Here is a 57,671-nt window from a genome sequence, read left to right as displayed (position 1 = left end):
GATTTTAATGGCGAACATCATCATTACGAAAATCGTATCTTTCCGTTGGATGAGGAGTATGTATTGATTATGTGCCGTGATATAACGGAGCGGGTGACCACGCAAAGGCAACTGGAGGTTTTCAAGAGTGTACTCGATAAAGTGAGTGACAGCATTCTTGCCGTATCGGAAGACGGGACATTGGTTTATGCAAATAAGCAATTTATAGAAGAATACGGAGTTACCCAACAGATGGGTATCCAAAAGATATATGATTTGCCCGTCTCTATGACAACAAAGGAGGCGTGGGAAAGACGTCTTCAGGAAATACGTGACAATGATGGCACTTTTGCTTATCGTGCTGCCTATATGCGGAAAGGTGAAGATAAAGAGCGGATGCATCAGGTGTCTACATTTCTGATTCGTGAGAATAATGAAGAACTGACTTGGTTCTTTACACAGGATATTACTGATGTTATAAAGAAACAGGATGAACTTCGCGAACTAAATCTATTGCTGGATGGTATTTTGAATAATATCCCAGTCTATCTGTTTGTGAAAGACCCGGAAAATGATTTTAGGTATTTGTATTGGAACAAAGCATTTGCCGACCATTCAGGTATCCCGGCGTCTAAAGCGATTGGACATACGGACTATGAAGTATTTCCGAGTCATGGAGACGCAGAGAAATTCCGTAAGGATGATTTGGAATTACTTCAGACCCATAAGCGTATTGATATGCAGGAAACGTATCTTTCCGTCACCGGGAAAGCGCGTATTGTACAGACGTTAAAGGCGCTTGTGCCGATGGAAGGACGCAAACCGTTGCAGATTGGTATCTCTTGGGATATTACTAATCTTCAGAATATTGAGCAGGAACTGATAAAGGCAAGGATTAAGGCGGAGCAATCCGACCGATTGAAAAGTGCTTTCCTTGCTAATATGAGTCATGAGATCCGGACACCCCTGAATGCAATTGTAGGATTCTCTCAATTATTGCCTGCTGCCGAAACTGCTGAAGAGAAAAAGCTCTATTCGGGTATTATCAATCAGAATTCGGATATTTTGTTGCAACTGATTAATGATATTCTGGATTTATCGAAGATAGAAGCCGGGACACTGGAATATATCAAGCGTCCAATGAATCTGGGAGAAGTTTGCCGGACAATTTATGCTGTTCATAAAGAACGTGTGAAAGAAGGGGTAACTCTTGTTTTTGATAATGAGGATGAGAATTTATTCATTGAGGGAGATCAGAATCGTATCATGCAGGTGATAACGAATTTCCTGACTAATGCGAGTAAATTTACGTATGCAGGAGAGATTCGTTTGGGTTTTGAGCGGACGGATAAAAATATTCGTGTATATGTGAAGGATACAGGAATAGGAATAGAACCGGAAAAGGTAGATCATATCTTCGAGCGTTTTGTCAAACTGAACTCTTTTGCTCAAGGCACAGGATTAGGGCTATCTATCTGTCAGATGATTATCGAAAAGATCGGTGGAGAAATAGGAGTGACTTCTGAATTGGGTAAAGGCTCTACGTTCTATTTCACGATTCCTTATGAAGAAGCCGGAGAACTCGGCGAAATCTTTAAAATGTCAAAGACGGAATCTAAAGGAGATACTGTAAATCGTGTGCAACAGATCAAAAAGATTTTGGTAGCGGAAGATGTAGAAAGTAATTTCATCCTGCTGAAGAATCTGATCGGCAGGGAATATACATTGCTTTGGGCTAAGGATGGGGTGGAAGCCATTGAAATGTATAAGCAGTATCAACCGGACTTAATTCTGATGGATATAAAAATGCCACGCATGGATGGATTGGAAGCAACGCATATCATTCGTTCTTATTCCAAAGATATTCCTATTATTGCTTTGACGGCTTATGCTTTTGAAACGGATAAAGAATTGGCTTTGGAGATGGGATGCAATGATTTTGTGACTAAACCGGTTTCGGAAAGAACTTTGAGAAAGGCTTTGGATAAATATTCGACTATTGTTTAATGAATAGATGCGACAGAAGAGAAAAGCCCGCAAAATCAGTGAATAATTGTAGAATGTTCTACCATTACGCGCTTACGCAGCAGATATATAAGAAGGTTCCAGCGGATTTATAATCCGCTGGTCTTTTGTATCAGGATTTTTAGTCCGCTTGTCGTGTCCGATCGTTTAAAAACCTTTGTCTCTTTCGATTTTAATCGTACATTTATCCTCTCTAATCAAATTAGTATATCAATGGATACTGCGAATCGAGTTTTAGATGAATTATATTTTGTTACTTCTACCGTTGTCGATTGGATAGATATCTTTACCCGTCCTAAATACAAGCATATAATTCTGGAGTCACTAGCCTATTGTCAGGAGAAAAAAGGCTTAAGAATTTATGCCTGGGTATTAATGAGTAACCATTTGCACATGATTGTCAGTTCCGGAACAGAAGCAACAGTTTCGGATATCCTTCGAGATTTTAAAAAGTTCACTAGTAAACGTATTATGGCAGAACTCGAAACAGATCCTCAAGAAAGTCGTCGCGAATGGATGTTGGATCGTTTTCGCTTTGCCGGAGCTAATGACAAAAAAATATCTAAGTATCGTTTTTGGCAAGAAGGTAATCATCCCGAATTAATTTATTTGCATGACTTCTTTCTGCAAAAATTGAATTATATTCATAATAATCCGGTGAAGCAGGAGATTGTTGCACGGCAGGAAGATTATTTATATAGTTCGGCGGTGAGTTATGCGGGTGATAAAGGACTGCTAGAGGTGATTGTAGTTTAGGAAGGCAAGAGGTTAAGGAGCGGATTACAAATCCTGATACTCAAGCAATCGGATTGCAAATCCGATTGAATGGAGCAGATTGAACAGAGAACGGAAACCTACTTTAAATGATTTTATGGCGAACTTTCATGTAAGATGTGATGTTGTTTAGATAGAAAAATGTATCTTTGTAATGTAGTAAGTTTGATTCATTCATGCATTTAGAAAGAGTAAGAAATGAAGAGACCGGAGATTATAGAAGCTATTCGTGAAACATTAAAACGTGTTGCTCCCAATGCGCAGGTTATTTTATATGGCTCTGAGGCGCGTGGGGATGCCAGGCATGATAGTGATGTTGATTTACTCATTTTAGTGGAAGGTGATAAAATGACATTGGCTAAAGAAGAAGCTATCACATTACCTTTATATGAATTGGAATTGAAAACAGGTGTTAGTATTAGCCCGATAGTTGTTTTGAAGAAATTTTGGGAGAACCGGCCTTTTAAAACACCTTTTTATGTAAATGTGATAAACGAAGGTATTGTCTTATGAAAGAAATTCTAGATAAGGAAAGTAAGAAAGCACTGGTCGCTTATCGGATACAACGTGCTTATGAAACATTGAGAGAGGCTGAGGTTATGATACGTGAGTCATTCTATAATGCTGCTATTAACAGGCTGTATTATGCATGCTATTATGCAACTGTAGCTCTTCTTTTAAAATATGATATTCAAACGCAGACTCATAATGGGGTGAAGACGATGCTTGGTCTGCACTTTATTTCGACAGGAAAACTTCCTGTAAAAGTAGGAAAAACTTTTTCTACATTATTTGAGAAAAGGCATAGTGGAGATTATGATGACTTTGTATATTGTGACGAAGAAATGGTAAACAACTTATATCCACAAGCAGAGACTTTCATAAATAGTATTCAAGAATTAATAAGAGATAAAGAGTGGGAATCTATATAAGGAAGGTGAACCGTCCCAGTGGATTTTGAATCCGCTTGCTTCACTTATGTGTTGTTGATTTTTAAAAGAAGAGATTATGAGCAATAAAATTTATCCTATCGGTATTCAGAATTTTGAAAGCCTTCGTCAGGATGGTTATTTTTATATTGATAAAACGGCATTGATGTATCAAATGGTAAAGACCGGGCGTTATTACTTTTTGAGTCGTCCGCGCCGTTTCGGAAAGAGTCTGCTCATTTCTACTTTAGAGGCTTACTTTCAAGGAAAAAAAGAACTGTTTACCGGCTTGGCAGTAGAAAAGTTGGAAAAGGATTGGATTAAATATCCTATATTGCATCTCGACCTGAATATCGAGAAGTATGACACTCCGGAAAGTCTGGATAAGATATTGAATGATAATCTGGAATATTGGGAAAGCCAATACGGCACCCGTCCATCCGAGACATCTTTTTCCCTGCGTTTTGCAGGTATCATTCAGCGTGCTTGTGAGAAGACCGGACAACGTGTAGTTATTCTGGTAGATGAGTATGACAAACCTATGCTGCAAGCTATCGGTAATGAGGAACTGCAAAAGCAATTCCGAAATACTCTGAAGCCATTTTATGGCGCTTTGAAAACGAAGGACGGGTATATAAAGTTCGCTCTGCTCACCGGCGTGACAAAGTTTGGCAAAGTCAGTGTATTCAGTGATTTGAATAATCTGGATGATATTTCAATGTGGAATGAGTATGTCGAAATTTGTGGTGTCAGCGAGCGTGAAATCCATGAAAATCTGGAAGCGGAACTACATGAATTTGCAGCAGCACGTGGAATAACGTATGACAAACTCTGTGAAGATTTGAGAGAGTGTTATGACGGTTATCATTTTACGCACAATTCAATCGGCATGTACAACCCGTTCAGTCTGCTGAACGCTTTCAAGCGTAAGGAGTTTGGTAGTTATTGGTTTGAAACGGGTACGCCTACCTATTTGGTGAAATTGCTAAAAAAACATCATTATGACCTGGAGCGGATGGCACATGAAGAGACCGATGTCCAAGTGTTGAACAGTATAGATTCTGAATCCACCAATCCCATCCCGGTAATTTATCAGAGTGGATACCTAACCATTAAGGGGTATGATGAAGAATTTGGAATGTATCGCTTGGGTTTCCCCAATCGCGAAGTGGAAGAAGGTTTTATCCGCTTCCTGCTTCCTTTTTATGCGAACGTAAATAAGGTCGAGTCGCCTTTTGAGATTCAGAAGTTTGTTCGTGAAGTGCGTTCCGGTGATTATAACTCTTTCTTCCGCCGTCTGCAAAGTTTCTTTGCAGACACTACTTACGAAGTGATTCGGGACCAGGAGCTACATTACGAAAATGTTCTTTTTATCGTTTTTAAACTGCTAGGTTTCTACACCAAGGTAGAGTATCATACGAGTGAAGGGCGCATTGATCTTGTCTTGCAGACCGATAAATTTATTTATATCATGGAATTTAAGTTGAACGGTACGGCAGAAGATGCTTTACAGCAGATTAACGACAAGAATTATGCTCTTCCTTTCGAAATGGACGGACGTAAACTCTTTAAAATAGGAGTAAATTTCAGTGCGGAAACCCGTAATATTGAAAAGTGGATTGTAGAAACAAAAAACTAGCCCGGCAAATAGTGAGGCTAGTCTTTTGAAGTCATAAGTCTTTTTATTCTTTTATTTCCGGAACTAATATAAATTTCGTATCCGGGAAATACTTCTTCAGCCAGTTTTGAATGAAGTTCATCGTATCATTCTGAATCGTTTTATCTTTTACGGTAGGATACATATTATAAAGTACTGTATCCAGTACAATACCTCGTTTTTGTATGGCTTCAAGGCTAAGCAAAGTATGATTGATGCTTCCCAATTTACCGGAAGTAACAAAGATAAGCGGATAATTCTCTTGGGCAATGTAGTCTATTGTCAGAAGTTCTGTTGTTAGCGGAACCATTAAGCCGCCTGCACCTTCGAGCAGAACAGAATCATAGCGTTCACTTAACTCTTCCGTAGCACGTTTGATTTTGTCGAAGTCAATGGGGCGGTTATCCAGTTGGGAAGCTAGATGAGGAGAGGCGGGGTAAGAGAAAATTTCCGGCATAGTCAGTCCTTCTTTGTCTTCTTCTGTAAAGGGGATTCCCATGATACGACGATGCAAATCAATATCCTCGGAGTGACCGATGTTTCCTGTTTGGATAAACTTTTGAGTGATGGTACGCTGTCCGTTCTTGTTCCATTCACGAGCTAGAAATCCGGTGGCATAGCTCTTGCCGGCATCGGTGTCGATACCGCTTACGAAATATACATTCTGTTTCATACTTTTTTCTTTTTTGCGATGATATAAATAGGGTGATAGGTCAGGGACACTGAAGTGCCTTGGGTAAATTCTTGTGTGTAACGTTCACTGAATAACTGCAAGTCACGACGTGTCCGCAGTTGTTGGGAAGAGGTGCCGGATATTCCGGTTACTCCTGTCTGCTTCAAATGATAAAGTACTTTTATGGGGTTATCAAACGAAAGAGAAATAAGTTCTTCTTCCGAATGGAGTATGTCAAAGTGGGATGACAAGACTGTCACAAGCTCTTCACGTGAACGATAAGGGAGTCCGTTTCCTGTTAACTCTCGTATCTCTTTCATATTCTCTTTACCGAAAGTGCTGAAAGCGAAATAGCCTTGGCTATTAAGCAGGGCGTTGCACCTTTTGAAAAAGTTTTCAGGAGATTCGAACCATTGCAGAGCCGAGCAGGAAGTAATTAATGTACTTTCAGCGGGGAAAGGAACTGTTTCTGCATCTCCCGGAAGAAAGGAAACCTGTTCTTTTCTTAATATATCCTCGCAACAGTACTTCATTTCCGGGCAAAGGTCGTTTAGCAATAATTCTTTCGGCCGAAGGGCCTGAAGTAGCATACGGGAATAAATACCTGTGCCGCATCCGAACTCAATCACTTTTGAACAGGGAAAAGAGATGTGTTTTGTAAGCAGGTGAATCATTTTATCTGCTATCTGCCGCTGTACGTTTGCTTCCTGGGGATAAGTAGCAATGGCTTTAGAGAAACGTTCGGCGATTAGTTGTTTATCCATAAATCGATCATTAGTTGATTTGCATGATTACACTATCAAAAAGGTCTTGTTGATAATGAGCGGCTTCTATATATTCAAGGGAATCCACTTGGTTTCTCCATGCCAACCATTGGCTATCTGGCAGGAAGATACGGTCGCTCTTTCCTATGATGGCTCTTTGCCATGCAAAATCCGACGGTGGCAATGATAAGTATTGCTTTTGTATGGCAGCAAGCTCTTCTTTGAGCTCTTCAACGGGACGTTGGGGAGCTACTGTCTGAAAAGCCTTGTAATCGGCTGCTGAACCGCACATTCTTCTTTGAAACTTTTGCAGGGATTGTTCATTCAGTCCTTGCAGGGTTCCTTCAAAAATGGTAGGAGTAATCCCTTTCGTCTCATGTATGGGATAAAGAGTCCCATTGATAGCGATACTTTGGGAAAGGGGCAGGGATGGATATTGTTTCATTATCTGTGAGGCTGCCCATACTCCCATTGACCAGGCAATGAGGGTGATTTCGGAATATTCTTGCAAAATGTCGGCATCGAACTCTAATGAACGATAATCATAGCAAATCATCCAGTCCTTATCGGTCGGGTGAATTTGCAGGAATGGAGTTTCATCCATTCCCCAGCCTGCGAAGAAAAGCAATAGATGCTTTTGATTATTCTTTATGATAAAATACTGTTTCATCCGTTTATCAGTTTAATGAGTTGGTCGATTTCATGTTCGGTGATGTCCGCTGTCAGTGAGAAGCGGATGCGTGAAGTCCCTTCGGGTACGGTAGGCGGACGTACCGGCAATGCGTAAAATCCTTTGCGTTGGAGTTCTTCTGCTTTCAATATGGTATTTTCACTTGCTCCGACAATCATAGGGACAATATGGCTTACCGAGGGGCAATTGTATCCTTTGGTTGTAAGGGCTTCCTTCAGCTTTTCACTGATTTGTAGCAGGTGAGTTCTCTTCTGTTGTAAAGCTGGAAGACGTTCTAACACCCATGAAGTCCACTGAATATTGATAGGTGGAAGAGCGGTTGTGAATATAAACGTGCGCATTTTATTGATTAGATATTCCCGAATGAGTTGCCGGCAGACAATATACGCTCCTGCCGAGGCAATGGCTTTCCCGAATGTACCTATTAGAAAGTCTATATCGTTGATACATTCTTGTTCTTCAGCACATCCTAATCCTTTTTTCCCTCGTACACCAAAAGCATGAGCCTCATCTATATAAAGAAGAATATTGGAATAGCTCTTCTTGAGTTGAATGAGAGCGGGAAGATCAGCTTCATCGCCATCCATGCTGAAGATGCTTTCGGTAACAATAATAATCTGCTCATAAGCGTTATGATTTTCAGCAATCAGTCGCTGCAACTGGGAAATATCATTGTGACGATACCGGATACATTTAGCTGATGATAATTTAATTCCGTCTATCAGGCTTGCATGCACCAGCTTGTCAGCAAGAATCAGGGTGTGAGTGTTGCAAATGGCAGGAAGTATTCCTGTATTGGCATGATAACCACTATTGAATATGAGTGCACTTTCGGTTCCGAACATGGTGGCTAGCTGTTGCTCCAACTTCTGATAGTCACTAAAATTACCGGTCAATAACCGGGAAGAAGAGGAGGTAGGCAGGAAAGTTTCGGGAGTGAGCGTCCTTAAGAATTCCTCCCTCAATGAAATGTCATTGGCCAGTCCGAGATAATCATTAGAAGATAGGTTCAACATTCGTTGTCTGTTCAGCAGAACATCTCGCCCCTCGTGGATTAGCGGTGGGAGAGAACGGTAGTTCTTTTTCTCTTTCAAGGTCTGGAGTTCTTGGTTTATATACTCTAATGTCATGAATTGTTATTTTAAGTAATCAGTATTCGATAGATGAATGATTGAAAGTGTAATCTGTTGTTTATAAGATGTTTATCGTCAGAAGGACTATCCCGGAAGTTTCTCACCGACCAAGGCATCCTTCCTCGGTGAGGAAAGGTCCGTTCCTCACCGAGGAACACCCTTTTGCTCACCGAGGAACACCCTTTTGCTCACCGAGGAACACCCTTTTGCTCACCGAGGAACACCCTTTTGCTCACCGAGGAACACCCTTTTGCTCACCGAGGAACACCCTTTTGCTCACCGAGGAACACCCTTTTGCTCACCGAGGAACACCCTTTTGCTCACCGAGGAACACCCTTTTGCTCACCGAGGAACAGATCCTTGGGTGAAAATCCGGTAATATTCTTCTTATCTGTCATCTTTTTTGAATGACTTTAAGTAGCCCGGAAGTCAGTTTGCCTAATTGTTCCGAAGTAATGATGAAAGGCGGCATCAGATATACCAGTTTGCCAAAGGGACGTACCCAGATTCTTTCTTCCACAAATCGTCGTTGCATATAGGCCATATTTACCGGACGCTTCATCTCAATGACTCCGATAGCTCCGAGTATTCGTACATCAGCTACTTCCGGAAATTCCCGTGCAGGTGCCAGTTCTTCTTTCAGTTGAGTTTCGATTCGCTTCACATTCTCTTGCCAATCGGATTCGAGTAATAGGCGAACGGAAGCGCAAGCTACTGCACACGCAAGTGGATTACCCATAAATGTAGGCCCGTGCATAAAAGCTCCCGGTGCATGGTTGGAGATGGTATCTGCTATCCGGTTACTGGCTAATACAGCAGAAAGTGTCATATATCCTCCGGTCAGTGCTTTGCCGATGCACATGATATCCGGTTCTACTCCGGCGTGTTCCCAAGCAAAAAGTTTGCCGGTACGTCCGAATCCCGTTGCTATTTCATCGAAGATTAGAAGAATATCGTGCTTCCGGCAAAGCTTTTCTGCTTCATGCAGATACTGCGGATGATAAAACCACATTCCACCTGCTCCTTGTACCACCGGTTCCAGGATAAGCGCCGCTAACTCTTTTGAATGTTTTTCAATTATCTCTTGCAGAGGCAGTATATCTTCCGGATTCCATTCTCCGTCGAACCGGGAAGTGGGGGACGGGACAAAATAACGTACAGGCAATGCTGAACCGAAAAGACTGTGCATACCCGTCACCGGATCACATACAGACATGGCATTCCACGTATCACCGTGATAGCCGGAACGGATAGTCACGAAATTGTTCTTTTCCGGTTTTCCTGCTGCATACCAATATTGTACAGCCATTTTCAGTGCCACTTCTACGGCTACCGAACCGGAGTCTGCATAGAATATTTTCTGCATGGAGGAAGGAACCAAAGGCAATAATAGTTTCCCCAATTCAATGGCCGGATCATGCGTCAGTCCTCCGAACATGACATGAGACATTTTATCTAATTGTTCTTTTGCCGCCTGATTCAATACCGGATGATTATATCCATGCACTGCACACCACCAGGAAGACATTCCGTCAATGAGCGTTTGTCCGTCTTCGAGGGTAATGGTAACACCGTCTGCCCGTTTCACTTTGTAGACAGGAAGCGGATCGGTGGTAGAAGTGTACGGATGCCAGATATGTTCGCGGTCAAATTGGGAAGCGGCGAAATGATAACCTTCTTCCTGAATCATCTTTTTGTCTTCCGATACTTTGGAACCGAGAGTTGTCAGCAGGTCGCCTACGATAGCCGAGTTAATACCGATATATAATGCTTTGTGCATCGCCTCGGAAGAAAGTTGTGAACGTCCTCCGGCAAATCTTAGAAAAGCTGTCGGATTAATAAAACGAAAGATAGCGATGGTTTTAAGTATTTCTTCTTCGCTTAAAGGCTGCTCGTTTTCCAGTGGAGTTCCCGGAATCGGACTAAGCAGGTTGATAGGTATGGACTGAACATTCAGTTCTTTTAAAGTGAAAGCAAATTCAATCCGTTGCTCCATCGTTTCTCCCATACCGATGATACCTCCGCAGCAGATATCCATGCCTACACGGCGGGCTGCATCAAGAGTAGCTCGTTTTTGTTCTTGTGTATGCGTAGTACAGAGTTTGGAAAAATAAGACGGAGCCGTTTCCAGGTTACAGTGATAACGGGTGATTCCGGCTTCGTATAGGGAACGTAGCTCTTCTTCGTTAAGTAACCCCAGAGAAGCACAGAGCTGAATGGACGAGTGACGTCGCATTTGGCGAACGGTATCGCAAAGTTGGGTGATCTGTTTGGGAGATGGTTTTCGTCCGCTGGTAACGAGAGAGAAACGGTTGACGTCTTGGGCTTCATTGTATTTCGCCTGTCGGAGACATTCTTCAGCGGGAAGGAGATCGTAAATATCGGCTTTAGTCTTGTAGTGAGAGGATTGTGCACACCATTTACAGTTTTCCGGGCATCGGCCGGACTTGGCGTTGATGATGGAACACATGTCGAATTCGTGCGAAGCACGTGCGACGGTAATCTCATGTGCGGCGGCATATAGCGCCTCGCTGTCAGCCATGTTGGCTAGCCAAGCGGCTTGGTCGGGCGAAATATCAATGCCTGCCAACACTTGGTCTTTTATTTCCTGAAGTGTCATAAATGTATGATAAGGGATAGTAATTTTAGCATTCTGCTTGCGAAGGGCAACGTCCACAACATTGATGTGCAGATGACCGATTTGGAATTCACGTCCCATACTCGCAAAAGCGGCATAGTTCTTTCTGCCCCAATAACGGAAGCGGGAAAGAAGAGTACGTGTGGTCTGTATGTGGCGTTGTTGCTTCATTGATTTTTTACTTTTGTTCGTTAGAACGTGGCAAATGTACAAAGATTCTTTGGATAAGCAAGCAAGTTTACGATTTCTGATATCCGTACTTTTATTTCTTTTTCCTGTATTCTTTGCGTAAGTTGAAATTGAATCCGGCATATATCTGAAGAGTGCCGAAACCATTGTCTACAGAGAAATTATTCCGGTGGTAATTATAGTTTTTCCCAACGAAAGAAGTACCTACAAAGTATTTTCCGTTATTATAAACAACCCCTGCACGGAGTAGAAAATCCAGATTAAATTTGCCGTACCATGCTTTTCCTTCGTGAGTTTCCGCATCTACATCAGAGGCTTTATAGGCAATGGCAGGGGTGAGAGACAAACATGCCAGGCAGTTGCGGGCAAAGACCCAGTTGTAGGCATATCCGAAACTGATATTGGCATTGGTATATTTTATATCCTTGACTTTCATACCGGGATTCATTGTCTGCTGTAGAAAATCAGGAAGTTCTGTGTAGTCGAAGTCGAGATGATGCTTTGAAATAGAAAAACCGGCAATAAATGTTCCCGCGTTGCGTCGTTGGTTGGTGGACTGGCTGAAGGCGGCCGGATAAGAGAATTTTCTGTTATTGAAGATATAATATAAGTTCAGCCCTTTTATATCCACCTTTATTCCACTGAAATCCTCGGAATAGTTGGAGGGAATATCTTCAGAAAATCCTCTGATCTTATGTATCTTGTAATTGTTTCCGGTACGGCGGTAGAATATATCTACACCAAGTTTGGAACTATATAAGCTAAGGTCAAATTCTGTACCTCTATTCTTCCGGTTGGTTTTCCGATAGATATCATCCACATCTACGGACCATCCCAGGAAAATCCATCGCCAGCCGAAATACAGTCCTATTTTATTATGCGGGTTAGGAGAGAAACTAAGTTTTTGTGGTTGAGGCTGTTCGCTGGTGACAGAGTAATATTCGAAGTTGCTGAAATGAGTAGCCATCAACGCATAATTATAACGGTTCGGGCTGATATAGAGCGTATCAAAATCACTGAAATTCATAAATTTCTTGATTGCTCTTTTGAAAGGACTGGGCTGGGTGACCGTTGTGGAATCTATTCTTGTGCTATCATTTGTAGAAAGGGTTTTCTTTTCACTTTGCGCCTGTAAGGACAGTGAAAATAACAGAAATAGATATAGAATAACCCGTTTCCCCATGTGGTTCTTTGTTGTTTTAGATGTTTTTCGTTTCACGAATGTACTACCTTTCGTTGATTTATGCTAGTAATCTTCTAAAAAATGTTTCGTTTCCTAAACAAAAAAGTTCAATATACTGTTAGTTACAACAAGCAAATAAATCTTAAGCCACAAAATTATGAGAATCTATTTACGTTTATTAGTCGTGTCTCTTCTGCTTTTTGCAGGAAATATAGTATATGCGGAAGCACAGCAGGAGAAACGCGTGACGGGTACGGTGACTTCTGAAGGGGAGCCCTTGCCTGGTGTCTCCGTACAATTGAAAGGAGCATCCTCCGGCACCATCACTGATATTGATGGAAATTATTCAATTGAAGTTCCTGCTACCGGCACTTTAGTGTTCCGCTTTGTAGGAATGAGATCGGTAGAGCAACCGGTGAATAACCGAAGTGTGATTAATGTCACGTTGGAATCGAAAAGTAAAGAACTGGAAGAAGTAATGGTAGTAGCTTATGCTACCGCTAAGAAGTATAGTTTTACCGGAGCAGCTTCGACGATGAAAGCAGGTGAGATTGAAAAGCTACAGACTTCGAGCGTATCGCGCGTATTAGAAGGGACGGTGTCCGGAGTGCAGGCTAGTGCGGCAAGCGGGCAGCCGGGTACGGATGCGGAAATCCGTATTCGTGGTATCGGATCTATCAATGCATCCAGTGCTCCGCTTTATGTGGTGGACGGTGTTCCGTTCGACGGTAGTGTGAACTCTATCAATCCTGATGATATATCTTCGATGACAGTATTGAAAGATGCGGCTTCTGCTGCTTTATACGGTTCACGTGGCGCAAATGGAGTGATTATTATCACAACCAAGCAAGGAGATCAAAATACCAAAGCGACCGTAAAGGTAAAAGCCTCTTTAGGAGGTTCCAATCGTGCCGTGCGTGATTATGATCGCGTCAGTACCGATCAATACTTTGAATTGTATTGGGAAGCACTTCGCAATCAGTACGCCAAGAGCGCGGATTATACTCCGGCAACTGCTGCGGCACAAGCATCCAAAGACCTGGTTACGAAATTGATGGGAGGTGGCCCCAATCCATACGGTCCCCAATATACGCAACCGGTCGGTACAGATGGAAAATTGGTGGCAGGTGCCCGTCCATTATGGAATTCAGACTGGAGTGACGCCATGGAACAACAGGCACTTCGTACAGAGTTGAATCTAAGTGTTTCCGGAGGCGGAAAAGCAAATCAGTATTTCTTTTCAGCCGGCTACCTGAATGATAAAGGTATTGCGCTTGAATCGGGTTATCAGCGTTTCAATCTTCGTTCCAATATCACCAGCGAAATGACTTCCTGGTTGAAGGGAGGAGTCAATTTGAGTTTTGCACATTCTATGCAGAACTATCCGGTTTCTTCTGACTCCAAAACCAGTAATGTGATTACTGCAGGACGTACCATGCCGGGATTTTATCCGATTTATGAAATGAATACCGACGGTAGTTACAAATTGGATGAGAATGGAGACCGCATTTATGACTTCGGCTCTTATCGTCCTTCCGGTTCGATGGCAAACTGGAATCTGCCGGCTACTTTGCCTTTGGATAAATCAGAACGAATGAAAGATGAAGTCTCCGGTCGTACTTTCTTGGAAGCTACGATTATTGAGGGATTGAAATTCAAGACTAGTTTCAACTTTGACTTGATTAATTATAATACGTTGGATTATACGAACCCCCAATTAGGTCCGGCTAAAGAAAACGGCGGCGGTGTCAGCCGAATGAATACCCGTACTTTCTCTTGGACATGGAATAATATTGCTACGTATGACAAGACAATTGGTGAACATCATTTTAATGTTCTTGCCGGCGTGGAGGCCTATTCCTACCGCTACGATGAACTGACGGCATCACGTTCCAAAATGGCGCAGCCTGATATGCCGGAACTAGTAGTTGGTTCACAGTTGACCGGAGGTTCGGGGTATCGCATCGACTATGCGTTGGTGGGTTATCTGACTCAAGCATTATACGACTATCAAAATAAATATTTCTTCTCGGCATCCTATCGTCGCGACGGTTCTTCACGTTTTGCGCCGGAGACCCGCTGGGGAAATTTCTGGTCGTTGGGTACTTCCTGGCGTATCGACCGGGAAGAGTTTATGGCAAGTACTTCCGACTGGCTTTCTGCCTTGACTCTGAAAATGAGCTATGGTGCGCAGGGAAATGATAACCTAGGTACTTATTATGCGAGTAAAGGACTTTATACCATTGTTTCCAATTTGGGAGAAAATGCGTTAGTGTCCGACCGTATGGCGACTCCGAATCTGAAATGGGAAACGAACCTCAACTTTAATGTAGGTATCGACTTCTCCCTGTTTAATAATCGTTTTTCCGGTTCATTTGATTTCTTTACACGTCGTTCGAAAGACCTGCTTTATTCACGTCCGATAGCTCCTTCCCTGGGATATGGTTCTATTGACGAAAATGTAGGAGCCTTGAAGAATACAGGTATAGAAATGGTGCTTAACGGAACGATTATCAATCAGAATGGTTGGGTATGGAAACTGGGTATGAACTTGACGCATTATAAGAATAAGGTGACAGACCTCCCATTGAAAGATATGCCGCGAAGTGGTGTGAACAAGTTGCAGGTAGGTCGTTCGGTGTATGATTTCTATATGATAGAGTGGGCAGGAGTAGATCCGGAAAATGGAGATCCGCTGTGGTATAAGGATGAGGTGGATGCAAATAAGAATCCGACCGGAAAACGTGTCACAACAAATGATTATGGTTCGGCTGACTATTATTATGTCAACAAATCGTCTCTTCCGAAAGTATATGGCGGATTCAATACGTCTCTTTCTTGGAAAGGATTTGATCTTTCGGCTATCTTTGCTTACAGTATCGGTGGATATATCTACAATCGTGATGTTACAATGATTCTGCACAATGGAAGTTTGGAGGGTCGCGACTGGTCGACGGAGATTCTAAGAAGATGGACTCCCGACAATCGCTATACCGATGTCCCTGCTTTGAGTACTACTTCTAATAACTGGAACTCGGCTTCCACTCGCTTCTTGCAGAATAATTCGTATATGCGATTGAAAAACCTGACACTTTCCTATAACTTACCCAAACAATGGATTAGTAAGTTGTCATTGAGCAGTGTGCAGGTATATGTACAAGGAGATAATCTGTTTACCATTCACCGGAATCAGGGACTAGACCCTGAACAGGGAATTACCGGTATCACTTATTACCGTTATCCGGCTATGCGAACCATCTCCGGAGGTATCAATGTTTCTTTCTAAATTCAGACTAAATTATGAGAAAAATAAAAATTCAATCCATTCTTGCGGCAGTTGCCGGACTTTTCCTGGCAACGAGTTGTAGCAGCAGTTTTTTGGATACGGACCCCACAGATGCGGTAAGTTCGGATAAGGTATCTGTACCCGAAAATGCGGAGGCACTTGTGAATGGTGCCTGGTATAATCTGTTTGATTATTCAAGTACCTATGCCAATATCGGTTATCGGGCACTTCAGTGTCTGGATGATATGATGGCAAGTGATATTGTTTCCCGTCCGAAATATGGTTTTAACTCTTCGTATCAGTTTAATGATATAGCGCAATCCTCAAATGGTAGAACAGAGTTTGCCTGGTATCTGATATATAAAACGATAGATAATTGTAACACTGCCATTTCTATCAAGGGGGATTCGGAAGAACTCCGTCAGGCACAGGGACAAGCATTGGCATTACGCGCCTTTTGTTATTTGCACTTGGTACAGCATTATCAATTCACCTACTTGAAAGATAAAGATGCTCCGTGTGTTCCTATATATACCGAACCTAGCAATAGTTCCACTGTACCGAAAGGAAAATCAACAGTGGCACAGGTTTATCAGCTTATTTTCGACGATCTCACTTTGGCGAAGGACTATTTGAAAAACTATGTCCGCAGCGGTGATAATCAAAAGTTCAAACCGAATGTTGCAGTGGTTGACGGTCTTTTGGCTCGCGCTTACTTGCTGACCGGACAATGGGAAGAAGCCGCAAAAGCTGCCGAAGCAGCACGTGCAGGATATACGTTGATGACAACTACAGCCGAGTACGAAGGTTTTAATAATATTTCCAATAAAGAATGGATATGGGGATTTCCTCAAATTCCTTCCCAATCGGATGCCAGCTATAATTTCTATTATTTGGATGCAACATACGTAGGAGCATATAGCAGCTTTATGGCTGATCCCCATCTGAAAGATACATTTACCGAAGGTGATATTCGTTTACCTTTGTTTCAGTGGATGCGTGAAGGGTATTTGGGATATAAGAAATTTCACATGCGTGCAGATGATACGGCTGATCTGGTCTTGATGCGTGCTGCTGAAATGTATTTGATAGAAGCGGAGGCGAAAGTTCGTGACGGCGTAGCGTTGGCACAGGCTGTAGCTCCATTGAATACATTGCGTAATGCCCGTGGAGTAGGGGATTATGAGGTGACAGGAAAATCACAGGAAGATGTAATCAATGAGATACTGATGGAACGTCGTCGTGAACTTTGGGGAGAAGGATTTGGTATTACCGATATACTTCGTACACAAAAGGCAGTAGAACGTGTTGCTTTGTCGGATGAGATGCAAAAGACAGAAGTCGATTGCTGGCAGGAGGGTGGTAGCTTTGAAAAACGAAATCCTCTGGGACATTGGTTCCTCAACTTCCCGAACGGTAAACCGTTTACAGTAAATAGCACCTATTATTTATATGCTATTCCACAGAAAGAAATTAACGCTAACCCTAACATATAAATAGCTCTCTTAATTTTTTGACTTTGACCTTAACTTGTAGACCGGTATACGTCGTGACGATGCATACCGGTCGTTTTCTTTGGAAAAGAGGGAGCGCAAAATGTGACACACCCCATTTTATTTAATCTAATCTTATTCTATTTTTTTCTTCTTCAAATTCGGTAAAAAGAATGTGACCAATCCTAGTAACGGCATATAAGCACAGATATTATATACATATTCAATGCTCGTTTTATCCGCTAAATTACCGAGTACGGCAGATGCTACACCGGCCACTCCGAAAGCAAATCCAAAGAACAAGCCGGATATCAATCCAAGTTTGGTAGGAAGCAACTCTTGGGCATAAAGCAATATGGCAGGAAAAGCGGAAGAAAGCATCAATCCCACACAGAAGCTAAGGATAATAGTCCACAGCAGATTGGCATGGGGCATTAGTAAGCTAAATGGGGCAGCTCCTAAAATAGAAGCCCAAATCACATACTTCCGACCAATTCGGTCACCGACAGGTCCACCAATTAATGTTCCGATAGCAGTAGCTACCAGAAAGATAAATAAATATAGTTGCGAATCTTGTACGCTTACATTAAATTTATGAATCAAGTAGAAAGTATAATAACTCGTGAGACTTGCCATATAGATATATTTGGAGAAAATCAGAATCAGCAATATCGCGATTGAAAGGGCTGTCTTATCCATAGGCAAAGGAAGATGAACAGGTTTTCTGACACTGACGGTCTGTGCTTTCATCCGGTTTAGATATGATTTATACCATTTGCAAATTGGGTACATCACTCCGATAGCAGCTAAAGCCACAAATGCAAATACGATGAGATGTTGTCTGCCATAAGGAGCCACCAACAGAGCAACCAGTAAAGGACCTAATGAACCTCCGAAGTTACCACCTACCTGAAAGAGCGATTGTGCTAGTCCACGTTTCCCGCCGGAGGCAAGGAATGTGATACGGGAGGCTTCCGGATGTAGTACGGAAGAGCCAATTCCGATTAAGAATACGGAGGCTAATATCCAGTATAGATTATCAGAGAATGCTAAGTTTATCAAACCAATCAGTGTAAAGCTCATTCCGATAGGCAACGACCATGCAACGGGATATTTATCAAAAATGATTCCGGTAATCGGTTGAAAGACCGAAGCCGAAAGCTGATAAACCAGTGTGATAAGGCCGATTTGCGCAAAACTTAATCCTAAATCATCTTTGAATAGCGGATAAGCTGCTGAAACAACGGACTGTAAAAGATCATTGAGACAGTGTGAAAGACTTAATGCGATTAAGATGGAAAATGTAATTTTTCCTACGGGTTGTTCCTGATTTTGTACCATGATACCTATTGCTTTAGAAGTGTTCCTGAAAAATTGGCTGCAAAGGTACGCAAACTTTCCCGTTTCTCTAAGACTAAGGATTCTAAATTGTCGTTAATTCAATTTTGACTAACTGAACTATTCTCCGTACCTGCTGTTGTTAAATAAAAAAGGAGGATTATATGGGCTTTATTTGGTATATCATTATTGGTATTGTGGCTGGATTCCTCGCAGGTAAAGTAATGCGCGGCGGAGGCTTTGGTCTTATTATAAATTTATTACTTGGTATTCTTGGAGGTGTACTGGGCGGTTGGGTATTTGCCCTTTTCGGACTGTCAGCTTCAGGATTGATCGGAAGTTTGATAACTTCCACTGTAGGGGCTATCCTTGTATTATGGATTGCTTCCTTATTCTCGAAATCTAAATAGATATTTATATAATTTATTTTTAATCCTAAAAACAGAACTTAATTATGGAATGTAGACATGGAAATTTCTGGATTGGACTCGGAATTGGGTCAATCCTCGGCGCAGTAGCTTATCGTCTTTCACGTACAGCAAAAGCAAAACAGTTGGAAAGCGAAATTTATAATGCTATCCATCGTATAGGTCGCGATGCTGAAATAGCAGCTGCTCATGCTGAAAGAAAAGCAATGGATCTTGGACTTAAAGCAGTAGAAACCGGTGCGGAAATTGCTGATAAAGTAGCGGCAGAAGCCGACAAAGTGGCCGGAAAAGCAAAAGATAAGTGGGAAAAGTAAGAATCCCAAAACGGGTAATCGATTTAAATATAATTGGTTACCTGTTTTATTTTTGTATATTTAATCTTTTATCCCTAGCTTTATTTAGTCATCGTATCAATGTGTGTGCGAACACATTTAGGCTAATCTTCTTTATTATTCTCGTTTCCTTCAAGAATTGGGAGTTACTTTCTCTCTAACTTTTCATCTGAAAAGAGTCTTTTTCTCTATACCATCTTTACTTTTTCTTATGTTTAACAACATGTATGTTTTCTGTTTGTTGGAGTTAATTATTTGATTATTAGTTGTATATACTTGTTTTGATATGATGTGTGTGCGCACACACTATTGCTTAATTCAATAATTCATTTTACTTTTGCCGATGAAAAACAAGATACTTATCAATATATGGATAAAGAGTTTTCAAATATTCGGATTGTAGACATTGCCAAGATGGCAGGTGTCTCTGTTGGCACGGTAGACCGTGTAATCCATAATCGTGGAAGAGTATCTGAAGAAAACAGGAAAAAAGTACAGGCTATCCTGGAAATGGTACATTACCAACCAAATCTGATGGCACGTTCATTAGCTGCCTCCAAAAAACAATATCATATCCTTGCAATAACTCCTTCTTTTGTGCAAGGGGAGTATTGGGAAGCTATTTCGGAAGGGATAGATAAAGCTGCGGCGGAAATGGAATCATATAATATCACCATTACCAAACTCTTTTTCGATCAATATAATAATAAGACTTTTGATGATATCATCCGAAATCTGCTGAATGAGAAAGTGGATGGGGTATTGATTGCGACTTTGTTTACAGATTCTGTTATCCGGCTTTCGCAGGAGCTTGACAGGAATGAAATACCATACGTGTATGTTGACTCCAACATTGGAGGGCAGCATCAACTGGCTTATTTTGGAACGGAATCTTATGATGCCGGAGTGATTGCTGCCAGATTATTGATGGACAGGCTTCCTTCTTCTTCCGATATATTAATGGCACGGATTATTCATAGTGGGAAGAATGATTCTAACCAGGGAAAGAACAGGCGCGAAGGTTTCTGTCATTATCTCACTGAAATAGGGTTTAACGGAAATCTGCATGAAGTAGAACTGAAAATAAATGATTCAGTGTATAACTTCATGAAACTGGATGAAATCTTTGAAGCTAATCCGAATATTAAAGGCGCTATTATCTTTAATTCAACTTGCTATATTTTAGGAAATTACCTGAAAGCAAGAGGAATGCAGGCTGTCAAACTGGTTGGTTATGATCTTATCGGCAGAAATACGCAATTACTTTCCGAAGGTGTGATAACCGCATTGATTGCGCAGCGCCCCGAGCGTCAGGGGTACGATGGCGTTAAATCATTGTGTAATCATTTGCTGTTCAAGCAGAATAGTGAGAAAGTGAATTTGATGCCTATCGATATTCTCCTTAAAGAGAATTTGAAATATTATCTGAACAATAAATTATAAACATATAAATTTATAAGAACCATGAATGAATTATTTAACGTAAAAGGCAAAGTAGTTGTTATCACCGGCGGAGCTGGTATTTTAGGTAAAGGTATTGCTGCGTATCTCGCAAAGGAAGGCGCAAAAGTGGTTGTGCTCGACAGAAGTGAAGAAGCTGGAAAAGCATTGGTAGACAGTATCAAAGCAGAAGGAAATGAAGCAATGTTCCTTTACACTGATGTGATGGATAAGGAAGTGCTGGAAGGTAACAAAGTGGAAATAATGAAGGCTTATGGCCGTATTGATGTTTTGTTGAACGCTGCTGGAGGTAACATGGCAGGTGCAACTATCGCTCCGGACAAAACGTTCTTCGATTTACAGATTGACGCATTTAAGAAAGTGGTGGATTTGAACCTTTTCGGTACCGTATTGCCTACGATGGTATTTGCTGAAATTATGGTAGAACAGAAGAAAGGTTCTATTGTAAACTTCTGCTCTGAATCAGCTCTTCGTCCATTGACTCGTGTCGTTGGTTATGGTGCAGCTAAAGCAGCTATTGCTAACTTTACTAAATACATGGCTGGTGAACTGGCATTGAAATTCGGTAACGGTCTGCGTGTAAATGCGATCGCTCCGGGATTCTTCCTGACCGATCAGAACCGTGCGTTATTGACTAATCCGGATGGCTCTCTGACTGATCGTTCAAAAACAATTCTCGCTCATACTCCATTCAACCGTTTCGGTGAACCGGAAGATCTTTATGGAACCATCCATTATTTGATTAGCGATGCTTCCAACTTCGTAACAGGTACAGTAGCTGTAATCGATGGTGGATTTGATGCATTCTCAATTTAATAAATGGAGAATTGAGAATTAAAAATTGAGAATTGGCTGCGTAGCATCCGTATGCCGACTCTCAACTTTTAATTTTCAACTTTGATTTCTTAATTCTCAATTTTTAATTCTTAATTTAATAACAATATGTATTTATGTGAACAAACTTGGCGCTGGTATGGTCCTAACGACCCCGTTAGCTTGTGGGATATTAAGCAGGCAGGCGCTACCGGTATAGTAAATGCTCTTCATCACATTCCGAATGGTGAAGTGTGGACAGTAGAAGAGATCATGAAACGTAAACAAATGATTGAAGAAGTAGGTCTGACATGGTCTGTGGTAGAAAGTGTACCTGTACACGAACATATCAAGACACAGACTGGTGACTTCATGAAATACATTGAAAACTATAAGGAAAGTATCCGTAATCTGGCGAAGTGTGGCGTAATGGTAGTTACTTATAACTTTATGCCCGTACTGGACTGGACACGTACTGACCTTGCCTATACAATGCCTGATGGCTCTAAAGCTCTTCGTTTCGAAAAGGCGGCTTTTGTAGCCTTTGATCTTTTCATCCTGAAACGTCCGAACGCAGAAAAAGATTATACTCCTGAAGAAATAGCTAAAGCAAAAGCTCGTTTCGAACAAATGAGTGAAGATGATAAGAAACTGTTGGTTCGCAATATGATTGCCGGACTTCCAGGCTCGGAAGAAAGTTTCACTGTAGAACAATTCCAGCAGGCATTAGACCGTTATAATGATATTGACGCTGAAAAGCTCCGTTCCAACTTGATTTTCTTCTTAAAAGAAATTGCGCCTGTTGCCGATGAAGTAGGCGTGAAGCTGGTTATTCACCCGGATGATCCTCCTTACACTATTTTAGGTTTGCCACGCATTTTGAGTACGGAAGAAGATTTCAAAAAACTGATTGAAGCCGTGCCTAACGAATCCAATGGCCTTTGCTTGTGTACAGGTTCTTTCGGAGTGCGTGCCGACAATGACCTTGCAGGCATGATGGAACGTTTCGGTGATCGTGTAAACTTTGTTCACCTGCGTAGTACACAGCGTGACGAAGAAGGCAACTTCTATGAAGCTAACCACTTGGAAGGAAATGTAGATATGTACGGCGTAATGAAAGCTCTTATTCTTTTGCAACAACGTCGTAAATGCTCTATCGCTATGCGTCCCGACCACGGACATCAAATGATTGATGACTTGAAAAAGAAGACAAATCCGGGATATTCTTGTCTGGGACGTCTTCGCGGACTGGCAGAACTTCGCGGCTTGGAAATGGGTATCGCTAAGTCTATCCTTTAGTTGAAGTTTTAATTAGCACTTTATTATAAAAACACTATGACTATTATTGATCGTGATAATAGTTGTAGTGTTTTTTATTTATTCTTTTTCACTTGTTGAGGGATAAGTGAGGCGAATAAGTCTCCAACATGCGTATCTTTATCGGCTTTTTTTGCTTTCTTCGGTTTGGGAGGATCGGGGATAATAAGCAAAGCTATTTGTGCACAAGCTTCTGCGTCAGCAAGTGCGTGGTGGTGATTCTCTAAATTATATCCGCACCGTTCTGCTACCGTATGCAATTGATGATTGGGCAGATCTTTTCCGAAAACTTTTCTGGAAGTACGGCAGGTACAATAAAATTTGTAATTAGGATAAGTCATGTCATACAATTCGTGAACTGCCCGAAGACAACCTTCATCAAAAGGACTATTGTGTGCAACAAGTGGCAATCCATCTATCAACGGTTTGATTTCAGCCCATACATCAGGAAAATCTTCGGCTTCCATCGTATCGTCATAAGTTAATCCGTGGATAGCCGTTGTCCATTGCGTATAATAATTAGGAGCAGGACGAATGAGACGATAGATTTTATTCACGATCTTACCGTCTTTTACAATGACAACACCTACACTACAAACACTTGTACGTTTACCATTGGCTGTTTCAAAGTCGATGGCTGCAAAGTTCCTCATTTATTTCCTTGTTTTAGAGAAACAAAGATAATACAAAAAAGGGTCATGCAAAATATAGAAATAGGATTGATAACCAGGAAATTTATTGATTTTAATGAAAATGAATGTTTTTAATGGATGTTTTCAGTGAAATACCTTTCTTGTTGTGAAAATTATGCTATTTTTGCCAAACATAAACAAAAAAGCATGAACAAAACCTACTTCAAATATAAATACGTTTTAATATTCATTCTTTCATTGCTTGTTTTTATAGGTGGACTAAATTACAAACACTGGTATGTTACTGACAATTTGATGGTAAAGCGTATTTCCCTGATTTACTCCATATCTAAAGATGATATTGGCAACAGAAATATAGAAAAGTTGTTGTATCAGGAGTTTCAGAAACAAGGGATAGAGGTAATGTTTGATAAGTTTTATTTTGATTGTAGCAAATATGATGAGAAAGAGCGGATAGAACATGTAAGGGAATATCTTGAATTTCTAGAAAGTAAATCGACAGACCTTATTCTGACCGTTGGTGACCAGGCAACTAATTCTTTATTATCTACCCGTCACCGGTTATTATCTTCTATTCCTGTGGTAGCTTGTAATGTGCATTTTCCCAATGAAGAACTGATTGAAGAATACGATTCGCAGAAAGTTTATGTATTGCGTGATAGTCCCGATCTGAAACGTAATATCGACTTTATAAAAACATTGTATCCCCATAATGATATGGAGATTATTTATAATATAGATCTGACCTTTCTTGGACATAAATCTTTCGATAGCCTTTCCCGAGTGGTTGACAGGAAGAATGTGAGAGTTTTGGGCTATCAAAAAGCATTTGTGCAAGAGTGTGATTATAAGCATTTGACGGAGATGATTGAATATTTTAATCTGACCCCCGGTTTGATAAATGATAATGTTAACAAGAATGGTCTGACAATAAGTCTTTGCCCCTTTCGTTATATAAAAGGATCTTCTTTGTTAGTAATGTTGAAACAATCAAAGAGAAGACAACAAAATCAAGCGTTTTTACTGGATAAATTAGATATGCTGGCAATTCCGATAGTAACAGCTTTAAATATTCCTTCTTTTAGTTGTATTCGTGAAGGTTTCGGTGAAAATGCTAAGATTGTCGGCGGTTATATGGCTACAGAGGGTATTACGGCGAAGGCTTCCGCTAGCCTTGCTGCACGCTTATTAAAGAAAGAAAAAATAGGAATGCCTAAAATAAGAGATTTAGAAAAAGAGTATGTACTGGACTGGACATATTTTTCTGAATATGCGGGTGATATTAGTAATGTTCCGCAAAATGTCCGTATAATCAACTATCCGTTTTACGATTGTTATCGAAAAGAACTTTATTTGTTGGGTGGGTTGTTTGTTTTCTCTTTTATTTTGGTAACCATTAGTTTGTTACGTACACATCGCCGTTCGTTGATGGAGCGTAAGAATCTTCAAATGCTGGAAGAAGCGCATAAACGATTGACTCTTTCTATGAATGGCGGGAAAATTTCACTTTGGAATATTCAGGAAGGTGTTCTTGAATTTGATGATAATTATGTACGATTGGTTGGCATGGAACAACGGAGATTTACAAAAGAGGATATTATGAGATATACCCATCCTGATGATGTACAATTGCTTAGCTCATTCTACGAAACATTATATCAGTCTCCCAGTATGCAAATACAACGAATACGTTTTTGTTTTGGAGGGAAAGAGGCAGATTATCAATGGTATGAACTTCGATGCAGTACCTTGAAAGATGCCCAGGGGGAGATTATGTTGGCAGGCATTATGCAGAATATTCAAAACTTGGTAGAGCATGAACAACAGTTGATTCTAGCGAAACAGATAGCAGAAAAAGCAGAGCTGAAACAGTCGTTTCTAAATAATATGAGTCATGAAATCCGTACACCGCTCAATGCTATTGTAGGTTTCACAAATTTATTAATAGGTGAGGGGGCTGATGAAATAGAACCGGAAGAGAAAGCTGCTATGATTGAAATAGTCAATAATAATAATGAGTTACTTTTGAAACTGGTGAATGACGTATTAGAAATATCTCGTTTAGATTCAGGCAACTTATCCTTTGATATAAAGGAACATAACATTACGAAAATAATAAAGGAGATTTATGTCACTTACCAAACATTGATTCAGCCTTCATTATGCTTTATCCTTGAACTTGATGAAACAGTTTCCTTACCCGTTAACATCGACTGCTTCCGTTTTACTCAAGTCATCTCTAATTTTCTGAATAATGCAAATAAATTTACCAAAGAAGGAACTATTACTTTGGGGTGCAAAATATATAAAGAGCATCAGGAAGTTTGCGTTTACGTAAAAGATACTGGCAAAGGGATTGACGATAAAGAACTAATGATGATTTTTGATCGCTTTTACAAGACTGATGAATTTGAGCAGGGGAGTGGTTTGGGACTTTCCATTTGTAAAGTGATTATTGAACGACTGGCTGGACGTATAGAAGTGCATTCAGAAGTAGGAAAAGGAAGTTGTTTCTCCGTTATTTTGTCTTTGGCAAATATAATTTAGTACAATAAACAGAAGGTATTTAAAAGAAAAAAGCAAATAATGAAAGGTAAGTTCAAACCCTGGCAGAGGTGGGTACTATTCGCTCTTGCAATGGCTGTTATTTTTGCATCGGGAGTAATTATTTCATTCCTGATGGAACACAGCGCAGAGGTTGTAAATGTAGACTATAAGAAAAAGATAAAAATAAACGGAATAGAAGCACGCAGCATTATTTTTGCTGAAAACTATCCACGTGAATATAAGATGTGGGTGGATACGACATCGACCGATTTGCACAGTAGATTAAATGGAAGAACTTCTATCGATGTTTTAGCGCAACGTCCTGAAATGGTCATATTATGGGCTGGATATGCTTTTTCTAAGGATTATTCAACACCGCGCGGGCATATGTACGCTTTACAGGATATTGTTCATTCACTTCGTACTGGTGCGCCTATGGGGGATGCTGACGGTCCTCAATTTGCAAGTTGCTGGGTGTGTAAAAGTTCTGATGTTCCCCGTATGATAGAAGCTATTGGGGTAGATTCCTTTTATAATAATAAGTGGGCTGCATGGGGAGCCGAAATTGTAAACCCTATAGGATGTGCCGATTGTCATGAACCTAAAAACATGGATTTGCATATCAGCCGTCCGTCGCTCACTGAAGCTTTTAGCCGTCAAGGTAGAGATATCACTCATGCTACTCCACAGGAAATGCGTTCATTGGTCTGTGCACAGTGTCATTCGGAGTATTATTTCAAGGGGAATATAAAATATCCTACTTTTCCTTGGGATAAGGGCTTCACTGTTGAAGATTTAGAAAAGTATTATGATGAAATCGGATTTACTGATTATATTCATAAATTGAGCCGTGCCCCTATATTAAAGGCTCAACATCCTGATTATGAAATTTTCAAGATGGGCATACACGCCCAGCGTGGTGTGTCGTGCGCTGACTGTCACATGCCTTACAATGATGAAGGAGGGATAAAATATAGCGATCACCATATTCAGAATCCGTTAGTAGTGACTGAACGCACTTGTCAGACTTGTCATCGTGATAATAAAGAGACGCTCTGTAAAAATGTATACGAACGTCAGCAAAAGGCAAATGAGTTGCGTACACTTTTAGAAAAGGAGTTGGCAAAAGCACATATCGAAGCGAAGTTTACTTGGGATATAGGAGCTACAGAAAATGAAATGCAAGAAGCCTTGCTGTTAATTCGTCAGGCACAGTGGAGATGGGATTTCGGCGTATCTTCTCATGGCGGTTCTTTTCATGCCCCGCAGGAAACCATGCGTATTTTGGGGCATGGCTTAAATAAAGTATTCCAAGCTCGTATGCTTATCAGCAAAGTGCTTGTAGCGCATGGGTATACAGATAATGTACCACTTCCGGATATTACAACGAAAGAAAAAGTACAGCAATATATTGGTTTGGATATGGCTGTTGAAAAGGCGGACAAAGATAAATTTCTCAAAGAAATTGTCCCTGAATGGCTTCAAAAGGCAAAGGCAAACGGGCGTATTGTGAATTAGAATTTATTTTCACTATATTTGCCTACAATATAAATCCAATAAGATTATGTCAACAAAAACAATGAAAGAGAAAGCAACCGAGTTGTTGCAGAGGTGTGAAGTGGTAGTGCTTGCTTCTGTAAATAAAGAGGGATATCCCCGTCCTGTGCCGATGAGTAAGATTGCAACAGACGGAATTTCTACTATTTGGATGTCTACCGGAGCGGACTCATTAAAGACTATTGACTTTCTGGCAAACCCGAAAGCCGGATTATGTTTTCAGGATAAGGGAGACAGCGTAGCCTTAACGGGAACTGTGGAAGTGGTAACCGACGAGAAGATGAAACAAGAACTTTGGCAGGACTGGTTTATCGAACATTTTCCTGGAGGTCCTACCGATCCGGGCTATGTGCTGCTGAAATTTGAATCGAATCACGCAACTTATTGGATTGAAGGGACATTTATTCATAAGAAGCTGGACTAATCACTTCATACAGTTCTATTCCCGTGAGATCTGGAAATAAGAAGAGAGAAACATTCTTTCCTTTCGAAGAAGAATGTCTCTCTCTTTTTGATGATAGTTGGATAGATAGTATATCTATTCTTCGTGTTTCATTTAGAATTCGAACTTCTCCAGTTTCATTTCAGCTAATTCCTGAATGATACCTACGTACTTGCTGAAATGAGAAGATTTCTCGTGAGCTGCCAATACTTCAGCATTCTGCCATGTTTCACAAATCATGAAAACGTCGTGACGGGTACTGCTTTCGAAAGTATCATAAGCAATGCATCCTTCTTCCTTCAAAGAACAAGCAGTCAGTTCTTTAGCTGCCTCAATCGCTTTTTCGCGGTTTGTCTCGCTTACGCGGACGAAAACATTTAATCTAATCATAGTCTTTATTATTAAATGATTAAAAATAGCTTTATCACATCTTTGGTAATAAATCGCAGGCAAAGATACTATTTTTGTGCTTTTTCGGATACCTTGTTCTTTAAATTTCACCAAAACGTCATATAATCATAAAAAACGATTATATTTGCCCTTGAAATCAAAAAGCAACTATTTTGGGCGCAACTCTTAAATTTGTTCTGGCTTAATATTAGCCTCACGAACCACAGGCTAATTTCTTTCGTTTGAGTAATTCCACTCGAACCGGTTTTTCATTTTGTTATTTTTATTATTTACTGCATGGTTTCTCGAAACGTATGCGATATGAAAACGAATGGAAAATTTCGTAAGAAATAGTAAGCAGAACATAGAAAAAGAGATTGAAAGAATTGAGCGACAGCCGATTGCCCCACTAGATAAGATTAAGCAGATTATTGATGTCATACAGATGTCTCTTATTCTGTTGAAATCCGCCGTTGCCGAATACCAATTCCCGAATCCGAAAGAAGAAATTCTTTTCTTTAAGACCTGGAAACCACAGATTTCCGGGCTGTTGATGTTTTATGTCCGCTTGTATCAGATTGAAAAGAAGCGTATCGGCGAATCTCCGTCTTCCCAATGCAAATATCTGAAGTCGGAACTGGAGAACTTGAAAAAATACTTCCTGAATAATTCTTTCTATGATTATTACCGTACCGGCAGGACGGAACTCGACGAACAATATTTTGTCAGAAGAAACTATGATATTCTGGCAGACACCCGTTTCGGGTTGCTGGACAGGGATTCTTCTTTCACTACCCTGCATGATTCAAGTGTGGCTGAAATCATAGCCAACAATCGTTTAGCGGAATACCTGTCTGCTCAAATAGAGATATTATCAGAGGAACTTCATTTGAAATTCACTTCAATGGTAGAAAACCGGCTATTGCAGTGGACGGACAGCAAGGTCGCTTTGGTTGAGTTTATCTATGCCCTGTATGCGGGCAAATGCTTCAACAATGGAAATACCAGTTTAAAAGACATAGCCTTCTGCTGCGAGACTCTTTTCAATATTGAGATTGGAGACTTTTATCGCATATTCTTGGAAATCAGAAACCGGAAGAAGAGTCGGACGCAGTTTCTTGATAAGTTGAAAGATAAAATTATAAAGATGATGGATGAGCTGGACAAATAAATTTCATGTCGTCTTGTGACATCTTGTGAATTATACAAATGGCTAATATCCAACTTTGCGGAGAAAAAGATTTGATTCACAAAGAAAGATAATAGCTTTTGTATAATTATGGAAACAACATTTACATGGGAGATAAAGGTGAAGAATACTCCTTTATTGATTAAGAAATGCAGCCACTGTGAGAGTGATCGCTTTTATTGCAGTGATAAGTTCAGAATGAATGCACAGAAAAAGAACATTGATGTCTGGCTGATTTACAGATGCGTGAAGTGCGATAATACTTGTAATATAACTTTGCTGTCACGTACCAAACCGGACTTGATTGATAAAAAACTGTTTCATAGCTTTTCTATGAATGATAGAGAAGTGGCCTGGCAGTATGCTTTTTCAGCCGGAATGGCAAGTAAGAACAAGCTTCAAATAGACTACGATAGCGCTGAATATGAGGTGATAAGTAATATCTCCTTCGAAGATATTATGAATATGAACAACGCGATAATAAGTATTCTGATCGAATGTGATTTTGAATTGAACCTGAAATTATTATCATTGATAAAAAGATGTTTTTCTCTTTCCACTACCCGGTTGAAGCATTTGTTTGAAGAAGGAAATATTTCTTTGCTTTCCGGTAAGACGTCTCCAAAGTGTAAGGTAAAGAATGGAGATATAATTTTGATAGATCGAAAAAGCTTGATTGATATTTTGGAATAAGGTCGATTTTACAGTTTTTTTTAATAGCTTTGTGATATAATCATTCGGATGCTGTAAATGAGGTTGTACTATAAAATTAAAGATATGAAAAAGGTATTTTTATTAGCTTTTGTTTTGTTTGCATGGAGTATGGTTGTCAATGCTCAAGAAAGTGATGGGAAATATATTGAAGTGACAGGTTCTTCGGAGATTGAAGTCGTTCCGGATGAAATACATTTTCTGATTCAGATTAAGGAGTATTGGCAGGAAGAGTACACAGGTAAATCTAATAAAGAAGAAGATTTTCGGACAAAAGTGCCATTGGCTATGATTGAAAAGGATTTGCGTCGGAGTTTGCGCAAAATCGGAATAGCGGATGATGCTATCCGTACACAGGAAATAGGGGATTATTGGCGCCAGAGAGGAAAGGAATTTCTGATAGGTAAGCAATTGGATATCCAGTTGACCGATTTTGAGCAGATTAATTCCATTATCCGTTCTGTTAACACATGGGGAATTGAGTCCATGCGCATCGGAGAATTGAAGCATAAGGATTTGCCAATGTATCGGAAGCAAGGTAAGATTGAAGCATTGAAAGCTGCCCGTGAAAAAGCATCTTACTTGGTGGAAGCGATGGGACAGGAATTGGGTGAAGTGATCCGTATTGTAGAACCTGTTGATAATAATATAAGCCGTTATCTTCCTTTTCAGGCACAGAGCAATGTCAGCATGGGGACGGCTGCTACCGAACAGTACCGTGTCATCAAGTTGAGATATGAAATGACTGCCCGTTTTGCCATCAAATAAAAAATGCCTATCTTTGTGGCATGACTAAAAATAATAAATCGGATTTGGTTTGATAAACAATCTGTGTTTCTGACACAGGTTGTCCTTTCGTTTGCTCTCGGATGATTCCATTCGAGGGTGTTTTCTATGTTTTTATAAATTCAATTTTTAACTTGCGTACAATGGTGTGAAAAGCATTGTTATGCTTTTCAACGTGTGCGCTCTATATATTAAGATCATGAATAACGAAAATCAAACAATTCACAAATCCGACGATAACCTAACTATTTATGGTTGGAATGAGAAACTCAATCAGCTAAAACAAGAATCAATATATAGTGCCCTTGCTCATGGGCGTGTTTCCATTGTACACCGTACTTGCTACGAGGTAATTTCCGGAAACGGATTGTTTCAGTGTGAACTCACGGGAAATATGATGTATGGAAAATCGGATGATGAATTACCTTGTACAGGTGATTGGGTCATTTTTCAACCGTTCGATGAACATAAAGGGATTATAGTTGATAGTTTGCCTCGTGAGCGGACATTGTATCGCAAGAAAAGTGGCACGGTTGCTGATAAGCAGGCCATTGCTTCTTATGTCGATAAGGCATTTATTGTGCAGAGCCTTGATGATAATTTCAATGTTCACAGGGTAGAACGCTTTATGGTTCAGATAATGGAGGAAAATATCAGCTCTGTATTGGTTCTTAATAAAGCCGATTTAGATTTTGACAGACAGAGTGTTGAGGAACAAATAAAACATATCTCCAGTCAGATACCCGTATTTTTCACGAGTATTCATCAGCTCGAAACAATTGTCCGGTTACGGAAGTCCATATCGGAAGGCGAAACGGTTGTGTTTGTCGGTTCTTCGGGTGTCGGGAAAAGCTCTTTGGTGAATGCTCTTTGTGAAAAGCCGGTATTGCTCACATCTGATATAAGCCTGTCCACAGGAAAAGGCCGTCATACTTCGACCCGTCGTGAAATGGTATTGATGGACAGTTCGGGTGTTTTAATCGACACTCCGGGCGTCCGTGAATTTGGCTTGGCCATTGACAATCCCGATTCTCTTGCCGAAGTGTTGGAAATCTCTGACTATGCTGAATTGTGTCGCTTTAAAGATTGCAAACATATCAACGAACCGGGCTGTGCTGTTTTAGAAGCAGTCAACAGTGGTGTATTAGATTATAAAGTTTATGCGAGCTATCTGAAACTTCGCCGGGAAGCGTGGCACTTTTCTGCTTCCGAACATGAGAAACGCAAAAAAGAAAAATCATTTACCAAACTCGTGGAAGAAGTGAAGAACCGCAAGGCAAATCGTTGATCTCTATTGAGACGATGCAGGTATCTCCGGATGCCTGCATCGTGTTATACTAACTTAAGCTTATATCTATTGGGGATTTACATTTATGAAGAGTTTTTTTATTACTTATTGTCGTATCTGCCTGTAAAAAGCAGTTTCCCTTTCTGTGTATATTGTTTTACGAAATCACCTTTGTGGGAAGTGTACATATTTCTGTCATGTTCATATTGTTTCCATAAATCAAGTTTAAGCCGTTCATATTCTTTCGCAATAGCTGTATTTGCTTGAAGATAATCTCTGAAATACAATTCATCATTATCTCCCTCATAACATAAGTGTAGATGAAATACCCGTTCAGCAAATCCTTGTAATGTATAACCTTTATTGAAATCAATGCGACTGTCGTTCTCTGCCATGCAGATATAGCCGCATCTTTCAATTGTACCTTTCAAATTGACGACTTTTTCTTCTCTTGGGATTTCCACAAGTATATCTATGGTAGGCTTTGCCCAAATTTCTTTAATTGCTGTGCTACCTATATGGCTAATACGTTCAATACAGGGAAGTCTCTCTTTCAGCAACTCCGCTTCTTCCTTATACCAATCTGTCCAATAGTCTTGGTGTGCAGTCAGGGTTATGGGGAATAATTGCCAAAGCTCGTCTAATGATAATTCAGTTAATTTCTTTTGTTCCATATCATGTGGCAATTGTTATTAATAATAGGTGACATAGCTATATAGATAAATTACAGCCAAAAATCAATTAATTCTTTTATTTCCTATTTCATTATCAACATTCTTTTTTGTATTAATGTTTTATGCTGATAATGGTTTGCAGCTTGCCGCCGTTAGGCAGGACAGGTGTATGTTGTAAGCTAAATTTCGTATTCAATCTTGTAATCTTCATATACATTGAATACCGTTTCACAATCTGATAAAATACTTTCAAGCAAAGGTTTGACCTCACTATTCCAATCTAACTTACCCAGCCCTGCACCTATTTTCGGTAGCGACACGGTTTTGATACCTCTGCTTTCGCACACTTTTTTCAAGCGTTTCAAACCTTTATTCAGATATGTGAGTTCCGCATGATACATATCGGGTTGTGTAGCGATGTAGATTATACCCGGAGAGAAACCTTTGATTTCTCCTATAAACACATTGCCAGCCTGGAACTTAGTGTTTCGTGTGTACTTCTTAAAGAGTTTTTGGATTTCAGGGAATTGACTTGACAGCTTAAAGGCAAGCCCAGTTCCTAATCCTTCTTGTGAGCCAACAGCTACACCTTGTGCTATGTACTCATCTTTACTCTGTAATATATCTCCCGAAATGTATTTTATCATATTGTTTCCGTTTTTCTATTGCTTATAATGGTTAGAAAGGAGCATCGTCAGATGCTATCTTTCGTTGTTAGCAACCTATTTGAAATAATTAATCATTTTATCGTTATTAGGAATATTCCCAGTATGCCACAAATGGATTTGTGACTTTATTACCTTCAATTTTTCCATAAACATATATACAGCCAGCCATGAAAACGGAAATATCTTTCATGCAAATTTCGTTGATTTGAAAAATGAAGCTATTTCCATCTTTAACCACTTTACCATCATTATCTAATCCCCATTGAATAGGCATTACGTTACCCCCAAACTTGATTGCACAATTTTTTTCAGGCATATCTTTTTCCGTACTCATTTCGTATATTGAATAAATTTCATCTATTTCGGGGTGTTTATATCTATCACTTTTACTTTGGCTACTTAATTCATGTTCAACCAACAACAATTTACAATCGGGATATGTGTTATATTCCAATGCAATATCAAAATCCGGAGTGAAAATAGATATTTGCTTGTTCGGATTTAGAGGGTTTTGAAATGTTAGATAAAAATAGAGATTATCTTTGTCCGATAAATACTTATCATCAAAACAAGCTGGAGCATTTCCACCAACCCAACCAAAGCAGTCTTTTTGGTATTCACCAATGCCGTAGTATATTGCATTTTCTCTTGTTTTAAGTATTCTTTCTATATCCATAATAACGATAATGATTTGATTGTTGCTAATGCGTTAATAACCACACCTCATAGTGTAGTTCCTAATCTCTATTATTCTCATATATTTACTACCTATTAGTTTCATATTATCAGTCCTTATCAATAGGAAATGAAAGTAAGTCATCAATCATTCTGCTTTGAATCTCGGTCACCCCATTTCCCCAAAGTAAAGCTAATCTTTTGATAGCTTTAACTCCCTGTTCTTGTAATTTGGGTGAGAGACGCCCAGTGATTTTTATTTGTCCAAAGGCAGTAGCGTAAGTCACCATGTCGCTTTGTGTCATATCCATTTCTTTCTTTGAAGCTAGTTTTTTAACCACTTCGGGGTCAAGACTTTCAACAGGAATATATTCCATGCCCCAGTCGTGTTCTATCAGATACTTGGGATAATCAAGAAAGTTGAGTTTGGGATTTTTTCTGATCGTTTCTTCAAGAGAATCTAACGTATCACTTCCCTCATCGCTACCAAAAGGTGCTTCTTCGTCTACGCAATCATAATAGAGTTCTTCCGTGAAGTGTTCGGTAAATCGGGGATGAGAAGTTTTGGGGTGCAAACCATATTCTTCGGAATCAATATAAAATCTGTGCATGAAGTCGAAGTTGGCGTCTTCTACATATCCTTTTTTCTTTTTCGAGTGAATAAGTTTCTCTGCTTGTTTCAGGCATTCTTCTTCTGTATCGAAGTCTTTGATTTCAAATTTACCGATACTGTCGAACTTACCATAGTTTACAGCAAAATCACAGCCACTATAATCAATCCACCAAAATTTATGAGATTTCTCGTCTTTATAAATAAATGCTCTTTTCATAATATTGTGTGTTTATTGTTGGGAGAGAGTAATGTCTCTACTATACACAAAAGTAGGAAAACTGTTGAGTTATCACCTATATGTCTTCGTATTTCTTCTGTATTTTTACAAAATAAGTCTTGTTTATTCATTTTTTACTATTTTTTCGAGAAAACAGCAAAAAAGTTTGAGTTACGCAAAAAGGTTGCGCACCACTACGCCTATCTTTGTCGAAGAAATAAGAAAACAGGTCAAGTACGGGTTACTTCAACACACTCTTTAAGGTAGAACATTACCAGTACGATTATCTGTTTTCCTGTTTCGTAAAGGGGCAGTAGCTCAGTGGGTAGAGACGGTCGTCGGTTCGACTCCAGCCTGCTCCACAAAAAAACAAATATAGAGGTAGGACAGTAGCTTCGGGATTATCTGAAATGAGGTCAACCGGGGCTTACTTCTTAACGGTGGATATTGCTGGTTCGAATCCGGCCTGTTCTACCTCTTTTTATCAACTTAAGGTCAAGGAAGACTTACTTCAACACTGCAGGAATGCTCCATTGATTCACAGTCTTCCGATTACCTTACTTAAAACACAATGTATGAAAAAAGATTAGTTGAAAGTACCTATCAGTCTAATTGTTGATCTCTATTGAAACGATACAGGTATCTCCGGATGCTTGCTTTGTAGATTGAAGTGCTGTTTGTTATTGTTATCAATATCGTATATCCGCGTGTTTATTATCTTTTCTTGATTTAAATTTGCCTTTTTCCTGTCATATCCGTAACTTTGTAAACTAAAGAATCCTATATGAATCAGGAGTTATTAGTAACAAAGCCGATACAATTCTATTCTTCGTAGATGCGCTTTCGGTGGTAAGAATTAGGATAGCCGGGAAACGAATTGTCAGGCTATTGAGAAAGAATGTACGATTAAGAATACAAACTAAAAATAGTGGCATAAATGATAACTTCCTGTATAGCAATAATATTCGGTTTTCGCTTTTTCGGCAGAGGATTGCATGAAATCTCCGGGGAAGAAATGGTAATTATTGCATTTTTCATGTTGTTTCTGTTTGTTCCGTGCCTGTGGCTTGTCAGGTATTTAAAAGATGACGAAATAGATTCAAACAGACAGGATAAGCTGGTGGAGATACATATTGCCCTGACCATCGTTCTGACTGTTGCGGGTGGTGTCTTTTCCCGGATGTCCGTACTTGTCAATAAGTGGATAGACGAACAACCGTTCATTGTTGCAGCTTACATAGCGTTGGCACTTAGTGTTTTTGGTGTCGTTATCGGCAAAGCTATTGATTTATGGGTATATTATTTGAAGAAAAGAATATTCTAAAACAGTATGATAGAGTACATGAATATTCCGGTTTTGGTTTGTGTCTCCCTGTTAGGGGTGGGGGCTTTTGTTATGATAGTAGGCTCGCTATTGAAAAAGCAGTGGGCTACGGATGGGAAAAAGACTTCGTTATCCATTTACCTTTTATATCTTTTCGCAATGTCAGGTTCCGGCTGGACATGGTACAATAGCATACATAAAGCCCGTGCGTTGGCAGAAGGCAATCGATACACTTTAGCCACTTATGAAAAAGTGTCGGGTGTCATTAAAGGGGGACATAAGGTACGCCAGTTCGGTTTTTATGTGGATGGGGTGAAATATAATACTACAACGACATATCCCAAATTTTTGGGTGTCAGCAATCCTTTGCGCATCATAGTGAGGTATGCCGTCAGCAACCCTGAATACAATAAGGCTTTGGGGGACGAGTTTGTCCCCACATGGGTACTGTCCCCACCGGAAAGAGGTTGGAAACAATACCCGCCTGCTATTCATTGGGAAGGTGCTGTGCTGGATTCTGTTTATATGCAATCATTACAGGGTAATAATTAAACCGATGATGGTAAGTGCCGTATATACGCAGTTGATATAAAATGCAGCCATCAACAGCCAGGGGATATATTCCGACTTTTTGAATAAAGATGCAGGCTGGATGATTAGCAAAGTAAGAAAAAGAACAATGCTAAAACCGACCTGACTCATCAGCAACCATTGCGGATATTCCGTAATGACAGCCGCAGACCATGCTTGGAGCAAGGGAGTTATATTTTGCAGAAATACGTGAGCCGCAAAATATCCTAGAGAAGAAATGGCTTCTTTCCTCTGCCGTAGGAGCACATTGATAGTATAAACGCCTATTCCGGCTTGTCCCAGCAGTATGGATAACTGAAAAAAGTCGAAAATCCAATAGATGGGATTGCTGGTAGTGCCATCGTTGGCAAAATAATCATAGAAACAGAGTGAGGACACGCAACTTGTTGCGACCAACCCTGCACAGACAAATGAAATGATTCTTTTATTCATTGTATTCAGCATAATAAATCGGAACTAAAGCCCTGTACTTACTTTCTTTTTACACCTTTCCCGATAATTGAATCCGCAGCTACGCATCCTTGCGAACGGCTGTCAATCGAGCCGCCCCTGTAATCCCCCGCAACGAAGTAGCTGCCCGCCGGGACGACAACCGCAGTCGTGGTAGCCGTTGCCGAATCTATGGGTACAACGCTTTTACAGATGTTCACCTTCATGCCATTGGGCAGACTTTCGCAATACTCTTCACATTCATCTTCTTCATAGAAAAGTTTCCGTATGAGTACCCATTCACACTTTTTGCCGTTCACGATACATTGCTGATCCTGAAAGCGGACAGTATCGCCCGGTAGTCCGACAATTCGTTTAAATGCCCTTTCCTGAAAGCCGGGAATGTATGAATGATATGCGATTACGTCCCCATAAGTCAGAGAATCCACCGGAATAAGGTTTACTATTTCACCCACTTGATAGTTCGGGTACATTCCGGCACTGGTCAATTCAACTTTTGGGTTACATGCCGCCAATATCAATGGCATGACAAGCAAATACAATAACTTTTTCATAAGATTGATTTCATTCATCCAGAAAATCATCATTACTTAGATAATACTCAATAGCCTTTATACAATCTTTGTATAATGTTTTGGGATTCAATTTATATTGAAAGCTCAATATATCCTTAAATGTTTCAACATCGACCAACGAACTCATGCCCAAATCGTATGCTTGTTTGGGGACTTCACCATCTTCTGTTTCTACATATCCATCCTCTTCTTCCGATTCAATGACTAAATATTTGCTATTCTCCAAGTTCTCTGTTTCAATAACACTTTTTGAGCAATAGATATAAGCGTCACATGGTATTGCTTTATAAGCATTGATTAAATCTCCGATAGTTCCAAATTCTTTCATATATACTAATATTAATACATTATTTTTTTTCTTTCAGATACTTTTCCAATGCAATATACACTTCTTTCCGATAACTGACAAAAATAGTTTTATCTGTTTGGGACGAATTTTTCTTTTTCCCGTCATAGTGCGGAATATTGGATAAAAACAGGCTATACGAGAAAATCATGTTCTCCTCTATTTTACGGGAAGGTTTGAATGACTTGGCAGGTATGTAAGAATAAATACCCTCTTTACAACGGTAGGGCTTATATATTTGCACAACTCCCCACGAGTTTATCTCATCCACCTGGATGCTTCTTTTCCCGAACAGGCTTCGTGCTTCTATTCTATCTTCGCAAAGCAAAATCTTACTGGGTAGTGCCCAACAGATTAACAGGATAGACAAAGATATGGGCAACAGGAAAATAAAGAGGACTTTATTCTCACTTAAATTGGCTACACATAAAAAGTAGATCATAAATGCACAGAATATACTACATATGACAACTCCTGCCCAAACAAACTTATTTGTAGGGTAAATCCAGAATATCTTTTTCCCGGAATCCTTATCTCTCATTTTATCATTATTCTTTTATATTCTCCTTATACCCTCTAAGGCACTATATCGTAAATGGTCTGATCGTTATTCTTGAAAATGGTTTGTTCAATCAATTTTCCAACATGAACGATGCTGTCAATATCTGCATTGACTTTCAGGCTTAGAACCGGAGCAAATTTCACATGATCGTAATCTATGGGCGTGTTGTTATAGGTCGTTTCGATAATTGGGTAATTATGCTCTTTGGCAAACTGCTTCAATGTATCCAGATAGGGAAGTTGGTCTTTGCTCATGGCTTCAAAATCAATGTAGAACTTTCCGTTATCCTGCATGAAATAGATACAATCCACACCATTAGCACAGATACCCGTAAAATCATATTCCGTTCGTCCTGCCTGTACGTTTTTCAGCACGCCCGACAACTTATCCATTGTAATCTGTGCGGCTACCGGAATATAAGGATTTATACTCTCACTCTGCGTAGCTCGCTTGTTTCCATATCCACATCCCAGTAAACTCAGAATAGAGGCAAGTATTCCCATCGTTATTATTTTAAAGTGTTTCATATTCAAATTACTTTTATGATTTCATCTATTTCATTGAAGTAGACTGCAAATATACGTTATGTGCTTCAATCCTATACTCTGATTTTTATCATATATATTCTGATAACGTCTGGTGGCTAATCGACCATCAGGGCGATTCATCCGCTTGTTTTCTGTATTATTTTATTTCTAAACAATATGTATGACGCCAATAAACAAAGTAAAAATGGTATTGTAGTATCATACAAGCACATTGTTCCAGAAAATAAAATTATCAAAATAGGAATAAGAAAAAATGATAGGAAACTATACAGTATGCTGTTTCTAACTCTTGCAAAGCAGTTCAAGAACAAAGTGATTGCTCCGGTAGATAATGCCAAAATTCCCAAAATTGACCAAGCCAATGCCATACCTCTATAAGAAACATCCATATCTGGTACAGGTTTTATATTTTGAGTCTTTAGCCAAAGAATACCCGTGGTACACAATAGACTAATACATAATATTCCAAACCATATTTTCAATAAGAGTTTGATTATATAGTATTTCTGTTTCATTTTTCGTTTATTTATTATCAAGTTAATGTCCGGTGGCAGCATTTTAATTCAAGCTATCTTTCATCATTATTCGTAGTTGTTTTTGTGTAGGTAATGTTTTCCATCCTTTATCTGGTGCTTTTAGAGTAAACCAAGATGGTACGCTGTCTAATATAAGATGTCGGTCGGGGGCTTTGGCTAAGAATGTTACAAAGTAACGGGTTCCGATTGGAGTGTTTTTACTCTCGGCAAATGATATAAAAAAACTTCCTTCATATAAAGTCTTATTATATATAAATTCATATTTTGCACTTTGCCCTCTATAAGCAGAACCGTATTTGACAAGAGTTACGATAGAATATATGCCATCTTTTCTTACATTGTTATTTCTAATTGTTGAGACAGCATACAATAGAATGAATACTACAATAGGGATTATAAATTTTAAAATCTTGGTTTGCTTAATCATATTTATTGCTATTCTATATACTTTCATTTTTTTACTCTGTTGGTAATATTATGCGGCTTGCCGCCGTTAGGTGGCACAGGTGCTTGTTAGCTGCACTTTTCCAATTTATAAATAAGCCCTTTTATTGTACTTGCAATTAATATTTCTTTATCATCAGGAGAGAAGGAAATATTACCATAGCCGATATTCGATAATTCAGCCAATATTTCCATATTAGGGAACGTACAAAGTTTTAGATTATTATCTTGATATAAGGCAATCATCTTGTTGTTATGCGAAAGTTGTATATCCAAACAGCCTTGTTGGTGTTTAATCGGCAGTTCTATATTCAAGGGCAAAATGCGAAAAGCAAGATTGCCCTCTTCTGTAAAGTATAACACTTGCTCTAAATGTTCACTATACAGAAAATTTGCATCGTCCAAATCACAGAATGTTTGTTCAAATGTTCTGTTGTCCATATCAAACCAAAGATAGAAGTACCTATTCTTTTCACTTGTCCCTTCGTTCGGTTTGCGAAACCCATCAATGAAGTATAATTGGCGTGAAGGGATATAACGTATTTGGTTATACACTTCTCTCATATCTTCACGAAATCTTGTTTCCTTTCCGTTTTCAATATCATAAACCGATATATAGCCGTATGGAAAATCATACCCCAAATTAATGATATACTTATTATCATGTGAAATACAAGCGTCACCATCACCATTTGAACTGCCTACTTTCGGTTTGAGTTTGCAACGGATTGACATAGTTGCCAAATCATACACAACAAGTTTACGATCATTATCTTTTGCCAAGAGCAAGTTGCTGTCATTTGAAAAGAAAACAGAAGCATTGCCTACTTCTTTGAATTGTGCTAAATGCTTATATGTTTCATTTTCAAAGATGTTTATCTGACTACTGTTAACTTGTGCAATCAAATGTTTATCGTTCGACATCTTTAGAAAATATGACTTCTTAAAAGTTTGTATCAGTTCCATATTCATTATTTTTTTAATTGGCAGCTAATGTTTGACAGCGTTCCGCTTATTCAGTCGGTTTGCTGTTTGTTATCGGTCTATTTCATTACACCTAAAATTTTTTCAAGTACTTCTTCCGGCTTATACCGCAAACTGTCAAATACAGTTTCTTGATATAGCATTTCACGAATAAGCGAAGGTTCTGATAATTCCATGTTTTTTTCCAATAACGGAACATAATAATCGTGTGACAGAATCCACCAAAGTTCATCTTCAGGAAAAGCCTTAACTTTATATTCGACATAATTCTTAGAATGTATTCTTTGTATGATTTCAAGAAGTTCGTCACACGATAATGGAATATGGAGTAATGGTGGAGTCCCTATTGAAAGCCTAAGAGCAACCATACAAATAGAGTCATCTTCCATATATTCAGAAAGAATATCTTTAGTAATAACTTTGTGAGTTAATTCAGAAATTTTCTTTATTATATTCAAACATTTATTGTCCTTTTCACTATCATACCCACGTAGTAACCTCGATATTTGCAGACATATTTTTTCTATTTGAATAATTTTAGGTTCTATTTCTTCTCGTAGTTTCATAAACTTTTTCTTTTTATTGTTTGACCGATAATGGCTTGCAGCTTGCCGCCGTTAGGCGGAACAGGTGCTTGTTAGCAATGTTTTTTGTTTCACCACGGTCTTTGATTTGGAATAGACTCCACTTTACCAGTATATATATGGACATAGTAGAAGACGCCCTCCCAGTTATATGCCTCTATCTTTTTCTCATCATAAAGTATTATGTTCATAAAGGGGGAGTCGACGTTTGGTCTCACATCTTCTATCTGCCAAAGAATCTCTCCATCAATATTTTCGCCTGTGATGTTCCTGTTGTACCTTTGTTTAACAGGTGGCGTGTATAGCTTGATGATAATATCTCCGCATGCGATCTCTTTTCGCACCTCTAAATCTTTTATGTTTATATCTTCCATTTTATTATTGATTTATTGCTAATGTCTATCGGCTAACTAACTTTTCGGAAGTTAAGCCGTTTGTTAGCATTTATTTTTACTTTATCATGATGTTTTTATTGTTGATTTTGATATATTGTTTCCCAATTAAATACTCCCTAATTCATACTGTATATATTTAAGATTATTAGGCTCTAACTTTTGATTATTTAAAAACGCTTGTCGATACTCTTTTAATGTAGAACGATTAGGGGCACTATATTGATCTTCTCCAGTATTTGTATTTTCCCACATACAAACAGGGCAAATATCAAATATTTCCATTTTTCTATATACTTTATAGTTACAACATGGACAACAATATCCTAATAATGACACCGGCTTATCAATTAACTCAATATGAATATTATATAAAGCAAAGAAAATCTCTTCAATGTATTCATTAGTAACTAAATCATTATATGAAAATCGATCAAGTATATACTTATTATTACTATATTTTTGAATCTCTTTAAAATCCAAACTGTTGCTTTTGTCATATACTTTTATTTTGGAATTATAATCAGATATTATATCTGCCTTTTCTTCATTTGATAAATGGAGAAGATGGTGGTATTTTATTAACCTAATAGCTTCTTTTCTTTTTAATTGGATCATTTTCTCAGTTTATTTTCAATGCTAACGTTATGCTAACAGCGGTCATTTAATGTTTCGCTGTTGTTTTTTCTAAGTATTTAATTAAATCTCTTCTTCTAAAATATCGTCCAACAGGCTTTTAATTTTGCTTTTGTAAGTGTTTGCTATATGGACGTACATCGCTGTTGTTTTTATATTCTTTATTTCATCAGTCATATTATCTATATTATATGACTACCTATAAGTTGTCTCCTTGTCTATCCAATTACAATATTTGATAAATTTACACTATATGCTATAATTTCTTATTCTGACTTTTAATGTTTTGTTTATCAGTAAATTATATTCATATTGTTTTGCTGTATATAATTATGCCTCTAAAGATACGGTTTTGTCTAATTATTCACAAAGGAATCTGTTAGTTTTTTCCTCTATCCTATACAATTTCATCCTTTGGCAGCCAATAACTTGCTTTACACTTATGAAAGCCAGTTCGGTGTAGTAGAGACAATGGCGCGTATCGAACAAACATTGAAAAATATGGGAATCCCAGTATTTGCGAAATTCGACCACGGCAAGAATGCTCAAGATGTGATGGCGACAGAATATGGGCTTGATAAAGAACCGGTGATTGGAAAGATGCAGAAGTTGCTGGAAAAGATTGTTATTCAATCGGCCAGCGTTTATTAAACAAGAAATATAAAACAAGATACTTTATATTTTAAATCATATAGAGAGTGGCCCCTTTTCCGAAAAAAAAGTTTGAGTTACGCAAAAAGACTGCGCATCACTGCATCTATCTTTGTCGAAGAAACAAGAAAACAGGTCAAGTACAGGTTACTTCAACACACTTTTTTAGGTAGAACATACCAGTACGATTATCCGTTTTTCCAGTTTCGCAAAGGGGCAGTAGCTCAGTGGGTAGTTACGGTCGTCGGTTCGACTCCGGCCTGTTCTACCTCTTTTTTATAAACTAAGGTCAAGGAAGACTTACTTCAAAACCGCAGGAATGCACCATTGATTCACAGTCTTCCGATTACCTTACTTAAAAAACACAACGTATGAAAAAAGATTTGTTGAAAGTATCTATCAGGCAACATGCAATTTATTTGCCAGCGATAGAAGGAACTGAAAAGCGCGAAGCATTGACTTCGACTACTGTAACATTGGTTGCTCAACTTCGAAAAGTGGGATATAGCTTATCCGAAGAGTTGCTGCATGCTGTCAATCAGTTGTATCCGGCACAACAGGTGGAGATTCTTCAGGTGATGAAAGAAGTATTGGGTGTGTCACTCAACTGGGCTCCATTGGTGAAAGGCTGGGATACACCTACCGGAGAAACACGTTTGGATCATTGGATTACATGGCTTGCTAATATGTTCAATAGTAAGAAAGGTGTGAAACTATCTTGCGGACACGTGATTCCTGATAATACATTCCCCTTGGAACGATACAACGGTTGTCCGTTCTGCGGAACTCCGTTTGAAACGGCATCTACAGAATATTTCGGACAAGCCAGTAAACTGAAAGTGTTGGAACTTTGGCAGGAAAAAGAGCTGAATGTTTTCTTTGGTGACTTGCTGGAATCACGTACGGCCCTTGATGCAACACAAGCGGACAGCTTGAAAATCTTGCTGGCTGAACTTCCGTTGCCGGCAGTCGGAATCAAGATGAAAGAAACTCTAATGCTGGTGATCGACACACTGGTAGAGCAGGATAGGGCACAGGAAGCGCAGATTTATTTCTCTGCTCCGAATGATATATTGCGTTATTTGTGGTATAAGAAAACCGGATTCTTGCAAATCATAGAGCCGAAGGCCCTCATTCGTAAAGCGGGTAGAAACAATGCACATCTGTGCAATGCTTTGGATAAAAGCCGTTCGGCTGCCCAGGCAAAGCGGGAAGAATTAAAACTGAAATATACCCGTCGCGAGTGTAAAATGGTGGCTCTTTGGTTGAACAATTTGGCGATGACACCGGAGAAGTCTTGTGAAATGATGCATCCGAAAAGGGAAATGTGGGTACGTATGATACGTGCATTGCGTTTGGCGGAATATGCTCGTAAACCGGGATTCGAAAATTTGAAAGAGTTGATGGACGTATTCTACTGTCAGGCATATACAGTTTGGCAGGGAGAAGTGGAGCGTAGCCGTTTGAAAGCAGATGCGACACAGACATTCGCTTTGTTGAAGCAACGTCCGGGTATGTTTGCACGTTCCTTGTTTGCCAATATGCTTTGGTTCGGTCCGGAAGAGACGTTGACGGCATTTAAAGAAGTCGTTCATTTGTTGCCGGCTCGTTTGGTGGTCACTTTGGGTATGTATGCGGAGAGTTACTTTGAGCAAGGACATAAGAGAATGGTGAAGCCTTTAGGTGGTAATGCGCTTTTGATAGAGCCTCACTATTTGGTGAGTCTTTATATGGAAGACCAGCTTAAAGAGATGGTGAAAGAGGTACAGGATTTGTGTAAAGAGGTTGTTGCTGCCCGCTTTGCTAATGCGGGTGTCGGGAGTGGAAGCGCAAGTATGTATATTGATCCTATGTTGTTTCATATTCCATTGTCTATCGGCGACCGTAGCGAAACGGTTCAGGATACTTCCTGTGCCTTGCAGGGTACACGTTTCCCGGTGGAAGGAGATAAAGTTCGATTGTTTATGCAATGGGGAAAAGGACTTCCGGCACAGCATTTGGATATGGACTTGAGTTGTCATATCACTTTGCCTTCAACGACAGAAGTATGTTCCTACTTCAATCTGACTGTTATTGGTGCTAAACATAGCGGAGATATCCGAAGCATCCCCGACAAGAAAGGTACTGCCGAGTATATCGAATTGGATTTGAATGAGTTGAGCCGTGTAGGTGCGCAATATGTTGCTTTCACCTGCAATGCGTATAGCAATGGGGCTATCTCTCCTAATCTGGTGGTAGGTTGGATGAACTCCGCTTACCCGATGAAAATATCGGAGAGAAACGGAGTGGCTTATGACCCTTCTTGTGTTCAGCATCAGGTGCGAGTTTCTCAAAGCGTGCAGAAAGGACTTGTTTTCGGAGTCCTGAAAGTGAAGGAACGGGAAGTGGTATGGTTGGAAATTCCTTTCGGCGGACAGACGGTTCTTTCTTTGGATACACAGACTATTGAAAAGTATCTGGATAAACTGGAAGCCAAAACCACTGTGGGCGAACTGTTGGCAATCAAAGCACAAGCACAGGGTTTGAAGTTGGCTGATACACCGGAAGCCGATGAAGTATATACCCGTGAATGGGCATTGAATACGGCTGCTGTGACTAAGTTGCTGTTGGGTGATTAATTTCTAGCGGTTAACTGAATCTTTTCTTCCTAATATTTATAAGTTGTATTGCGATAAAGTATATCTTTGTATGCAATAAACTAATCGTCTGACTATAGTTACTTTTTCGTCTAACTATAGTCAGACGAAAGAATAACTATAGTCAGATGCAAGTTACACTATAGTCAGACGAATAAATATATGCTAGCCAAGAACTAATGATTGGTATAAGAGAGATTAAATATCAGGCAAGAAAATGATAAATGATAATCAATAAAATATAGCTGCTTATGAGTGCGTATTATGATTTGTATGAGACACCGGACGTTCAGAATACCGGCGAGAAGCAACCCCTTCATGCGCGGATAGTTCCGAGCGGGACTTATTCCCAAAAAGAGTTTATAGAACGTGTGTCACGTTATCAACATTTTCCCCAGAATATGGTTGACGGGGTGTTGGGGGCTGTAATAGATGAACTTGGTAGTCTCTTGGCGCGTGGCTATATTGTGGAGCTTGGAGAGCTGGGACATCTTAGTGTCTCTTTGAAATGCACTCAGAAGGTAATGACTAAAAAAGAAATCCGTTCCGAATCTATCTGTTTTGACAATGTACACCTGCGTACCTCCAAAAATTTTAAATTGAAGGTAAGACGGGAAATGAGACTTGAACGTGTGCCCAAATCGGGACGGACTGTCAGTAAAACGGAGATACCTATCGAGCAACGTCTTCAAATGTTACAGGAGTTTCTGAAGAAGAATGGAGGAATCACCCGCATAGAATACAGCAGACTGACAGGAGTAGCCCGGCTGAAAGCTGTTGATGATTTGAATACTTTTATTCAGGAGGGAAAACTGCGTAAGAGAGGGGCGGGAAGGAATGTGTTTTATGTATGGAAACAGGAAGAATAATATTATAATAAGTAATTGTCCTTCTTTTTGCTAACAATTTTGTACCTTTGTTTGTATATAGAGAAAATAGTAAGATTATGGCAAGAATAACTATTCCTTATGCAGTAGCGGATTTCATAGATTTGCGTGAACGTGGTTTTTATTATGTTGATAAGACTGATTATATTCCTAAATTAGAGGATTATAATGCTCCTGTATTTCTCCGTCCCCGTCGTTTTGGAAAAAGTTTGTTGGTTTCTACATTAGCTTGCTATTATGACCGTACAAAAGCGCATCGGTTTGAAGAACTGTTTGGGGGAACCTGGATAGGTAACCATCCGACAAAAGAGCATAACAGTTATATGATTATTCGCTACGATTTTTCGAAAATGGTAATGGCGGATACTATTGAAGGGTTGGCTCAAAACTTTAATGATTTGAACTGTGGCTCGGTAGATGTGATGGTAGAGCATAACAGAGATTTGTTCGGTGATTTTCAGTTTACTACTCGGGGAGACGCTTCCAAAATGTTGGAAGAAGTTCTTAATTATGCCCGTTCTCATGAATTTCCAAAAGTTTATCTATTGATTGATGAATATGATAACTTCACTAATCAGTTGCTTACAGCATACAACGATCCGCTTTATGAGGAAGTGACGACGAATGACAGTTTTTTGCGTACTTTCTTTAAAGTGATAAAAGCCGGAATAGGTGAGGGGAGTATCCGTACCTGTTTCTGTACAGGTGTATTACCTGCTACGATGGATGATTTGACCAGTGGATATAACATAGCAGAGATATTGACTCTTGAACCTAATTTTCTGAATATGCTCGGGTTTACATACGAAGAGACAGAGACATACTTGCGTTATGTACTTGACAAATACTCCACAGGACAGGAACGTTTCGATGAAATCTGGCAGCTAATTGTGAGCAACTACGATGGTTATCGTTTCCGTCCCAATGGTGATCGGTTGTTCAATGCTACTATCCTGACTTATTTCTTCAAGAAGTTTGCGGCCAATGCTGGTAGTATTCCCGACGAACTGGTGGATGAAAATCTACGTACCGATATTAATTGGATTCGTCGGCTTACCCTTTCACTGGATAACGCGAAAGCGATGTTGGATGCATTGATTATTGATGATGAGTTGCCTTATAATGTAGCCGACCTTTCAAAGAAACTTGATAAACAGAACGTTTTTGATATAAGATTTTATCCTATTATTTTATTCTTTTATGGAGTGATAACTTTAAAAGATAAATATTATATGGCTTTTCCTGATAAAATAATGCGTAATATTCTATTGGCATAGTTGTGTATATCTCCATTTTGGCATTGAAAGAGATTAAAATCGAATAGGGTGTGTTATTGATTCTTTTTGATCGTTCACGATAACACATATTAAGCCTGATAATTTGCACCTTCTCTTTCATACATCTATATTTGTCCTCGCTATTCTATATTATCAATAGAGGGAGAATGTATCAAAAGAGAAACATAAAGGTATATATAGCGTGGGTGTTGTTGATGACATTCATTCCTTTCTTTGTGGTGAAAACCTTTCACTATCATGGAAGTGAAGATGAGACATCATGTTCCCATGCAAAACATTCCCATAATCCTTCTGATGATTGTGCGATATGTAAATACTCCCTTTCTCTTTTTACGGAACCTCAACCGGTAGAATTTCATTGTACATTGACGCTCGTCCCATACGAGCCGGTTATTTATCAGGATAAGGTTGTTTGCAAACGAACTTATTCGCATCATTTACGCGGACCTCCCGTTGCTTGATTACATAATCATATTTTCAAAGGAGATAGATTGACCTTCAATCTGTCCTCCTATTCATTTTGCACATTATATAAAAGATTGTAATTGATGCGTATCGGAATTATTTCGGGCGTAATAGGGGTATTTATAACCTTATCCGTCCATGCACAGAAATCCGATTCAATCAAGAGTATGCTTTTGCCTGATGTTGTGGTGACCGAAACGTACCAGCAGCGTCAAGTGAAAAAGTCTGCCCTTACGGTTGATATAGCAGATCAGGATTTTCTGCGCAAACATTTTACAGGAAACTTCATGCAAGCGATGGAGAACATTCCCGGAGTGCAGGCAATGGATATCGGTTCGGGATTTTCCAAACCGATGATTCGCGGAATGGGATTCAACCGGATTGCTGTATTGGAAAACGGAATCAAGCAGGAAGGACAACAATGGGGAGCCGATCACGGTTTAGAATTGGATGCCTTCAATATAGGAGCGGTCAATGTTTTGAAAGGCCCCTCCTCATTGCTTTATGGCAGTGATGCGATGGGAGGAGTGATAGATGTCGTTCCACCGGCCGTGCCTGTGGATAATCGGGTGTTTGGAGATGTCACACTGCTTGGTAAATCAGTCAATGGAACCGTCGGAGGATCACTGATGCTGGGAATCAGGAAAAATGCATGGTACTCTCACATTCGTTATTCGGAACAGCACTTCGGCGACTATCATATTCCTACGGATTCTATTGTCTACCTGACACAGAGAATCCCCATCTATGGGCGTAAACTGAAGAATACAGCAGGCATTGAACGCAATATCGGACTCTTTACCCAATATCAGCGAAGGGCATATAGAGCGAATTTCTCCGTGAGTAATGTCTATCAAAAGACAGGTTTCTTCCCCGGAGCGCATGGCATACCCGATGCGTCCCGTGTGGAAGATGATGGAGACAGCCGTAATATCGAATTGCCTTATAGCAAAGTGAATCACCTGAAGGTGACCATCCATCAGCAATATGCGTGGGAGAAACTGATCTTGTCAGGTGATTTGGGTTTCCAGAACAATCACCGTGAAGAATGGAGTGCTTTCCATACTCACTATGGCTCGCAACCCGCACCAGAGAAAGACCCCGACAAAGAACTCGCATTTAATCTGAACACCTTCAGTGCTTCAGTGAAAGCTCGTTTTATCGGATCTTCTTCATGGGAACATACATTGGGGTGGGATGGACAGCATCAACGGAATGACATTGCCGGCTATTCGTTTTTATTGCCCGAATATCACCGTTCCACCACCGGAATGCTCTGGCTTACAACGTACAGACCTAACAATGTGCTCTCCGTCAGCGGAGGAGCTCGGTATGACTACGGATACATAAATATTTCTTCGCATGAAGATGTTTACCTTGCCGATTATCTTCAAAAACAGGGATATACCCAGGAACAGATAGACCTTTATAAGTGGAACAGTCACCAGGTGAAAAAACACTATGGTGATTATTCTCTTTCTCTGGGATTGGTATGGACTCCCTCCGACAAGCATCTGGTAAAGGTGAATATCGGGCGTAGTTTCCGCCTGCCCGGTGCGAATGAGTTGGCTGCCAACGGAGTACATCACGGCACTTTCCGCCATGAACAGGGAGATGCCAATTTAAAATCGGAACAGGGCTGGCAACTGGACGCTTCTTATCATCTGAAGTACCGGAGAATTTCTTTCTCCGTCTCTCCATTTGTCAGTTGGTTCAGCAATTACATCTTTCTGCGTCCTACCGGAGAGTGGTCTGTATTGCCTCATGCCGGACAAATCTATCGCTATACCGGAGCGGAAGCACTGTTCGCAGGAACTGAAGCTACCGTAGATGTTGATTTTCTGCGTAACTTCAATTATCGGATTTCCGCTGAATACGTTTACACCTATAATTGTGATGAACATATTCCATTGAGTTTCTCGCCGCCACCTGTTATGCGCAATACATTAACCTGGCAAAAGAACCGGTATATGTTGTATGCAGAATGGCAGAGCATTGCTCGGCAAAATAGAGTGGACCGTAACGAAGACCGTACAGCCGGAGCAAATCTCTTCCATTTGGGCGGATCTTTAAACATTCCGATAGGTGGAAATAATGAAATTGAAATTACCCTGACCGCCCGGAATATATTCAATACCCGATATTACAATCATCTTAGTTTTTACAGGAAAGTTGAGATTCCCGAACCGGGACGTAACTTCCAGATATTAATCAAAGTTCCATTTAAAAAATTACTGAAATGAAAAATAAATTTTATCTCCCAATGGTTAGCCTTTTGGCAACAGTTACTTTCATGTTTTCCTCTTGTGATAATGATGACTCCAGCGATACGATCAAACCTTTGATTGAACTTCATGAACCGGAAGAAGGTCAGGCATTGGAGATCGGAAACGAACATGGAGTTCATTTTGAAATGGATTTGTCGGATGATGTTATGCTGAAATCCTATAAGATCGAAATTCATAGCAATTTCGACCATCATTCACACGGCGGTAATAGTAGGGCTGTGCAGGAAACAGTAGATTTTAGTTTTAACAGATCGTATGATGTGTCAGGACAGAAAACAGCACATATTCATCATCACGATATTGTAATACCAGCCAATGCGACTGCAGGGGATTATCATTTGATGGTTTATTGCACAGATGCCGCAGGCAACGAATCTTATATCGCGCGCAATATTAAATTGAGCAATGAGGTGGAAGATGAAGACCACCATCATAATGAATAGACAACTATATAAAGGAACTGGAATATCTGTTGGCTACAGGACGATAGATAGGCTGTTTTTTGTATAAAGAGTATTTTTTCTTTCGAAAGGTGTAATAGATATTACACCTTTTTTGTTTCCAATCCTTTACTTTTGTGAAAAATTCTATTTCGTATGATGAAGTTTCCAATAATAAATCGATTCTTTCCTTCTTTTAAATGGAAAGTAGCGGCTGTCATCATTGGCGGTGTTATTGTGGGTGGAGGGGCATTGTTTATGTACATGCTCCGGGCGCATACCTATCTTGGAGATGACCCGGCTGCATGTGTGAATTGTCACATTATGACTCCTTACTATGCAACTTGGTTTCATAGCTCACATGCCCGGAATGCCACCTGCAATGATTGTCATGTGCCGCATGAAAATGCTGTGAAAAAATGGACCTTTAAAGGGGTGGACGGTATGAAACACGTGGCTGCATTTCTTACCAAAAGCGAGCCGCAGGTGATTCAGGCTCATGAAGCCAGTTCCGAAGTGATAATGAATAATTGTATTCGCTGTCATACACAACTCAATACGGAATTTGTGAAGACGGGGAAGATTGATTATATGATGTCACAAGTAGGAGAGGGCAAGGCTTGCTGGGATTGCCATCGTGATGTTCCTCATGGTGGAAAAAACTCTTTGTCCGGCACTCCGGAGGCTATTGTTCCTCTTCCGGAATCGCCCGTTCCCGAATGGCTCCGGAAGATGGTGAATCAGAAAGATAAATAGGAAATGAAATACGTAATAAAATAATAAAACCGATATACAATGGAAAAGAAATTAAAATCATGGCAAGGATGGCTGTTGTTCGGAGGTTCAATGGTCGTTGTATTTGTTTTGGGATTATGCGTTTCTGCGTTGATGGAACGGAGGGCGGAAGTTGCCAGCATTTTCAACAACCGTAAAAACGTCATCAAGGGGATTGAAGCACGAAATGAACTATTCAAGGATGATTTCCCCCGTGAATATCAAACTTGGACGGAAACTGCAAAGACTGACTTTGAAAGCGAATTTAATGGGAATATTGCTGTAGATGCTTTGGAAAAACGTCCTGAAATGGTGATTCTATGGGCAGGTTACGCTTTCTCTAAAGATTATTCTACTCCACGGGGGCACATGCATGCTATTGAGGATATCACGGCATCATTACGTACCGGTGCACCTGTGAACCCGACGGATGGTCCTCAACCGTCTACTTGCTGGACTTGTAAAAGTCCGGATGTTCCCCGGATGATGGAAGCATTGGGTGTCGATTCTTTCTACAATAATAAATGGGGAGCTCTGGGGGCCGAAATCGTAAATCCGATTGGCTGCTCTGATTGCCACGACCCGGAAACAATGAATCTTCATATCAGCCGTCCGGCTTTGATTGAAGCTTTCCAACGCCAGGGTAAAGACATCACCAAAGCTACTCCGCAAGAAATGCGTTCATTGGTCTGTGCGCAATGTCACGTTGAATATTTCTTCAAAGGTGATGGCAAATACCTGACTTTCCCTTGGGATAAAGGTTTCACGGTAGAAGATATGGAGGCTTATTATGATGAGGCCGGGTTCTATGATTATATCCATAAATTGAGTCGTACTCCGATTCTGAAAGCACAGCATCCTGATTATGAGATTGCTCAAATGGGTATTCATGGGCAAAGAGGTGTCTCTTGTGCCGATTGTCACATGCCGTATAAGAGTGAAGGCGGTGTGAAATTCAGCGATCACCATATTCAGAGTCCGTTGGCTATGATTGATCGTACCTGCCAGGTTTGCCATCGTGAGAGCGAAGAGACTTTGCGCAATAACGTTTACGAACGCCAACGCAAAGCGAACGAAATTCGTAACCGCTTGGAACAGGAATTGGCGAAAGCGCATATCGAAGCTAAATTTGCCTGGGATAATGGAGCGACAGAAGCTCAAATGAAAGATGTTCTCGCATTGATTCGTCAGGCACAATGGCGTTGGGATTTCGGAGTGGCTTCACACGGCGGCTCTTTCCATGCACCGCAGGAAATTCAGAGAATCCTTTCTCACGGACTCGACCGTGCTATGCAAGCCCGTCTTGCCGTATCCAAAGTATTGGCGAAGAACGGATACACTGGTGATGTTCCGATGCCGGACATCTCGACGAAGGCAAAGGCACAGGAATATATCGGCTTGGATATGGACGCTGAAAGAGCTGCGAAAGAGAAATTCTTGAAAACAACGGTTCCCGCCTGGTTGGAGAAAGCGAAAGAAAATGGACGTTTGGCGCAGATATAAAACAAATATAAGCATAGATATATATGTGGAGCAAACCGTGGAGTTATAAAGAAGGGTTGGCGATTGGCGCAGGATTACTGATAATAGGCATATTGCTGCAAATGACAGTGGGTGCTATTAACTGGGATTTGTTTGCCTGTCCGGTCAACGTGATTGTGCTGCTGGTTTATATCGTTGCCTTGATAGCCATGCACCTTCTTCGTAAACGTGTGTATTTATTCAGTTGGTTAAGCCATTATTCCGCTGCCGTCTCCGCTTTGTTGTGGGTGGTCGGCATGACGGTAGTTATGGGACTTATCCGGCAAGCTCCTTCCGGTCATGCTCCAAATGCTTCAACGGATTTGCTGGGATTCTCACAGATGATTGCATCCTGGCCTTTCGTTCTGCTTTACTTTTGGATGGTCACTGCATTGGGACTGACGATACTTCGTGCCAGCTTTCCTTTTAAGTGGAGACGACTTTCGTTCCTTCTCAATCATATCGGATTATTCGTCGCGTTGATAGCGGCCACTTTAGGAAACGCCGATATGCAACGGTTGAAAATGACAACCCGCATGGGCAATGCCGAATGGCGGGCTACTGACGATAAAGGTCAACTGATTGAACTTCCATTGGCTATCGAACTCAAGGATTTTACTATCGACGAATATCCTCCAAAACTGATGCTGATTGACAACGAAACCGGGCGTACGCTTCCCGAAAAATCTCCTGTACATGTATTGCTGGAAGAGGGAGTGACAAAGGGAACATTACAGGACTGGCAATTGACAATCGAACAATCTATCCCGATGGCAGCTTCTGTGGCTACTGAAGATACTGTGAAGTTTACAAAATTCTATTCGATGGGAGCAACTTATGCTGTTTACCTGAAAGCTGTCAATCAGAAGAATCAAACAACAAAAGAAGGTTGGGTAAGCTGTGGCAGTTTTCTCTTTCCTTATAAGGCAATCCGACTGGATTCTTTAACCAGTCTTGTGATGCCGGAACGGGAACCGCAGCGGTTTGCGTCGGAAGTGAAAATCTATACACAAGAAGGAACGATAACGGAAGGTACCATTGAAGTGAACCGTCCGATGGAGATAGAAGGATGGAAAATCTATCAACTTAGCTATGACGAGACAAAAGGACGATGGAGCGATGTCAGTGTCTTCGAACTGGTTCGCGATCCGTGGCTACCGTTCGTTTACGCAGGAATTATAATGATGATGGCAGGAGCTGTCTGCTTGTTCGTCAGTGCACAAAAGAGAAAAGAGGAGGACAAAGCATGAATTGGGAGTACTTTATATTATTTGCAATAGCTGCACTGGTTTGTTGGGCTTTAGGAGCTTTTGCTGCCTGGAAAGGGACAAAACCGGGATGGGCTTATGGATTTACTTTCTTAGGGTTGGCTATTTTTTTCAGCTTCATTATCGGAATGTGGATTTCATTGGAACGTCCTCCGATGCGAACTATGGGAGAGACCCGGCTGTGGTATTCTTTCTTCCTTCCGTTGGCGGGATTGATAACCTACGTACGTTGGAAGTATAAATGGATTCTTAGTTTCAGTTGCATCCTTTCGTTCGTCTTTATCTGTATCAATATCTTCAAACCGGAGATTCACAATAAAACGTTGATGCCTGCTTTGCAAAGTCCGTGGTTTGCTCCTCATGTCATTGTGTATATGTTTGCTTACGCTATGTTGGGAGCGGCGACGGTGATGGCTGTTTATCTGCTTTGGTTCAAGAAGAAAAAGATTGAACGGAAAGAAATGGATTTGTGCGATAACCTCACTTATGTAGGTCTGGCATTTATGACATTAGGTATGCTTACAGGAGCTATCTGGGCGAAAGAAGCTTGGGGACACTACTGGGCTTGGGACCCGAAAGAAACATGGGCGGCAGCGACTTGGTTTGCTTATCTGGCATATATTCATTTCAGATTGGGAAAGCCATTAAAGGCACGTCCGGCATTGCTTATTTTGTTAGTATCTTTTGTCTTATTACAAATGTGTTGGTATGGAATCAATTATCTTCCGTCCGCACAAGGAGTCAGTGTACATACGTATAATTTAAATTGAAATATCAAATCATTTAAACTGCACTATCAATGAAAACATTTTATTGGTCATTCTTGCTTATGCTATTGCCAAGCATGGCATACACACAAAACACGGAGAAAGAGAATGAATTTACGATGTCTATGCAAATCAGACCTCGTGCAGAGTATCGGAACGGTGCCTTGACTCCACGGGATGAAGGGGTGGCTCCTACGTCCTTCATCAATAACCGTGCGCGGTTATCGATGGATTATAAACGTTCGGATCTGGAACTGAAGATGTCGGCACAGCATGTAGGTGTTTGGGGACAGGATCCGCAGATTGAAAAGAACGGGCGTTTTATGCTGAATGAGGCTTGGGCAAAGATGAACTTTGGCGAAGGATTCTTTGCCCAACTGGGACGTCAGTCGTTGATTTATGATGATGAACGTATTTTGGGAGGATTGGACTGGAATGTAGCGGGTCGTTACCACGATGCGTTGAAGCTAGGATATGCCAACAAAAATAATGAAGTGCATTTGATTCTTGCTTTTAATCAAAATAATGACAGTAGAACAAGCGGAGGCACTTACTATGATTCTTCTACGGGACAGCCTTATAAGAATATGCAAACCGTTTGGTATCACTATAAGGCGGACAATGTTCCGTTCGGGGCTTCTTTATTGTTTATGAACTTGGGATTGGAAACGGGCGATAAAGCTACGGATGATTCTCACACCCGTTACTTACAAACAATGGGAACCTACCTCACTTATAAGAACAGTAACTGGAATCTGGATGGTGCTTTCTACTATCAGATGGGTAAGAATAAAGCAGCTGATAAAGTTTCAGCTTTGATGGGAAGCATACAGGCTGCTTATACGTTTGACCATACATGGGGAGCTGTGGCTAGCTTTGATTATCTAAGTGGTGATAAGGGAAATGGCGGTAAGTACAAAGCTTTCGATCCTCTTTATGGAACTCATCATAAATTTTATGGAGCAATGGATTATTTTTATGCTTCTACCTTTGCGAACGGTTATGCCCCTGGATTGATGGATGCCCGTATCGGAGGCCGTTTCCGTGCTTCTGACAAAGTGGATATGGAACTTAATTATCACTACTTTAGCACAGCCGTAAAGGTTCAGGACTTGAAGAAATATTTAGGTTCGGAAGTCGATTATCAGATAAACTGGTCGATCATGAAAGATGTGAAACTCTCTGCCGGAT

Annotated in this window: 55 protein-coding genes and 2 pseudogenes (2 of these 57 running past the window's edge); 34 read left to right on the top strand and 23 right to left on the bottom strand. The window is 40.1% G+C overall.

What is annotated here, in order from left to right:
- The 5 genes from INE92_RS10200 to INE92_RS10180 form a co-directional block, all read left to right on the top strand.
- On the top strand, positions 1–1,986 hold the 3' portion of the coding sequence (locus INE92_RS10200) for a hybrid sensor histidine kinase/response regulator (RefSeq protein WP_015532944.1). 372 nt of this gene lie to the left of the window's left edge; only the last 1,986 of its 2,358 coding nucleotides appear in the window; its start codon lies beyond the left edge, outside the window; it ends in the stop codon at positions 1,984–1,986.
- Positions 1,987–2,217: 231 nt separating this feature from the next.
- Positions 2,218–2,760: an REP-associated tyrosine transposase gene (locus INE92_RS10195; protein WP_015532943.1), complete on the top strand. Its 543-nt coding sequence runs from the start codon at positions 2,218–2,220 to the stop codon at positions 2,758–2,760.
- Between the two features lie 216 nt (positions 2,761–2,976).
- On the top strand, positions 2,977–3,291 hold the full coding sequence (locus INE92_RS10190) for a nucleotidyltransferase domain-containing protein (protein WP_015532942.1): 315 nt from the start codon (positions 2,977–2,979) through the stop codon (positions 3,289–3,291).
- Entirely contained in the window at positions 3,288–3,710 is a 423-nt protein-coding gene (locus INE92_RS10185) for a HEPN domain-containing protein (protein ID WP_004316065.1), read from the top strand. Before INE92_RS10190 ends, INE92_RS10185 begins: the two co-directional genes overlap by 4 nt.
- Positions 3,711–3,786: 76 nt before the next feature.
- Positions 3,787–5,346: an ATP-binding protein gene (locus tag INE92_RS10180; RefSeq protein WP_008019626.1), complete on the top strand. Its 1,560-nt coding sequence runs from the start codon at positions 3,787–3,789 to the stop codon at positions 5,344–5,346.
- Between the two features lie 43 nt (positions 5,347–5,389).
- On the opposite strand, the gene bioD is transcribed toward INE92_RS10180, so the two are convergent.
- The 6 genes from bioD to INE92_RS10150 all read right to left on the bottom strand — a co-directional run bounded on the left by bioD (position 5,390) and on the right by INE92_RS10150 (position 12,635).
- On the bottom strand, positions 5,390–6,037 hold the full coding sequence (bioD, locus tag INE92_RS10175) for a dethiobiotin synthase (protein WP_087318330.1): 648 nt from the start codon (positions 6,035–6,037) through the stop codon (positions 5,390–5,392).
- The gene (bioC, locus tag INE92_RS10170) at positions 6,034–6,801 is read right to left on the bottom strand and encodes a malonyl-ACP O-methyltransferase BioC (protein ID WP_195436009.1); all 768 of its coding nucleotides are present in this window, start codon (positions 6,799–6,801) and stop codon (positions 6,034–6,036) included. The genes bioD and bioC overlap by 4 nt, the downstream gene beginning before the upstream one ends.
- Before the next feature lie 10 nt (positions 6,802–6,811).
- Positions 6,812–7,471, bottom strand: coding sequence for a DUF452 family protein (locus tag INE92_RS10165; RefSeq protein ID WP_195436007.1), 660 nt, complete (start codon positions 7,469–7,471; stop codon positions 6,812–6,814).
- The gene (locus INE92_RS10160) at positions 7,468–8,622 is read right to left on the bottom strand and encodes an 8-amino-7-oxononanoate synthase (protein ID WP_015532938.1); all 1,155 of its coding nucleotides are present in this window, start codon (positions 8,620–8,622) and stop codon (positions 7,468–7,470) included. The genes INE92_RS10165 and INE92_RS10160 overlap by 4 nt, the downstream gene beginning before the upstream one ends.
- Before the next feature lie 397 nt (positions 8,623–9,019).
- Positions 9,020–11,434 carry an adenosylmethionine--8-amino-7-oxononanoate transaminase gene (bioA, locus tag INE92_RS10155; protein ID WP_195436005.1) on the bottom strand — a complete coding sequence of 805 codons (2,415 nt, stop codon included), beginning with the start codon at positions 11,432–11,434 and terminating at the stop codon, positions 9,020–9,022.
- Between the two features lie 91 nt (positions 11,435–11,525).
- Positions 11,526–12,635: a DUF4421 domain-containing protein gene (locus tag INE92_RS10150; protein WP_008997356.1), complete on the bottom strand. Its 1,110-nt coding sequence runs from the start codon at positions 12,633–12,635 to the stop codon at positions 11,526–11,528.
- A gap of 157 nt (positions 12,636–12,792) precedes the next feature.
- Here INE92_RS10150 and INE92_RS10145 point away from each other — a divergent pair, with 157 nt between their 5' ends.
- Both INE92_RS10145 and INE92_RS10140 read left to right on the top strand, forming a co-directional pair.
- On the top strand, positions 12,793–15,921 hold the full coding sequence (locus tag INE92_RS10145; RefSeq protein WP_212702019.1) for a SusC/RagA family TonB-linked outer membrane protein: 3,129 nt from the start codon (positions 12,793–12,795) through the stop codon (positions 15,919–15,921).
- A gap of 14 nt (positions 15,922–15,935) precedes the next feature.
- Positions 15,936–17,417 (top strand): RagB/SusD family nutrient uptake outer membrane protein, encoded by a 1,482-nt coding sequence (locus INE92_RS10140; protein WP_008019633.1) that lies wholly within the window; start codon positions 15,936–15,938, stop codon positions 17,415–17,417.
- Positions 17,418–17,549: 132 nt separating this feature from the next.
- Here INE92_RS10140 and INE92_RS10135 read toward each other — a convergent pair whose 3' ends face one another.
- Positions 17,550–18,755, bottom strand: coding sequence for an MFS transporter (locus tag INE92_RS10135; protein ID WP_004313354.1), 1,206 nt, complete (start codon positions 18,753–18,755; stop codon positions 17,550–17,552).
- 161 nt (positions 18,756–18,916) lie between these two features.
- Here INE92_RS10135 and INE92_RS10130 point away from each other — a divergent pair, with 161 nt between their 5' ends.
- The 5 genes from INE92_RS10130 to uxuA all read left to right on the top strand — a co-directional run bounded on the left by INE92_RS10130 (position 18,917) and on the right by uxuA (position 23,085).
- A complete protein-coding gene (locus tag INE92_RS10130; RefSeq protein ID WP_004313353.1) occupies positions 18,917–19,162 on the top strand; it encodes a GlsB/YeaQ/YmgE family stress response membrane protein in 246 nt (81 codons plus the stop codon).
- Positions 19,163–19,206: 44 nt separating this feature from the next.
- Positions 19,207–19,494, top strand: a complete 288-nt coding sequence (locus INE92_RS10125; protein WP_004313352.1) for a YtxH domain-containing protein — start codon at positions 19,207–19,209, stop codon at positions 19,492–19,494.
- 387 nt (positions 19,495–19,881) lie between these two features.
- Complete coding sequence (locus INE92_RS10120) at positions 19,882–20,955, top strand: LacI family DNA-binding transcriptional regulator (RefSeq protein WP_008643545.1); 1,074 nt, start codon at positions 19,882–19,884, stop codon at positions 20,953–20,955.
- Positions 20,956–20,976: 21 nt separating this feature from the next.
- Complete coding sequence (locus INE92_RS10115; RefSeq protein ID WP_004304110.1) at positions 20,977–21,789, top strand: SDR family oxidoreductase; 813 nt, start codon at positions 20,977–20,979, stop codon at positions 21,787–21,789.
- Positions 21,790–21,915: 126 nt separating this feature from the next.
- Positions 21,916–23,085 (top strand): mannonate dehydratase, encoded by a 1,170-nt coding sequence (uxuA, locus tag INE92_RS10110; RefSeq protein WP_004313350.1) that lies wholly within the window; start codon positions 21,916–21,918, stop codon positions 23,083–23,085.
- A 74-nt stretch (positions 23,086–23,159) separates the two neighbouring features.
- Here the strand turns inward: uxuA and INE92_RS10105 are convergent, their stop codons facing one another.
- On the bottom strand, positions 23,160–23,756 hold the full coding sequence (locus tag INE92_RS10105) for a 3'-5' exonuclease (protein ID WP_004313349.1): 597 nt from the start codon (positions 23,754–23,756) through the stop codon (positions 23,160–23,162).
- Positions 23,757–23,873: 117 nt separating this feature from the next.
- Here INE92_RS10105 and INE92_RS10100 point away from each other — a divergent pair, with 117 nt between their 5' ends.
- The 3 genes from INE92_RS10100 to INE92_RS10090 are packed head-to-tail and all read left to right on the top strand — an operon-like array spanning position 23,874 to position 28,284.
- Complete coding sequence (locus INE92_RS10100) at positions 23,874–26,303, top strand: sensor histidine kinase (protein ID WP_081354142.1); 2,430 nt, start codon at positions 23,874–23,876, stop codon at positions 26,301–26,303.
- A gap of 39 nt (positions 26,304–26,342) precedes the next feature.
- On the top strand, positions 26,343–27,821 hold the full coding sequence (gene nrfA / locus INE92_RS10095) for an ammonia-forming cytochrome c nitrite reductase (protein WP_195436003.1): 1,479 nt from the start codon (positions 26,343–26,345) through the stop codon (positions 27,819–27,821).
- A gap of 46 nt (positions 27,822–27,867) precedes the next feature.
- On the top strand, positions 27,868–28,284 hold the full coding sequence (locus tag INE92_RS10090) for a pyridoxamine 5'-phosphate oxidase family protein (RefSeq protein WP_009039881.1): 417 nt from the start codon (positions 27,868–27,870) through the stop codon (positions 28,282–28,284).
- A gap of 132 nt (positions 28,285–28,416) precedes the next feature.
- On the opposite strand, the gene INE92_RS10085 is transcribed toward INE92_RS10090, so the two are convergent.
- Positions 28,417–28,692 (bottom strand): putative quinol monooxygenase, encoded by a 276-nt coding sequence (locus INE92_RS10085; protein WP_004313343.1) that lies wholly within the window; start codon positions 28,690–28,692, stop codon positions 28,417–28,419.
- Between the two features lie 331 nt (positions 28,693–29,023).
- Between INE92_RS10085 and INE92_RS10080 the strand changes: the two genes are divergently transcribed.
- The 4 genes from INE92_RS10080 to rsgA all read left to right on the top strand — a co-directional run bounded on the left by INE92_RS10080 (position 29,024) and on the right by rsgA (position 32,666).
- Positions 29,024–29,863, top strand: coding sequence for an RteC domain-containing protein (locus INE92_RS10080; protein WP_049702480.1), 840 nt, complete (start codon positions 29,024–29,026; stop codon positions 29,861–29,863).
- Positions 29,864–29,971: 108 nt separating this feature from the next.
- On the top strand, positions 29,972–30,574 hold the full coding sequence (locus tag INE92_RS10075) for a DUF1062 domain-containing protein (protein ID WP_009039880.1): 603 nt from the start codon (positions 29,972–29,974) through the stop codon (positions 30,572–30,574).
- Positions 30,575–30,658: 84 nt separating this feature from the next.
- Positions 30,659–31,360 (top strand): SIMPL domain-containing protein, encoded by a 702-nt coding sequence (locus tag INE92_RS10070; protein ID WP_008025605.1) that lies wholly within the window; start codon positions 30,659–30,661, stop codon positions 31,358–31,360.
- 217 nt (positions 31,361–31,577) lie between these two features.
- On the top strand, positions 31,578–32,666 hold the full coding sequence (gene rsgA / locus INE92_RS10065; protein WP_195436002.1) for a ribosome small subunit-dependent GTPase A: 1,089 nt from the start codon (positions 31,578–31,580) through the stop codon (positions 32,664–32,666).
- 101 nt (positions 32,667–32,767) lie between these two features.
- On the opposite strand, the gene INE92_RS10060 is transcribed toward rsgA, so the two are convergent.
- The 4 genes from INE92_RS10060 to INE92_RS10045 all read right to left on the bottom strand — a co-directional run bounded on the left by INE92_RS10060 (position 32,768) and on the right by INE92_RS10045 (position 35,513).
- Entirely contained in the window at positions 32,768–33,340 is a 573-nt protein-coding gene (locus tag INE92_RS10060) for a GrpB family protein (RefSeq protein ID WP_009039877.1), read from the bottom strand.
- Positions 33,341–33,519: 179 nt separating this feature from the next.
- Positions 33,520–33,987, bottom strand: a complete 468-nt coding sequence (locus INE92_RS10055; protein ID WP_008025599.1) for a macro domain-containing protein — start codon at positions 33,985–33,987, stop codon at positions 33,520–33,522.
- Positions 33,988–34,093: 106 nt separating this feature from the next.
- Complete coding sequence (locus INE92_RS10050; RefSeq protein ID WP_004320634.1) at positions 34,094–34,684, bottom strand: hypothetical protein; 591 nt, start codon at positions 34,682–34,684, stop codon at positions 34,094–34,096.
- A gap of 109 nt (positions 34,685–34,793) precedes the next feature.
- A complete protein-coding gene (locus tag INE92_RS10045; protein WP_008643530.1) occupies positions 34,794–35,513 on the bottom strand; it encodes a WGR domain-containing protein in 720 nt (239 codons plus the stop codon).
- 937 nt (positions 35,514–36,450) lie between these two features.
- On the opposite strand from INE92_RS10045, the gene INE92_RS10040 reads away from it, so the two are divergent.
- Together INE92_RS10040 and INE92_RS10035 are read left to right on the top strand one after the other, a co-directional pair.
- Positions 36,451–36,837, top strand: a complete 387-nt coding sequence (locus INE92_RS10040) for a hypothetical protein (protein WP_008643529.1) — start codon at positions 36,451–36,453, stop codon at positions 36,835–36,837.
- Positions 36,838–36,843: 6 nt separating this feature from the next.
- Positions 36,844–37,389 (top strand): hypothetical protein, encoded by a 546-nt coding sequence (locus INE92_RS10035; protein ID WP_049702482.1) that lies wholly within the window; start codon positions 36,844–36,846, stop codon positions 37,387–37,389.
- On the opposite strand, the gene INE92_RS10030 is transcribed toward INE92_RS10035, so the two are convergent.
- The 5 genes from INE92_RS10030 to INE92_RS10010 are packed head-to-tail and all read right to left on the bottom strand — an operon-like array spanning position 37,372 to position 39,888.
- Positions 37,372–37,860 carry a hypothetical protein gene (locus tag INE92_RS10030; protein WP_195435985.1) on the bottom strand — a complete coding sequence of 163 codons (489 nt, stop codon included), beginning with the start codon at positions 37,858–37,860 and terminating at the stop codon, positions 37,372–37,374. The genes INE92_RS10035 and INE92_RS10030 overlap by 18 nt on opposite strands.
- Positions 37,861–37,898: 38 nt before the next feature.
- The gene (gene lepB, locus INE92_RS10025; protein ID WP_004313331.1) at positions 37,899–38,432 is read right to left on the bottom strand and encodes a signal peptidase I; all 534 of its coding nucleotides are present in this window, start codon (positions 38,430–38,432) and stop codon (positions 37,899–37,901) included.
- 10 nt (positions 38,433–38,442) lie between these two features.
- On the bottom strand, positions 38,443–38,781 hold the full coding sequence (locus INE92_RS10020; protein ID WP_195435982.1) for a DUF7716 domain-containing protein: 339 nt from the start codon (positions 38,779–38,781) through the stop codon (positions 38,443–38,445).
- Between the two features lie 19 nt (positions 38,782–38,800).
- Positions 38,801–39,340, bottom strand: a complete 540-nt coding sequence (locus tag INE92_RS10015; RefSeq protein ID WP_195435978.1) for a hypothetical protein — start codon at positions 39,338–39,340, stop codon at positions 38,801–38,803.
- 35 nt (positions 39,341–39,375) lie between these two features.
- On the bottom strand, positions 39,376–39,888 hold the full coding sequence (locus INE92_RS10010; protein WP_195435976.1) for a hypothetical protein: 513 nt from the start codon (positions 39,886–39,888) through the stop codon (positions 39,376–39,378).
- A 177-nt stretch (positions 39,889–40,065) separates the two neighbouring features.
- On the opposite strand from INE92_RS10010, the gene INE92_RS10005 reads away from it, so the two are divergent.
- Positions 40,066–40,287, top strand: coding sequence for a hypothetical protein (locus INE92_RS10005; RefSeq protein ID WP_008643522.1), 222 nt, complete (start codon positions 40,066–40,068; stop codon positions 40,285–40,287).
- Positions 40,288–40,467: 180 nt separating this feature from the next.
- On the opposite strand, the gene INE92_RS10000 is transcribed toward INE92_RS10005, so the two are convergent.
- The 5 genes from INE92_RS10000 to INE92_RS09980 all read right to left on the bottom strand — a co-directional run bounded on the left by INE92_RS10000 (position 40,468) and on the right by INE92_RS09980 (position 43,467).
- A complete protein-coding gene (locus tag INE92_RS10000) occupies positions 40,468–40,899 on the bottom strand; it encodes a hypothetical protein (RefSeq protein WP_008643520.1) in 432 nt (143 codons plus the stop codon).
- A gap of 59 nt (positions 40,900–40,958) precedes the next feature.
- On the bottom strand, positions 40,959–41,855 hold the full coding sequence (locus tag INE92_RS09995) for a WD40 repeat domain-containing protein (RefSeq protein ID WP_008019653.1): 897 nt from the start codon (positions 41,853–41,855) through the stop codon (positions 40,959–40,961).
- Positions 41,856–41,932: 77 nt separating this feature from the next.
- Entirely contained in the window at positions 41,933–42,439 is a 507-nt protein-coding gene (locus tag INE92_RS09990) for a hypothetical protein (RefSeq protein WP_134993606.1), read from the bottom strand.
- 89 nt (positions 42,440–42,528) lie between these two features.
- The gene (locus tag INE92_RS09985) at positions 42,529–42,831 is read right to left on the bottom strand and encodes a hypothetical protein (RefSeq protein ID WP_015532911.1); all 303 of its coding nucleotides are present in this window, start codon (positions 42,829–42,831) and stop codon (positions 42,529–42,531) included.
- 126 nt (positions 42,832–42,957) lie between these two features.
- Positions 42,958–43,467, bottom strand: a complete 510-nt coding sequence (locus INE92_RS09980) for a CPCC family cysteine-rich protein (RefSeq protein WP_008643510.1) — start codon at positions 43,465–43,467, stop codon at positions 42,958–42,960.
- A 435-nt stretch (positions 43,468–43,902) separates the two neighbouring features.
- Between INE92_RS09980 and INE92_RS09975 the strand changes: the two are divergent.
- The 12 genes and pseudogenes from INE92_RS09975 to INE92_RS09920 form a co-directional block, all read left to right on the top strand.
- Positions 43,903–44,136, top strand: a pseudogene (locus INE92_RS09975) (hypothetical protein); the annotation flags it as partial.
- A 371-nt stretch (positions 44,137–44,507) separates the two neighbouring features.
- On the top strand, positions 44,508–46,754 hold the full coding sequence (locus tag INE92_RS09970) for a hypothetical protein (RefSeq protein ID WP_134993510.1): 2,247 nt from the start codon (positions 44,508–44,510) through the stop codon (positions 46,752–46,754).
- Between the two features lie 269 nt (positions 46,755–47,023).
- Positions 47,024–47,641, top strand: coding sequence for an HU family DNA-binding protein (locus tag INE92_RS09965; protein WP_004313318.1), 618 nt, complete (start codon positions 47,024–47,026; stop codon positions 47,639–47,641).
- Between the two features lie 77 nt (positions 47,642–47,718).
- Positions 47,719–48,930: pseudogene (locus INE92_RS09960) on the top strand (ATP-binding protein); the annotation flags it as partial.
- Positions 48,931–49,103: 173 nt separating this feature from the next.
- Positions 49,104–49,418: a hypothetical protein gene (locus tag INE92_RS09955; protein ID WP_032842109.1), complete on the top strand. Its 315-nt coding sequence runs from the start codon at positions 49,104–49,106 to the stop codon at positions 49,416–49,418.
- Positions 49,419–49,505: 87 nt separating this feature from the next.
- Positions 49,506–51,665, top strand: coding sequence for a TonB-dependent receptor (locus tag INE92_RS09950; RefSeq protein ID WP_195435974.1), 2,160 nt, complete (start codon positions 49,506–49,508; stop codon positions 51,663–51,665).
- Positions 51,662–52,153, top strand: a complete 492-nt coding sequence (locus INE92_RS09945) for a DUF4625 domain-containing protein (RefSeq protein ID WP_004313310.1) — start codon at positions 51,662–51,664, stop codon at positions 52,151–52,153. The genes INE92_RS09950 and INE92_RS09945 overlap by 4 nt, the downstream gene beginning before the upstream one ends.
- 153 nt (positions 52,154–52,306) lie before the next feature.
- On the top strand, positions 52,307–52,906 hold the full coding sequence (nrfH, locus tag INE92_RS09940) for a cytochrome c nitrite reductase small subunit (protein WP_008643494.1): 600 nt from the start codon (positions 52,307–52,309) through the stop codon (positions 52,904–52,906).
- Between the two features lie 39 nt (positions 52,907–52,945).
- The gene (nrfA, locus tag INE92_RS09935; RefSeq protein ID WP_008643492.1) at positions 52,946–54,427 is read left to right on the top strand and encodes an ammonia-forming cytochrome c nitrite reductase; all 1,482 of its coding nucleotides are present in this window, start codon (positions 52,946–52,948) and stop codon (positions 54,425–54,427) included.
- Positions 54,428–54,450: 23 nt separating this feature from the next.
- Positions 54,451–55,695, top strand: a complete 1,245-nt coding sequence (locus tag INE92_RS09930) for a cytochrome c biogenesis protein ResB (protein WP_195435972.1) — start codon at positions 54,451–54,453, stop codon at positions 55,693–55,695.
- Positions 55,692–56,483 carry a cytochrome c biogenesis protein gene (locus INE92_RS09925; RefSeq protein WP_195435970.1) on the top strand — a complete coding sequence of 264 codons (792 nt, stop codon included), beginning with the start codon at positions 55,692–55,694 and terminating at the stop codon, positions 56,481–56,483. The genes INE92_RS09930 and INE92_RS09925 overlap by 4 nt, the downstream gene beginning before the upstream one ends.
- Positions 56,484–56,512: 29 nt before the next feature.
- Positions 56,513–57,671 carry the 5' portion of an alginate export family protein gene (locus INE92_RS09920; protein WP_195435962.1) on the top strand. Its footprint extends 122 nt past the window's final position, so 1,159 of the gene's 1,281 nt are visible here — the first part of the coding sequence; its start codon is at positions 56,513–56,515; its stop codon lies beyond the right edge, outside the window.

The sequence above is a fragment of the Bacteroides xylanisolvens genome (genome assembly GCF_018289135.1).
In the GTDB taxonomy this organism is placed as follows: Bacteria; Bacteroidota; Bacteroidia; order Bacteroidales; family Bacteroidaceae; genus Bacteroides; species Bacteroides xylanisolvens.
The sequence above is the reverse complement of the archived record's forward strand: the minus strand, read 5'-3'. Positions and strand labels throughout refer to the sequence as shown.

What these genes read in the sequence shown, in the direction of transcription:
- INE92_RS10195 (WP_015532943.1), top strand. Translation starts at nt 2,218, where the DNA reads ATGGATACTGCGAATCGAGTTTTAGATGAATTATATTTTGTTACTTCT.
- INE92_RS10190 (WP_015532942.1), top strand. Translation starts at nt 2,977, where the DNA reads ATGAAGAGACCGGAGATTATAGAAGCTATTCGTGAAACATTAAAACGT.
- INE92_RS10185 (WP_004316065.1), top strand. Translation starts at nt 3,288, where the DNA reads ATGAAAGAAATTCTAGATAAGGAAAGTAAGAAAGCACTGGTCGCTTAT.
- INE92_RS10180 (WP_008019626.1), top strand. Translation starts at nt 3,787, where the DNA reads ATGAGCAATAAAATTTATCCTATCGGTATTCAGAATTTTGAAAGCCTT.
- bioD (WP_087318330.1), bottom strand. Translation starts at nt 6,037, where the DNA reads ATGAAACAGAATGTATATTTCGTAAGCGGTATCGACACCGATGCCGGC.
- bioC (WP_195436009.1), bottom strand. Translation starts at nt 6,801, where the DNA reads ATGGATAAACAACTAATCGCCGAACGTTTCTCTAAAGCCATTGCTACT.
- INE92_RS10165 (WP_195436007.1), bottom strand. Translation starts at nt 7,471, where the DNA reads ATGAAACAGTATTTTATCATAAAGAATAATCAAAAGCATCTATTGCTT.
- INE92_RS10160 (WP_015532938.1), bottom strand. Translation starts at nt 8,622, where the DNA reads ATGACATTAGAGTATATAAACCAAGAACTCCAGACCTTGAAAGAGAAA.
- bioA (WP_195436005.1), bottom strand. Translation starts at nt 11,434, where the DNA reads ATGAAGCAACAACGCCACATACAGACCACACGTACTCTTCTTTCCCGC.
- INE92_RS10150 (WP_008997356.1), bottom strand. Translation starts at nt 12,635, where the DNA reads ATGGGGAAACGGGTTATTCTATATCTATTTCTGTTATTTTCACTGTCC.
- INE92_RS10145 (WP_212702019.1), top strand. Translation starts at nt 12,793, where the DNA reads ATGAGAATCTATTTACGTTTATTAGTCGTGTCTCTTCTGCTTTTTGCA.
- INE92_RS10140 (WP_008019633.1), top strand. Translation starts at nt 15,936, where the DNA reads ATGAGAAAAATAAAAATTCAATCCATTCTTGCGGCAGTTGCCGGACTT.
- INE92_RS10135 (WP_004313354.1), bottom strand. Translation starts at nt 18,755, where the DNA reads ATGGTACAAAATCAGGAACAACCCGTAGGAAAAATTACATTTTCCATC.
- INE92_RS10130 (WP_004313353.1), top strand. Translation starts at nt 18,917, where the DNA reads ATGGGCTTTATTTGGTATATCATTATTGGTATTGTGGCTGGATTCCTC.
- INE92_RS10125 (WP_004313352.1), top strand. Translation starts at nt 19,207, where the DNA reads ATGGAATGTAGACATGGAAATTTCTGGATTGGACTCGGAATTGGGTCA.
- INE92_RS10120 (WP_008643545.1), top strand. Translation starts at nt 19,882, where the DNA reads ATGGATAAAGAGTTTTCAAATATTCGGATTGTAGACATTGCCAAGATG.
- INE92_RS10115 (WP_004304110.1), top strand. Translation starts at nt 20,977, where the DNA reads ATGAATGAATTATTTAACGTAAAAGGCAAAGTAGTTGTTATCACCGGC.
- uxuA (WP_004313350.1), top strand. Translation starts at nt 21,916, where the DNA reads ATGTATTTATGTGAACAAACTTGGCGCTGGTATGGTCCTAACGACCCC.
- INE92_RS10105 (WP_004313349.1), bottom strand. Translation starts at nt 23,756, where the DNA reads ATGAGGAACTTTGCAGCCATCGACTTTGAAACAGCCAATGGTAAACGT.
- INE92_RS10100 (WP_081354142.1), top strand. Translation starts at nt 23,874, where the DNA reads ATGTTTTCAGTGAAATACCTTTCTTGTTGTGAAAATTATGCTATTTTT.
- nrfA (WP_195436003.1), top strand. Translation starts at nt 26,343, where the DNA reads ATGAAAGGTAAGTTCAAACCCTGGCAGAGGTGGGTACTATTCGCTCTT.
- INE92_RS10090 (WP_009039881.1), top strand. Translation starts at nt 27,868, where the DNA reads ATGTCAACAAAAACAATGAAAGAGAAAGCAACCGAGTTGTTGCAGAGG.
- INE92_RS10085 (WP_004313343.1), bottom strand. Translation starts at nt 28,692, where the DNA reads ATGATTAGATTAAATGTTTTCGTCCGCGTAAGCGAGACAAACCGCGAA.
- INE92_RS10080 (WP_049702480.1), top strand. Translation starts at nt 29,024, where the DNA reads ATGGAAAATTTCGTAAGAAATAGTAAGCAGAACATAGAAAAAGAGATT.
- INE92_RS10075 (WP_009039880.1), top strand. Translation starts at nt 29,972, where the DNA reads ATGGAAACAACATTTACATGGGAGATAAAGGTGAAGAATACTCCTTTA.
- INE92_RS10070 (WP_008025605.1), top strand. Translation starts at nt 30,659, where the DNA reads ATGAAAAAGGTATTTTTATTAGCTTTTGTTTTGTTTGCATGGAGTATG.
- rsgA (WP_195436002.1), top strand. Translation starts at nt 31,578, where the DNA reads ATGAATAACGAAAATCAAACAATTCACAAATCCGACGATAACCTAACT.
- INE92_RS10060 (WP_009039877.1), bottom strand. Translation starts at nt 33,340, where the DNA reads ATGGAACAAAAGAAATTAACTGAATTATCATTAGACGAGCTTTGGCAA.
- INE92_RS10055 (WP_008025599.1), bottom strand. Translation starts at nt 33,987, where the DNA reads ATGATAAAATACATTTCGGGAGATATATTACAGAGTAAAGATGAGTAC.
- INE92_RS10050 (WP_004320634.1), bottom strand. Translation starts at nt 34,684, where the DNA reads ATGGATATAGAAAGAATACTTAAAACAAGAGAAAATGCAATATACTAC.
- INE92_RS10045 (WP_008643530.1), bottom strand. Translation starts at nt 35,513, where the DNA reads ATGAAAAGAGCATTTATTTATAAAGACGAGAAATCTCATAAATTTTGG.
- INE92_RS10040 (WP_008643529.1), top strand. Translation starts at nt 36,451, where the DNA reads ATGATAACTTCCTGTATAGCAATAATATTCGGTTTTCGCTTTTTCGGC.
- INE92_RS10035 (WP_049702482.1), top strand. Translation starts at nt 36,844, where the DNA reads ATGATAGAGTACATGAATATTCCGGTTTTGGTTTGTGTCTCCCTGTTA.
- INE92_RS10030 (WP_195435985.1), bottom strand. Translation starts at nt 37,860, where the DNA reads ATGAATAAAAGAATCATTTCATTTGTCTGTGCAGGGTTGGTCGCAACA.
- lepB (WP_004313331.1), bottom strand. Translation starts at nt 38,432, where the DNA reads ATGAAAAAGTTATTGTATTTGCTTGTCATGCCATTGATATTGGCGGCA.
- INE92_RS10020 (WP_195435982.1), bottom strand. Translation starts at nt 38,781, where the DNA reads ATGAAAGAATTTGGAACTATCGGAGATTTAATCAATGCTTATAAAGCA.
- INE92_RS10015 (WP_195435978.1), bottom strand. Translation starts at nt 39,340, where the DNA reads ATGAGAGATAAGGATTCCGGGAAAAAGATATTCTGGATTTACCCTACA.
- INE92_RS10010 (WP_195435976.1), bottom strand. Translation starts at nt 39,888, where the DNA reads ATGAAACACTTTAAAATAATAACGATGGGAATACTTGCCTCTATTCTG.
- INE92_RS10005 (WP_008643522.1), top strand. Translation starts at nt 40,066, where the DNA reads ATGTATGACGCCAATAAACAAAGTAAAAATGGTATTGTAGTATCATAC.
- INE92_RS10000 (WP_008643520.1), bottom strand. Translation starts at nt 40,899, where the DNA reads ATGAAAGTATATAGAATAGCAATAAATATGATTAAGCAAACCAAGATT.
- INE92_RS09995 (WP_008019653.1), bottom strand. Translation starts at nt 41,855, where the DNA reads ATGGAACTGATACAAACTTTTAAGAAGTCATATTTTCTAAAGATGTCG.
- INE92_RS09990 (WP_134993606.1), bottom strand. Translation starts at nt 42,439, where the DNA reads ATGAAACTACGAGAAGAAATAGAACCTAAAATTATTCAAATAGAAAAA.
- INE92_RS09985 (WP_015532911.1), bottom strand. Translation starts at nt 42,831, where the DNA reads ATGGAAGATATAAACATAAAAGATTTAGAGGTGCGAAAAGAGATCGCA.
- INE92_RS09980 (WP_008643510.1), bottom strand. Translation starts at nt 43,467, where the DNA reads ATGATCCAATTAAAAAGAAAAGAAGCTATTAGGTTAATAAAATACCAC.
- INE92_RS09970 (WP_134993510.1), top strand. Translation starts at nt 44,508, where the DNA reads ATGAAAAAAGATTTGTTGAAAGTATCTATCAGGCAACATGCAATTTAT.
- INE92_RS09965 (WP_004313318.1), top strand. Translation starts at nt 47,024, where the DNA reads ATGAGTGCGTATTATGATTTGTATGAGACACCGGACGTTCAGAATACC.
- INE92_RS09955 (WP_032842109.1), top strand. Translation starts at nt 49,104, where the DNA reads ATGTATCAAAAGAGAAACATAAAGGTATATATAGCGTGGGTGTTGTTG.
- INE92_RS09950 (WP_195435974.1), top strand. Translation starts at nt 49,506, where the DNA reads ATGCGTATCGGAATTATTTCGGGCGTAATAGGGGTATTTATAACCTTA.
- INE92_RS09945 (WP_004313310.1), top strand. Translation starts at nt 51,662, where the DNA reads ATGAAAAATAAATTTTATCTCCCAATGGTTAGCCTTTTGGCAACAGTT.
- nrfH (WP_008643494.1), top strand. Translation starts at nt 52,307, where the DNA reads ATGATGAAGTTTCCAATAATAAATCGATTCTTTCCTTCTTTTAAATGG.
- nrfA (WP_008643492.1), top strand. Translation starts at nt 52,946, where the DNA reads ATGGAAAAGAAATTAAAATCATGGCAAGGATGGCTGTTGTTCGGAGGT.
- INE92_RS09930 (WP_195435972.1), top strand. Translation starts at nt 54,451, where the DNA reads ATGTGGAGCAAACCGTGGAGTTATAAAGAAGGGTTGGCGATTGGCGCA.
- INE92_RS09925 (WP_195435970.1), top strand. Translation starts at nt 55,692, where the DNA reads ATGAATTGGGAGTACTTTATATTATTTGCAATAGCTGCACTGGTTTGT.